This is a genomic window from Leptolyngbya subtilissima AS-A7, from assembly GCF_039962255.1.
Taxonomy (GTDB): domain Bacteria; phylum Cyanobacteriota; class Cyanobacteriia; order Phormidesmidales; family Phormidesmidaceae; genus Nodosilinea.
This window is the reverse complement of sequence record NZ_JAMPKY010000005.1, coordinates 1-57671: the sequence shown is the minus strand read 5'-3', so window position 1 is coordinate 57671 and position 57671 is coordinate 1. Positions and strand designations below refer to the sequence as shown.

The following is a 57671-nucleotide window of genomic DNA, read 5'->3' as shown; positions in this document are numbered from 1 at the left end:
AAGCTGCTGATTGACAACGAGCGCTCGGACCAAAAATCGGCTGAAATAGAATATGCTCAGCTACGGGTCAGGAATACGCTGAGTTTTCTGGAAAATTTGCTGGGTGACGGCTGCTATTTCGCGGGCGAGCAATTTACGCTGGCAGAAGTCGTTGCTGGAACTGTAGTTCACAGGGTACCGGATCTGGGAGTGGCGCTGGCCGATTATCCTCGATTGAGTCACTGGTCTAAACGGCTGCTCGCTCGACCAGCGTGGCAGCAGATTGCGCTGAGTGCGGAGGAGTGGAACACCTTCAAACGCCGTATGCGCGTCATTCCTAAAATTTGGCAGCGCCGTCGCCATCAGCGCATGACCGCACTATCGCAGCAAAGTCTAACGATGTAATCGCTCGTCTATGGGTACCGACCCCTACGTTTGGCTAGATAAATCTTTGGCAGCCCTGCACCGCGCCCACCGCTATCGAACCGTAGCGGCTGTCGATGGCATGACCGGGGCCGTGGTGCAGCGGCAGGGGCAAACTCTAATCAACTTTGCCAGCAACGACTATCTGGGACTAGCCAGCGATCCTCGGCTGGCGGAGGCGGCGATCGCCGCCATTCAGACCTACGGCACTGGCAGCACCGGCTCCCGATTGCTCAGCGGCCACCGGGAGTTGCATAGGGAGCTAGAGCAGGCGATCGCTGCTCTCAAGGGCACTGAAGATGCGATTGTCTTTAGCTCGGGCTATCTGGCCAACATGGGGGCGATCGCGGCCCTAGTCGGTAGCCCAGACCTGATCTTAGGCGACGAGTACAACCACTCCAGCCTCAAGTCAGGGGGCAAAGTTAGCGGTGCCACCGCCCTAGACTACCGCCATGGTGACGTTGCCCACCTGGAGGAATTGCTGAAGCTGTATCGCGATCGCCATCGCCGCTGTTTGATTACCACCGACAGTGTATTTAGTATGGATGGCGACCTGTGCCCGCTGGCGGCCATTCTTGACCTAGCGGAGAACTACCACGCGATGGTGCTGGTGGATGAGGCCCATGGCACAGGAGTTTTTGGCAAGTGCGGCTCGGGGGCCGTAGAGCACCTAGGATGTACCGGACGCCCCTTAGTCACAGTCGGTACTCTCAGTAAGGCTCTGGGCAGCCTAGGGGGCAATGTAGCCGGGTCTGCTGTACTCATTGACTTCCTCCGCAACCGCGCCCCCAGTTGGATTTACACTACGGGTCTATCGCCAGCGGATACAGCGGCGGCCCTAGCGGCAGTGAAAATTATTCAGCAAGAAACCTGGCGCCGCGAAATGCTCTGGCACCAGGTGAATCACTTGATTCAACAAATTGATCAAATCTTGACAGAGCCAGCAGCAGCTCCCTTTGGGCTGCGGCGATTGCCTTCGGCTTCGCCCATTATTTGCCTAGAGGGTGCGTCAGCAGAGGCAATTCTGACGGCTAACCAACACCTACAGTCAGCTGGGCTATGGGTGGCAGCAGTACGCCCGCCCACAGTGCCCACAAGCCGACTACGAATTACGGTTATGGCTACCCATAAGCCCTATCACCTGCATCAGCTGATCACTGGACTACAGACTCTGAATCAGGGTTGAGCGTTTAGCGCTTTGAACCCCAACGTCGCTGCTTCTGGCGAGCGATGGTCTTGCGCTTTTTCTTTTCAATCGGGGTTTCAAAGTGGCGATTTTTTCGCATATCCGAAAAAATGCCGGCCCGGGCAACCTTTCGCTTAAAGCGTCGTAGGGCCGATTCAATGTTTTCGTCTTCTCCCAATACAACCTGGGCCATTAGTTCTCCTAAAAATTTGCTAACGCGGGTAAAGCAGCGCTCTAGTAGCGTCAGCCTAAAACCACTGGATATCGCTGAGCGCGATACCTCACTTCGAAAGCCCGTAGGCTAAGGTATGGCCAAGAGCTTTGGCCATACCCAGTTATCTAGCGACCGCGGCTATTGTTCCAGCCACCGCCGCCACCGCCACCACCGCCGCCACGCGACTCTCTGGGGCGAGCTTTGTTGACCTTGAGGTCGCGGCCCATCCACTCAGCACCATCGAGGGCCTCGATGGCTTTGTCTTCGTCGGCTTCGCTTTCCATTTCGACGAAGGCAAAACCACGAGGACGACCGGTCTCACGATCGGTGGGCAGGCTAACCCGGCTAACAGCACCGTATTCAGCAAAGACCTCGGTGATCTGGTCTTGGGTGGCGCTGAAGGCCAAATTCCCTACATAAATCGACATGGATACATCTCCAAATAGAGAGAGAAAAAGTAGAAAGTTATCAAGGAGATGTACTCAACTAAGGACTAAGCCAAGCCGGTAATGCAACTAACAACTTGCTTGTCACACGATAGCACAGGGCTACCTTGTGACCAGTATGGGGCGATCGCAAACTAGCCTGTTAGAGTCGTCTAATCCTCCGGCATTACCCATTTAGGCGGCTGAGAGGCGCGCTCCATCATTCTGCGTCGCACGGCCTCATCGGCCATTTCAAGCATCTCATCAAGGGAGGTGTCAGAAATAAATTTTGTCGCTTCGGCAGTGTACTTCAGGTTGGGGCAGTCGTTCCCCAGCACACAGCCGTCTTTACAGTCTACTGCGCAATTAATCGCCATTATCTTGCTTGAGCCTCATAACGTCAGCGTTAGGGCAAAATTCATTTTCAAAAGCCCTTAAAAATTGTAACAACCTGCGCCCGCGCCGTTGTTGAGCCATTGTGTAGAGAACGTCCTTGGGGCTGCTCTAGACCAAGGTAGAGTTAGCAAAACGCGATATGAGGTTGTTATGGGCATGCCTCCCAACGCTCAGCTCCGCTGGCCCCTATGGCTTTTGGCAGCAACGCTACTCCTGCTCTTAGGGATTGCTTACCTGTATTGGAAAGATCCAGCCCTGCTCAGCCGGCTAGTTTTAGGAACAGGGCAGCCGATTTAGAGCCGAAGGCCAGAGACGGCAGGTTACCCAGAGAATCTTTACGTATGCGGGCGCGGCGCGGCAGCTTTGAGGGGTAGATGGGTAAGGGGTTCAATATTTCTCAAGTTCATCTACTTCCTACTCCCTTACGGCAGAGGCACGAAGTCGAAGCCGGTGCCCGAGCGGGTACCGGGTTTAACCTCGACTAGCAGGACGGTGGTGTTGCGATCGCCCGACGGCAAAAAGTTAATTGTTCCTGTTGATCCATTGGCAGAAAACCCTTGGGTGGCCAAAGCCTGACCGAGCGCAGCTCGCCCTGAGGTACCGCTGTCGGGAGCCACGTTTCCTACAGTGCGGGCTGAACTCAAGACCTGAAACGCGTCGTAGCTGAGGGCCGTGCGCCAGTTAACATCGCCGCCCCAGAGGCCAGAGGCGGTCTGGGCAAAAGGTGGGGCCGATTTGAGTGGATGCCAGGGGACGGTGACTACGGTGCCCGTCAGGCTAGCCCCGCCCTTTTCCAGGGCATCAATGCGGTAGAAAGCATCGCCAGCTAGCACCGGCAGCTGGCCATTGTTGAGCTGGGCGACGGCGATCGCCGCATCAAAGGTGGCCGAGTCGGGCAGCAGCACCACGGCATCGGCCCCACTGCCCTGCAGCTCCGTCGTTGGATTGCCCTGGGACAGATCAACCAGTTTGACCACCTGTCCCCCTTCTAGGCCTAGGGTGGTGGAGAACGCATCTTGCAGCGACTTGCTGTAGGAGCTTTGGGAGTTGTAGTAAACGATGGGTTTGCTCTTGCCCAGGGTGAGCATGTGGCGGGCCAGGGTGGTGCCCGTGAACTGATCACTGGGAATCACCCGAAACACAAAATTGCCGCCCTCTTTGGGCACTGTGGTCAGCTCTGTAGTGGTGCTGGTGGGAGAGATCATCGGCAGCTGCCCTTGTTGGTAAACGGGCGCGGCCGCCAAGGTGGTAGTGCTGGTGCCGTGGCCGATGACGCCGACAACATCGGGGTCTTGAACTAGAGCGTTGGCGATCGCGGCAGCCTGACCGGCATTGTTCTGGTCGTTAGCAATCAGCACCTTCACGGGGGTGCCGGCCTTGATCGCCTCATCTTGGGCTTGGGCTACCCCCCGCAGCAGCTCGCGGGCGGTGTTGGGGCTATCGCCAATGGGCACCACCGCAGCGATGCCCAAGGCAGGATTAGCCCCAATCCGAGCATTGTTGAGGTAGATCAATGCTTCGGGGTCGTTGCGAACAGCGTTGCGGGCCGCCTCGAAGCGTGCAGCGGCCGTGGCATAGTCACCCGAGGCGTAGGCAGCAGCCCCCGCCTGCATATCGGCATTAGAGGTATCGGTAAAGAGGATGCGATCGCCCCAGCTCAGCGCATTAGCCACATTAGCGGGCTGGCCTAGGGTGGTCGTCGGGGTAGCAGCAGTAGAGGTTGTGCCAGAGTCAGCGGCGGCGGGATCTGCGGGGGCTGCGGGGGTAGTCGGCACCGCAACCGGAGCCTGCGGCGCATCTTTGCGCACAAAGGCGTTGTATCCTGTGAAGCCCAGCGCTGCTAGAAAGATAACCGCCCCAACCCCGGCGATGAGGGGAGCAATAGACTTGCTCTTTTTCAAAGGTTGGCCGCAGATTTCGCACTTCTGGGCCGTGGTGGTGTTTTCTTCGTAGCCGCATTTGGGGCAGGTGACGTGGTTGAAGCTGTCGGTCATGGCGAATGGGTGGATGGGTTAGGGAGTGGATGGGTGGTAGGAGGAGTTCTGAATTTTAAGTTTTGAGTTGAAGTAGTCGGGTAGGTTGGGTGAAACGGCGTGGAACCCAATAATCCCTATAAGCGTTGTTACGCTGGCACTGCATCCAACCTAGGATTACAGCATGCCAAGAACTCAAAACTAAGCATTCAAAACTCAAAACTTTCTGCCTACGGTCTGTTCATTTCAGCGCGCACGTTGTCTTCGATGGTGGCAACCTGCTCGTTGGTGAGACCCAGTTCTTCTTGGAGGTCGAGCAGTTGGGCCTGCTCTTCTAGGTCAACTTCGCCGTCGTTGTCGAGGAAGGCGCGGAACATCAACCCGTATTCGGCTGCGGCTTGCTCGATGGTGTTTTGGGGCTGGTATTGGGCGGCGATCGCATTGGCATCGGCCACCGAGACCCTGTACTTTACCCGGAATTTTTCCAGCAGTTCTAGCTCCGTGGGCGAGGGATTGCCGCGCCGGTAGCAGGTCTCGACTAGCTTGGCGTATTTGACTAAGTTCTCGGAGTCAAGGGCGGGAGGCGGCGGCGCGGGAGACGGTGATGTAGTGACGGGTGATGGGGTAGTGGGTGAGGGGGTAGCGGGGGCATCCGAGGGGATGAAGAGGCGGTGGGTAGTGACGAAGTTGGAGATGGCGGCTTGGATGCGCTTGTAGTCGTCGCTGTCGGAGCCGCCCTGAATTGTTTGCTCCTGCTGTTGCAGGTAGGTCATCACCTGGGTGTAAAGGGCTTGTTTCTGGGGTTTAGTAGCGGCTTCTTCACCGATCGCTCGAATGGCATTGTCTAAGGTTTCGGCCAGGCGACGGTTTTGGTCGGTGAGCAAAAAGTCTTCCGCCTCTTCCCAGGTGGCGCCCATGACCTCAGTTTTGTCGAAGCCGGTGAGCTTGTCGCGATAGGTGAATTTGACCTCAGCAAAGCCGGTGACGCGATTGTCTTCGCGGCGCACCAGACCCAGGGCGTTGGCCAGCATCAGGTTGTAGCGGGCCTGGCGCTCGTTGCTGGTTTCGGGCATGACGTCGCCAAACTGGCGATAGTCTTGGTGAGTGTGCAGGGGGTTGTGGTCAGCTTGGCTGACGGCGCGGTAGAGCGATCGCATCCGCTCCATGCCCTCAATTAGCCGTAGGGGGAAGGCCCCGGTCTCCTGCACAAAGTAGATGTGGTAGGGGTCGTTGAGGGGGCGAATTTCTTTGTCGGTGACGGTGCTGGTTTTGCGAATCATCGGCAGCAGGGCCGAGACCGCCGGATCGGTGGGTTTGCTGCCGCCCTGGATGCCGACCAGTTTTTGGTACTTCTCTAGCTTGTCGTCCCAGCCCAGCTTCTTTTGCTCCTGGCTAAGGCGCAAAAAGGCTTCCGATTTCTCAAAGGTGGTTTTGATCTGGGCCTCCTGCATCTCGACGGTGGGGTACTGCTCCAGAAACTTGCGGGCGGTGGAAATGTCGAGCTGGCTGCGGCGGCGAAACACATCCATCGCTTGACCCAGCAGCCGCTCGTAGAGGTCTTTGGTCTTGAGGGCGTCGTAGGGGTAGAGGTCAAATAGGCGCACCCGCAGTTCTTCGAGCACCTGCTGGGAGAGGGTTTGGCAGAGGGTTTCTTCCTGGTCGGCGACGGTTTTGCGGTAGGCGGCGTCGATTTCCTTTTCGTCGTAGAGCAGAATGCCGTTGACCGTCAGGCCGCCGGTTTCGCGGGTATAGACGCGCTCCTTATCCTTCAGCTCGACCTGGACGTTGTTTAGCACCGTCTCAAAGGCAGTGAGGTCGACCAAGAGCTGGTCAATTTCTTCGCGCAGGCCGTCGAGCAGCATCACCCCCAGAGTGCGGGCTTTGACCTCGACTTTAGAAACGTAGATCTGCTCTAGGGCCTGCATAATGCCTTGAAAGTCGTCTTCGATGACTTTCTTGCGGTTGAGCATCATCATCTGCTTGGCGTGGTCGTCGATCTGCTTTAGCAGGGTTTGCAGGGCGTTTTGGGCCGATCGCTCGCGGGGTAGCCAGTATTTCTGTCGGTCTTGGTCGAACTTGCTGCGAAAGTCGGCAAACACCTCAATCAGCACTTCTAAGAATTGACGGGTGAACTTCGGCCCCCGGAAACGATCTTCCACCATCAGGTAGACCGCCGCCCGCAGCTCCTTGCGCTTTTCGGGGATCAGCCAGCTGAGGTTGTCCCACATTTTTTGAAAGTAGTCGCTCCAGCGCTTGGGATCGGTGCCGGTGTCGTTGAAGTGGGGAGAATATTTTTCCTGCTCGTTAGAGATAAACCGCTGCAGGTTTTCAAAGGGAATATTCAGGTCGTTGCGGCGCTTGCGCACCCCGGCTACCCAGTCGGCGACTTCCTTGGCGTAGGGCTTTTTGTTGTCGCCCATGCTGATGCTGTCGATCACCTGGTGGTCGTGCTCCGATTCGGCCAGAAATAGACCGGGGAGAATCTCGGTGCGAATCAGGTCGGACATCGCCGCTGGGGCAGGGGTAGGGTTGCTCCACCAGTCCACTAGCTTGGCGGCCAGGCGGGCCGAGCAGGCGTTTAGCACCCGCTCGACCGGAAACTGAATGCTGGAGAGGCCAAAGCTCATGAAGTTTTGCGGGTAGCCCAAGGCGTCAGGGCTGGCCCAGTGCTTGCGAACGTTGTCGCGCACCAGCTTTTTGTACTGACTGAAGCCGGAGCTAAAGTCGAGAAACACGTTCTGGGCCACCATTTCCAGCACATCGCCCAGGGTGGGGAAGGTGACTTTGTCGTTGCTGTTGCCCACCAGGTAGGTGAAGTTGAAGGGCACATCGAGGCCGCTCTGACTGGTGATGCGATCGCTCTGGCTGTCGCTGTACTGAGCGTCAAAGCGGGTGTCGCCGCGGCTGTAGTGGTTCAGCTCCATGAGGGCGGCGTAGGCGTTGGCGATGACGCGATCGCCCAATCCCGAAAAGGCCCCTGGCAGCACCAGGAATGCACTGGTCTGGGGTAATTCTGACACCGGCACCCAGTCGCGCAGGTTGTAGGCCAGATCCATCACCATGCCGGAGCCAGTGCCGCCGGAGAGCGAGCAGACCACAAAGATGTTGATGCCCTTGTCGAGCTGCACCTTCCAGCGATCGAGCATGAATTTCTCATGGCCGACGATGCGCCCCTTGGCCTTGGTGAAGTAGTCCTTGATCAGGGGGTAGTTGAGGCTAAAGGCAAACCGCCCCAGGGCGCGAATTTGCCCTGCTCCAGACAAAATTGAGTCGGTGCCTTTGAGCTCGCTGGGGAACCACTCGTCTAAATATTGGTAGGCCGACAGCTTGTTGAGAATGGCCTTGGCATCTTCGACCTTGGCCCACACCTGCTCGATGGGTCGCAGGGAAATATCTTGCTTCAAGACTGTTTGGGCTTCGGAAACTTTAGCGTTTTGCTCGGTGTCAATGTGCAAAAACGAGACGATTGGCAGGGCGTCGAGGGAGCCATACTGCTCCACGATCATGCGGCGAATTTTGATCAAAATCTCTTTGCCAGTGCCCCCCACGCCAATGATGACGGTAGGGGTCATGCCTGTGTATTCGCTCATAGATGGGGCACCGTGGGAGGGCTATTCCTATTAGGTTTCCCAGGTAACTTCCGTGAAATTACGGGCATTCCGCACGGGCTTATTAAAAGTTGACAATCAGCTGGGGAAACATTGTTGCGATCGCAGGTCAACCCAAGCATGGCAGTATCCGTCGGTAGGCGGGGTTGGTTAGCCAACGCAGAGGCCATCAACGCGATCGCCGTCCTAAAAAAAGGTTAAGCCTAGAGGAGTAGGCGACTTGTCTCAGCAGACAGATCGCTAGACTTTAGAAGCAACGGTGCTTCAGGCGCTATGTTTAGAGGTTTTGCCCGAATGCACTTCGCCCCTACCTGCCATACCTGTGACCTATTCCCCTGCTAAATCCTTCAAGGCCCGTCGACTGCTGCCCTGGCTAGTGGCAATCACTCTGCTGCTGGTCTTTTCGAGCAGCTTAGTGCATCTGCTCACCGAGTCATGGTGGTTTGAGTCGGTAGGTTACGCATCGGTGTTTTGGGTACGCATCAAGTGGCAGCTAGCCCTAGGAGTGGGGTCGTTTGTCGTTTACGGCGGAGTGCTGTGGGCCAACTACCAGATCGCGCGGCAGCTAACCCGCGATCGCGTCTACCGATTTTTGAGCCGCTACAGCAACCCAGTTCAGCGCCAGCAGATCGAACGCTTCACCCATTTGGGGGTGGTAGGGCTGGTTTTTTTGCTGTCGCTAGGGGTGGCGCTGCGGGCGGCTTCGGCTTGGCAGACCGTGCTGCAATTTCTTAACCCTACCGAGTTTGGCACCCCTGACCCCATCTTTCAGCGCGATATCAGCTTTTATATGTTTAAGCTGCCCCTGTGGCAGGGGCTGCAAGACAATCTGCTGGGCCTGCTGGTGTGGTCGCTGCTGCTGGCCAGCGCCGTGTATGCCCTCAAGGGTGAGGTGCGCCCCGAGCGCGGTTGGAAATACTTTCTCACGGGGGAAGCTAAAGCTCACCTGTGTCTGCTGCTAGCAGCGATCGCGGCCCTGCTGGCGGTGGGCTTTTGGCTCGACCGCTTCTCGCTGCTCTACTCTGACAGCGGCGTTATTTTCGGCGCGGGCTACACCGATGTCCATGCTCGGCTCCAGTCTTTTTGGCTGATGGGGTTTGTCACCCTGGCGGTGGCGGCGCTGTTTTTGATTGCTCTGGGGCGTAGCGGCTTTTCGCTGCCAATTTTTGGCATTGTGATCTACCTGGGCGTACTGGTGCTGGTTAACGGCATGTATCCCTGGTTTCAGCAAAACTTTGTGGTTGAGCCCAACGAGCTCACCATGGAGCGCCCCTACATCGAGCACAATATTGCCTTTACCCGCGCGGCCTACAACCTTACCAGCGTGGTGTCAGAGCCCTTCCCCGCCAACAACAGCCTCGATCGTGCGGTGCTCGACGCCAACGAGCCCACCATCGGCAACATCCGCCTGTGGGATTACGCTCCGCTGCTCAGCACCTACAAGCAGCTGCAAGAAATTCGCCTCTACTACAACTTTGAGGATGTGGATGTTGACCGCTACACCCTCAACGGCGACTACCGCCAGGTGACCATTTCGGCTCGCGAGCTGCCGGTCGAGCAATTACCCCCCGAGGCCCAAAACTGGATCAACCGCCAGCTCAAATTTACCCACGGCTTTGGGATTGTGATGAGCCCGGTCAACCAGGTGACCCCCAACGGGCTGCCTGATTTCTTTATTCGCAATGTGCCCCCCAGCAGCACCGTCGATTTGCCCCTCGACCAGCCCCGCCTTTACTACGGCGAAAGCACCCGCAATTACATCTTTACCGGGGCCAACACCGACGAGTTTGACTATCCCCAAGGCGACACCAACGCGTCTTACCGCTACACCGGGGCGGGCGGCGTGCCGCTCAATTCGTGGCTGCGGCGGCTGGCCTACGCCTTCGATCTGGGCAACGTGCGGGTGCTGATCTCCAACTATTTCAGCCCTGAAACTCGGATTCACTACCACCGGCTGATTACTGATCGGGTGCGCCACGTCGCCCCCTTTCTCACCTACGACAGCGATCCCTACCCGGCGGTGATCGACGGGCGGATCAAGTGGGTTTTGGATGGCTACACCAGCAGCGATCGCTACCCCTATTCCGAGCCCCTCAACCGCCGCACCGACATGGTCTCGCTGGTGGAGAACACCAATCCCCTGATGCGCAACGGCGTCAACTACATTCGCGATGCCGTCAAGGTCTTTATCGACGCCTACGACGGCAGCCTGGAGTTTTATGCGCGCGATCGCTACGACCCGCTGCTGGCTACCTACAGCCAGATCTTTCCCGACCTCTTCAAACCCATCGAAGAGCTGCCCGCCAACTATCGCGAGCACCTGCGCTACCCCCTGGACATTTTCACGGTGCAGGCCCAGATGTACCGGGCCTACCACATGGAAAACCCAGAGGTCTTCTACAACCGTGAAGACCTCTGGCGGTTTCCAGAACACGGGGAAGAGGACGCCGTGGAACCCATGGAGCCCTACTACGTGATTATGAAGCTGCCTCAGCTAGAGGGAGAGGAATTTATGCAAATTCTCCCCTTTACCCCGGCCAACCGCGACAACATGATCGCCTGGATGGCAGGCGGCTCCGACGGCGACAACTACGGTCGGCTGCTGCTCTACGAATTTCCGAAGCAGGAGCTAGTGTTTGGCCCCACCCAGGTTGAGGCCCGCATTAGCCAAACTCCAGAAATCTCTGAGCAGCTCACCCTCTGGAGCCAGCAGGGCTCGGGGGTAATTCGCGGCACCCTGCTGGTGATCCCCGTCGAGCAGTCGTTGCTCTACGTGCAGCCCATTTACCTACGGGCCGACCAGGGCGAACTGCCCGAGCTGCGCCGAGTGATTGTTGCCTACAACGATCGCGTGGTGATGCGAGAAACCCTCGACCAAAGCCTAGACGCCATCTTTGGCGATGCCGTTGCCCCACCGCCCGCTCCCGTCGATCCCGGCACCGAACCGGCACCACCTAGCACCGTGTCTGATCTGGTGCAGTCGGCGCTGGAATCGTACCAAAGCGGCCAGCAGGCTCTTCAGCAGGGCGATTGGCAGCGCTACGGCGAAGCCCAGCAGCAGTTAGAGCGCGCTTTACAGGAGCTAAATCAACAAAATCCGTAACATTTGGGACGACATTACCTCAGGTTTACGCCCTGTGAGCCAATGATTGTGTCAATATCAGCCACCGCGGGCATACTATAGGGAATTCTCCGGCCTGTGCGCTGAATTCATCGAATTCAATAGACCCCTATGTCTAATACGCCCCCCACTGTTCTGCAACTGGCCCGTCAGGGTGACCCAGAGGCGATCGCGGCTCTGATGAATCGCCACCTGGAGGCCCAAGGTATCACTGCCCACGTGGTGCAACACGACAGCACCCTCCAGGTGAACCTAGAGTCTGCCCAAATTCCCAACCAGGCTGATCTGGTCGCCTATGTCAAAAAGGGCATTACCGGGCTGGAGCTAGCCACCATTCAACAGCTGACCGTCAGCGGCAAACAACTAGGGGCTGACACCAGCGCCTGGAGCGAAAACCTGGTGCTGCAAGACGCTCCGGTTAGCGATCTGGACTTTGACCTAGGTCTAGCGCCCACTCCGACCAGTGATGACCTCGACCTCGGGTTCGACCTCGATAGCACCAATGGTGCCGACCTCGACCTCGATCAGCTAGGCGATTTTGACGCGTCCCTAGGCGATGACTTTGGCGGTGCCGACCTCGATTTAGGGTTTACCGATGGCTCTAGCGATCTCGATCTCGATGTCCCGGCCGACTTTGACCTGAGCTTTACCGACAATAGCGCCAGCGACTTTGGCCTCGATCTGACCGACACCAGCCTCTCCGAAGCCGGTGCCGATCTGGGGGCCACCGATGATTTTGGCCTAGAATTCACCGACACCTCTGCCGACGCAAGCGATTTCAATCTAGAGTTCACCGACACCTCTACCAATGCCAGCGATCTTGATTTCGATCTGGGTCTTGGTGAAGAGCCGAGCGATGCTGGAGCCACCGATCTAGATTTTGACCTAGAGTTCTCAGAGCCTGCCGCTGCCGAGTCTGCCACTGATTTTGATCTCGACCTGGCCTTGGCCGATGCCCCCGCCCCTGACCTGAGCTTTACCAAAGACTCAACGAGCACCGTACCCAACGACACTGAGCTGGACTTTGACCTAGGCCTTGAGGAGGCACCCGCCACCGCCCCAGATAACCTAGGCCTTGACCTAGACTTCATTGATGCTCCTAAGGGAGATGCTTCTGCAAGCGATTTTGACCTCGATTTAGGCATGGGCGACGAAGTCACTGGGGCGCCTGTCGATGAGTTGGACCTAGATCTAGGCCCAGACCCATCGCCCACCGTTGGGGCTGACACTGACCTGGATTTTGATCTAGACGGCGAAGACCCTATCACTGCTGATGCATTAGATCTGGATCTTGGCCTGAATGACGATGATTTGGACCTAGATCTAGGCTTAGACCCATCACCCGCTGCCGGGGCTAACACCGGTCTAGATTTTGATCTAGGTAGCGAAGAATCCGCTACTACTAATGCATTGGATTTGGATCTTGGCTTCAATGACGATGATTTAGACCTGGATCTAGGCCCAGACCAATCACCCACTGTCAAGGCTGACACTGACCTGGATTTTGATCTAGGCGGCGAAGAACCCATTACTGCTGATGCGTTAGATCTGGATCTTGGTCTTGATGATGCGCCCACTGGGGCGGGCAATGAGCTCGACTTTGACCCAAGCACCAGCACTAGCGACCTAGACCTAGATTTTGCCGCTGCCGATCAGGCCGCTTTAGATTTAGAAGCTCAGCAATGGGCCGCCGACAGTGGCACTGAGGAGATTGCAGACTTTGGTCTCGACTTTGAGAATGGCCCAGAACTGAGTGAGACGGTTGGGGATCAGGCTGAGGCTGCGATCGCAGCCGACGACTTCGACTTCGATCTCAACACCCCCGCGGCTCCCCCCACAGCCCCCGACGTCGATATTGATCTAGATGACCTTTGGAGCAGTAGCGACGCCAGCCCAGACACGGGCATCGCTCCCGCCGCAGGCCCAGTAGACAGTTCTGCCCCCCCTTGGGCCGATGACTTGTCTGGCATGGATGACCTAGTCGACTTTGACGAAGACCCGAGTAGCGACGCCGTCCTCTCCGACGATTTCACCAATTTAGAGGACAGCTCCAGCGACCTAGATTTTCTTGAGGCAGAACCAGATCCTCTAGCGGCCACTGAGTTCGACACCGGCTTGGATTTAGGACAGAACAGTCCCAACGATCTGGATTTTCCTGAATTAGATCCTTTAGCAGCTACCGAGTTCGACACCGGCTTGGACCTAGGGTTAGATGAAGGATTTGATTCAGAAACACCGATGGTTGAGGGCAGCACACTTGATGTCGATGCCTTTCCTGACCTCGATCTAGGCACCGACAGCACCACTTCAAACCTAGAAGCGGGTTTAGAGCCTCTACCCCCTGAACTGTTGACCCCAGAAGAGTTAGCGTTTGAGGATTTAGGCGCTGCTACCGATCTAGACCTCACAGAACCCGCTGCCTTCGCAGGCAGCGACTGGAGCGCAGACGAGCCTGATCTCACCCTCGACTCTGACACTGATCTGGGCGCCTACGACGATCTAGGTACTTACGACGATTTAGGGACCGCTGGCTTGATTGAGGGCGAACTGACCATTGACTCTGACACAGATCTAGGCACCTACGACGATCTAGGTACTTACGACGATCTCGGCACTACCGGCTTGGCCGAGGGCGAACTGCCCCTCGACTCTGATACCGATCTGGGCACTTACGACGATCTAGGCAGTTACGGCGATTTGGGCACCGCTGACTTTGCCGCCGTTGACCTTGACTTGTCAGAGGGCGAGCTGAGTGATCAAGCCATAGACACTCCTTTCTCAAGCGATTTTGATCTAGAAGCCGGTCCTAACGATCTGGTTCTAAAGCCCCTCGGCGTAGATGCCTTTGTACCCGAAGAGGGCGACTTGGGCTTCTCCGCAGCCGATGCTCCACCCTGGGCAGTAGAAGACGGCAGTTTCGACCCTAACCTTGTCCTAGATTCTCCCGCCGACTTTGGGGCTGAACCGGAGAGCGGCTTTGATCCTGGACTGACCTTCGATGCTCAAGCTGAGGATCCTCACATCACTTCAAATCCTTTTGCAGCTGAGCCCTACGAGGTGGGCTTTGAAGCCGACGCCGATATGCCCTTCTCGACCATGGAGTTGGACCAAACAGTCGAGGGCGACTTTATGCCTGACCTCGCTATGACCAACGAACTTGGCGACGTCGACGCTGCCTTTCTAGAACAGCCGGAGGATTATTCTGCTGGGGCTATACCGGCTGCTGGCCTGCTTAGCGATGATATCGCAGATGATCCAGCCTTTGAGCCCGTTGAGTTTGGCAACGACGAGTTTGAGGCACCCGGCTTCGAGTCCGCAGGGTTAAGCGATGAAGGCTTTGAGACCGATTTCGGCACCGAGGGCTTTGCCGATGAAGGCTTCGGGAACACAGGTTTTGATGATGAAGGTTTTGATGATGGAGCCTTCAGCGACAGTTCCCTAGATAGCAACGGCTTCATCCAAGACCGCAATGGGGTGGTCTTAACGAATGACGAACCCGACGCTACCGACGACTTCATTCAGGAGTTTGGTTCCGACCCCTCTACCCACGTAGCCCTCACCCCAGACCAGTTTAATGACGACGGCAGTGTCCGCCGGTCAGGCGGAAGGTCTGGCTTGCCCACGCGCCTGATTTTAGGATTGGTGGGGGCTTTAGCTCTAGGTGGCCTGCTGCTCTACGGAGTGCTCAGTCGCTTGCGGGAGCCTAGTCCAGGGGGAGCCCCCGCAATCACCGAGCCTGCTACACCTCCGGTTGACCCGGCTGCTGTGCCCGAAGATGAGCTGTTTAGGCAAGCGGTTAATGCAGCCCAAACCGCAGCCAACCAAGCCCAAACCGCCAGTACCCCAGCCCAGTGGCAAGCGGTAGCCGACGCTTGGGCCCAAGCCATTGCTCTCATGCAACGAGTTCCGGCCTCTGACCCCAACTACGCCACTGCCCAGCAGAAGGCGGTTGACTATCAGCCCAATCTTGACTACGCCCGGCAAAACGCTCAGTAGTCGCAGTAAACACCTCTGAAAAGCAAAGCTAGAGTGTTGCGGTCGCAACTCAGGGCAAATCCTGAAGTGCTGATCTAGTGCAGGTTCAAACGGTTGCAGTTGCAGCTGTTCAAATCGGCACAGCCACGGCGGTTAGACGGGCCTTTGCTGCACTCGCTTGGGCGGTGGTGAGTCAGTTAGCTAACTAGTGCTGAACTTTCAACCGACCTGATGCTGGGAAAGGTGCTAATCGGTGCCACCGGCGTGAAGTATAGTGCTTCAATTTTCCACAGCCTAGGGTCGCCGGGTAGAATGGGACGGTTGTATTCTGACCAAAGCCTTGATTGAACGCTACACCCTGCCCGAAATGGGCGATCTTTGGACCGACGACTATAAATTTAAGACCTGGCTGCGGGTCGAAATCGCGGTGTGCGAAGCCCAGGCCGAGCTGGGCTACATTCCTCGGGAAGCGGTCGAGGAAATCAAGGCTAAAGCCAAGTTTGACCCCAAGCGCATTCTTGAAATTGAGGCTGAGGTACGCCACGACGTGATCGCCTTTCTCACCAACGTCAACGAGTATGTGGGCGACGCCGGGCGCTACATTCACCTGGGCATGACCAGCTCCGATATGCTCGACACGGCCCTGTCGCTCCAGCTCGTAGACAGCCTTCAGGTGATCATGATTCATGTGGAGAGCCTGATTCAGGCGATTCGCTATCGGGCCCAAGAGCACCGCGACACGGTGATGATTGGTCGCTCCCACGGCATTCACGCTGAGCCAATTACCTTTGGTTTTAAGCTGGCTGGCTGGCTGGCCGAGATGCTGCGCCACCGGGAGCGGCTGACCCACCTACAGGATGCGATCGCCGTTGGCAAAATCTCTGGTGCAGTGGGCACCTACGCCAACATCGACCCCAAGATTGAGGCGCTGGCCTGCCAAAACCTGGGCCTGCGCCCCGACACGGCCTCCACCCAGGTCATCTCCCGCGATATCCACGCCGACTTTATGAACGCTCTGGCTCTGCTGGGAGCCTCCATCGAGCGGTTTGCAGTAGAAATTCGCAACCTGCAGCGCACCGACGTACTGGAAGTGGAGGAATTTTTCTCTAAGAAGCAGAAGGGCTCGTCGGCCATGCCCCACAAGCGCAACCCAATTCGCTCAGAACGTTTGACTGGTATGGCGCGGCTCTTGCGAGGCAATGCTATGGCGGCGTTAGAAAACGTAGCGCTGTGGCACGAGCGCGATATTTCCCACAGCTCTGTGGAGCGCGTGGCCTTTCCCGACAGCTGCATCCTGACTCACTTTATGCTGGTAGAAACCACCGAGCTGATCAAGAATCTGCTGGTCTACCCCGAGAATATGGCCCGCAACATGAATGTCTACGGCGGCGTAGTGTTTAGCCAGGGAGTGCTGCTGGCTTTAGTCGACAAGGGGCTGGTGCGGGAAGAGGCCTATGCGATCGTGCAGTCGTGCGCCCACCAGGCCTGGAACACCGACGACGGCAACTTTCGTGGGCTGATCGAGGCCGATGAGCGGGTGACGGCGCACCTATCGAAGGCAGAAATTGACCTCTGCTTTAGTCCTGAGCGTCACCTGCGCAACCTCGATCAGGTTTACCAGCGTTTGGGAATCTGAGCCGAATTGCTAGCCTATAGCTGATGGATCAGACAAACCAAGACTTTTTGGCGACAGTTATTGCGCCTCGCTCTGGCCTCTCCTAATCAGGTGAGGCCAGCCTGTTCTAGCAACCTTTTTCACCTTAGGAGAATCCGTAGCTGCATTGACAACCGGAGATAGCGCAGCAAGGTTTCTAAGCTTTTGGCCCGATAGCCCCATCGTGGCTCTTATGGCGCTGCTGGGGACATAATGTGACCGCCTGTTCTCTCGTGCTGTTTGGGTAGCCCTATACCAATCCCCAAAACAAAGCCCCTTGTATTCTGACAAGGGGCTTGAGGAAATCAACAAGACAGATTATGAAGCCGATTTGGTGCCAGACTTAACCTCATCCGACCGTCGAAAAACATCTTCTAAGGAGGCGCGCTTACCGTCGGTTTGGTTGGTGCGCAGCCTGTTGAACACATTAGCCAGCACCGCATCTAGGGAGAATCGACCACCACCATTGATTACAAAGAACAGAAAGGTGGCGGCGTAGAGGGCAGACAGCTCCAGGTAAGGAATACTGAAACCCGCTACCTTGACGTGGTGATACATCGCCACCAGCATAGTGAAAACAAGCCCCATGGCGGCAGGACGAGTAAACAGCCCCAGGGCTACCAAAGGCGCACCAATTAGCTCAGTGAAGGCCGCCATGTAGCTCAGAGTGATGGGGAAAGGCAGACCTAGATAAGCCACGTAGGCATTGGCAAAGCTCTCGATGTTGGCTAGTTTGTCAAGGCCGTTATGAACCATAACAATACCGGCAACCACTCTCAGAATTGTCCAAGAAATCTGAAAAGCGGTGTTGGTGGACTGATTGGGCTGAAGCGCAAGGCCGCCCAAGGCTAGAAGGCGTTGCTGGGCAATCATAGGAGTTTAGAAAACTTAATATCGTTGTTAATTATCCTAACGAAGTTTTAAGGGAAGTAAAGGGTCCGCTTACCTCAATTTGCTTTCTTCACTAAAAAATTCCCGTTCTAGCTCAGCGGCAGAAGTTAACCTAATAGCGTTGGCTAACCATTTCAAGGGCGATCGCACCAAAACTCAATCATTTAAGCCCCCAAACCCCTGTAGCTTGGTCAAGGGCGCTCCTTCAAACTTGGCAGTCCAACATATAACGGGGCATTGCAGCATCCGGTATTGCCAAACACCGCTGGTTAGGCGAAGCCAGCACCTGGAGCTTGAGGCTGTTTCCCTCCCGGCGCAAGTTATGGTCTTGTAACTTGTGTCGGTCTATCAGGCTGACACAGTCAAGATTTCTGCCATAACCTGAGGCAGGCCTAAAGGATCCCAAAGGCAGAGCTATATCTGTAGAGAATTCTGAGGCTAGTGTTAACTTTTTTATCTAGTTGTCGCTCCGCCTTGTGAGAGGGCGTAACGGAACTTGATAATTAATTTAGAAACGCAGATAAATCAAGGACATACCCATGGGTTTAATCAAGTCTATTTTTGGGGCGATCTTTGGGCTGCTTGGCGGCATCTTCAAAACCGTTGGCGGCCTGGTAGGTCTAGGCAAAAAGTCTGAGTTTTTCATGGAACTCGATGAATCTGAGAGCAGCGCCCAACCGGCGCCTGCTCTCACAGCCCCTGCTAAGGCTGAGTCTGTGGCCGCTCCAGCAAAGGCAGCGACTAATGCCCTAGCAAAGGTTTCAGAAAAGGCAACGACTAAAGCTCCAGCAAAGGCTTTAGCAAAAGCAGCGGCCAAAGCTCCAGCTAAAGCTGCCCCTGCTCCCGCCTTAGTAGCAATGGCACCTGCTGAGCCAGCTCCTACCGCCTTCGCCTCTACCTACCTCACCACCGTAGGTACGTCCCTACCCCGTCGTCGCCGTCCTGGTCCTAGCCTGTCTCCTTTTTTGAATATGGCTAAGCAGGTCAAGACCCGCTAAACCAACCACTCTACGCATACGTTAGGGATAATCCAGAAGTTCAGGGATGAGGGTTAAACAACTAGCCCTCATCCCTGAACTTTAATTTTTTGAGCCTTTAGCTTCTCTTTTCACCACAAACCGTAGACCGCTGTACAGGTGAAAAGCTGCATCCCAGGGCGAGGGCAGCGATCGCCCCATCTCCACTTGGTTCTCAAAAGACGGCAGCAGTTCGATCAAATCTAGGGCGCTTTCCCCAAAGCCGTTGAAATCGGTAAGCGGGGCTGAAGCGATCCGGGCTGCAAAGTAGCTTTTCATAGCTTTCCAGGCAGTAGCCGCAATCAAGGGTGACGGAAATGATTCCGCTGGGGGCAGGGGCATTGCCTCACGAAACTTGTAGGTGCGATCGCACAAGCGCAGCACGCAGCCGCGTCCGTGCAGGTGCCAGTCGATCACTTCACCATAGTCTTGGGTGGCATCTTTGCGCTTGAGCTTGCCGCGCATATCTAAATCCACTACTGATTCATAAATGGGCAGTTGCCCCACTACCCACTGAGTGATGTCGTTCCAGGTGAGCTGAATGGTGCCCTGCTGGCCTGCACTATTCAGGCAGATCACCATCAACTCTGGCTCCACTGCGCGAATCGCCTGCACTCGAAAGGTGTCCACCTCCTTGACCTGATCCACCGTAGCCCAACGGGCGGGAGTGCCCTCGGCCTGAAGCTGTTCGCAAAAATACTGAGTTTCTCCCGCTGAGCCGACCCGCAGCAGTCGCCAGTGCTTGCTGGGTAGCCGAGTTTTAGCAGTGTAAGCATCAATCTGCATAACTCGGGCTAGGCCCTGGGCTGCCGGTTCTCGGCGATCGCCCGTTACTGGCTCTAGCACTAGCATGGCCGTCGCCGCCGCTCCCGGCTGCTGCTTGGCAGCGCTCAGATCGTGCTCTCGACGCTTGGCCATCCGGTCTCGCACCCGTTGTACGCCTTCGCGCGCCTGGTTCAGCACTTTAGTGTTGGCGGTGCTTTGCAGCAGCTGGGTATAGGTAATCTGGGCCTTCTCCAACTCGGTCTTGGCTTCCCAATATTGCCCCATGGCCAGCTTAAGCCAAGGATCTTGGGGCGTTTTTTGCTGCCACTGCTTAATTAGCTGGGCTGCCTGAGTCAACTGCTGAGCCCCAAGGGCGGCAGAAACAAGGTCGTACATAATGGGCAATAGAGATTCTGCACGTGCTACGACTCTAGCATTTGCGCTCGGGCTAGACTCGGGTTTGCTGCTAGCTAAACGGCGTCCGCAGCTGCTGAGCTAGGCCATAGCAGCACCCTATCGGGCTCCAGCATGGGACAGATCAACGCTGCCGAAGTTAAGACTAAGGGCAATGTTGATATTTTCAAACATATTGATCAACCAGGCCACCGTTTCGCTGGAGGCAGTTTCGTAGTGGTTAAACAACAGCGAAAACCGTCGATCTAAGAAAGGTCTGACCTTCTGGCAAATCAGCAAAATTCTAAGCAGCAGTCCTGTGGTGTGCACTGGCCCCAGATTGTTGATTAAATCGAGGAATACGTAGTGTTGCCGACCAGCGCTGGGGTCAACCACCAAAAAGTTGAATAGGTTGCTACAAGTACGCACTTTGAGAAAGTCATCCATTGGATTGCTATCGCTGTCGGTAAAGGCAGACAGTAGGTGGTCTTGCAGCATGGCTTTGAACTGTCGCTGGCCATAGTCGGCATCGACATCGGCAATGATGTAGTCAAACAGGTCTTCTTTGAACTGCCGAAACGACATGCCATGATCGTGGTTAAGCAAAAAACGCTGAGCTCCGTCGCGATAGCTTTGACCGTGATCGCGGCGGCGGGCGAAGTGCTTGAGCGACGAGACCAGCTCTTTATCGTTTAATAACGTGGGATTGGGCACCATCCGCAACCGATCAGCAAAGTCTGTCTGCCCCTGGCGATGCAGTCGCCCCCGACGAACTCGGTAGGTGACATAGTGGCTGAGGTCAACCTCAAATTTATGCTGAGCCTCAACCTGCATGTGACGCACGTACTGCTGATGCTGAAGGTCGCTATCTTCAGTCACCAAACAGTGCTCGTAAAGATAGGGATAGCGGTTGATCAGCGAGCCCAGGGGCACGGCCTCGGCCTGCCGATTGCGGGGTAGGGCAGAGTGGCGAGCCTCAATGACACACGCCAGTCGCTTGAGGGCGAGATACTGCTCCGTGTCTCTAAAGTCTTGGGTAACCTGGCGCAGGCGGCGAATGGGCCGCGATCGCGACAGTTCTGACACCCGATCGGCAGGCACAGACTCTAGCAGCTTAATCAAGACAGGAATAGCCGGCTGCAGCTGAGGATTGGTTTGCCAGCGGTTGATGAGAATGTGGCAGCAACGGTTGAGAATGAACCGAAAATACTCTTCGATCTCTTGGCAGGCCAGCAGGCGATCGAGGGCAGCTACGACATCGCGATCGGGGTAGCCAAACCCGTCAAGAAAGAGCGCCTGAAACCGATCGAGCATGGCGTCAGGAGACTCAACGCTAACGCAGGTCAACAGGTGACTGTAGAGACACTGCTCATCAGCGGTAGTAATTCGATTGTTATAAGTCGCTTTTGTCTTCACGGCTTTACCGCCCTTGCCCCACCAACAGATGAGCTTAGTAAACTAAGCCCATACGGACTGCGATGAGAAGAATTTTGATGTTAAGCTCACTGGCTAAAGTACGAACTCTAAAGATGCACGGTTTTGATGGTAGCAACAGTCCTTAGGCTCATTAAAGACGATAGACAACCCTGTTCGCGTCAGTTTTTACACTAGGCTATCGTTTGCGTATCTCAAGATTACTGCGTGAATTTTCTAGTTTCCGCGATTATGTCGGGAGCGTTAACGAAGCTCTGGTAAAGTTCTTTACCTAACCATGAGGTAGTAGTAAACCCTGTTAGGGTTAGGATACCCATACCCCAAGGCTATTCACCGCAAAACATTAGCGCAAGCCTTGTCTGTAGACCAGCCCTGAACCGTGGGCAGCTTACTGAGCGACAGGTAAGGTCAGCTTTCTACTTCGGAAGAGGTGCCTAACAGCTAGGGTCCGAATTCCCTTACAATCAAAGCACTTTGCGACAAGATCGGGCCAAAACCTGACGTATCGCAGACATTGCTACAGATTAACCACCGTTGACTCTATGGGCTTTTCATCACTAGCTACTCTGGCTGCAGCTATACAGGCACCTCTAGATTATGTGCTGCCTGCTCACCGAGAAGATTGTGTAGCAAATATTACTACTGATAGCCGCGATATCCGGGAAAACGCTCTTTTCGTCGCTCTGACGGGCGATCGTTTTGATGGGCATAGCTTTGTTGAAGCGGCGATCGCTCAGGGTGCCATAGCTGCGGTGGTCGAGCAAGATAAGCTCATACCCCATCTGCCTTGCCTGCCGGTGGCCGATACCCTGGTGGCATACCAGGCCCTAGGGCACTGGTGGCGTACCCAACAGCAAGCCAGCATCGTAGCGATTACTGGGTCGGTGGGCAAAACCACCACCAAGGAACTGCTGGCGGCGGCCTTAGGCACCCAAGGAGCGGTGCACAAAACCCAGGCTAACTACAACAACGACATTGGGGTTCCCAAAACGCTGCTTCAACTTCGACCCGACCATGCCTTTGGGGTGATCGAAATGGGCATGCGGGGGCCGGGGGAGATTGCCCGGTTAGCCCGCATCGCTGTACCCGATGTGGCGGTCATTACCAACGTGGGTACGGCCCACATTGGCCGTCTGGGGTCGGAGCAGGCCATTGCTGACGCCAAGTGCGAGCTGCTAGCCGAGTCGCCCCAGAGCATTGCCGTGCTCAACCATGACAACGCTAGGCTCCTAACCACTGCCCGCACCGTATGGGCAGGGCGCACCATCACCTTTGGCCTGGAGGGCGGCGACGTTCAGGGTCAGCTGGTTGATCCTGGAACCCTAGAGGTACAAGGTGTACATTTACCGCTGCCGCTGCCAGGTCGCCACAATGCCCTAAACCTGTTGGCGGCGATCGCCGTTATGCAGGCTCTCAACCTCGACTGGCGGGTGCTCAGCCAAGGCATTTCAGTAGACTTGCCCAGCGGTCGGGCGCGACAAATTCTGTTGCCGGACGACATTGTGCTGCTCGATGAAACCTACAACGCGGGGGTAGAGTCAATGACGGCGGCCCTTCATTTGCTAGCCGAGACCCCTGGCCAACGCCGGATTGCCGTGCTGGGCACGATGAAAGAGCTAGGAGAGCGATCGGTCGATTTGCACCGCCAAGTTGGGCAGGTCGTGGACAATTTGGGACTGGATGCCCTGCTCACTCTGGCTGACCCTGACGAATCCTTGGCTTTGGCGGAGGGGGCAGCGAGCGTTAAGACCGTGAGCTTCGCCGATCACCAATCTCTAGCCCAGCATCTGGAAGGGATGCTGCAACCGGGCGATCGCGTCTTGCTCAAAGCCTCGCGATCGGTGGCCCTCGATCGGGTAGTTGAAACCTTGGCAAAGGTCTTTAGCGACTGACAATAGAATCTCTGAGCCTGGAACAGTCAACACCTGCGCTCTGTACTTCTCCAACGAGAGGAGAGCTGCTAGTAGTCGTACTCAGCTACTGGATTCATGGGGTCGGGAGCAAAGGCTAGCCATAGCGGAAATTGCAGCAGCGCCAAACTAATCACTGACTCAGCTTCGTCTACCACAATAAAGGGTAGACCGTTGTCAGCGGAGATGCGATCGGCTCGCTGAGCTAGAGGCTCTGGTGCATCAAACAGCATGACCCCCTGGCCAGTACCAAAATCCGCACGGGAAATGCCCAAACAGTCTTGCAGCCCCCGCCGCCATTCTCCCAAACGCTCGGGGCTATTAGAGAGCACTAGGGTGCGTAGGCGATTGCCGTAAAGAGCATGCAAAATCGACAGCGCCGACGAAGCCACCAGCACGTTTTGCAGACGGCTGCCCATGCTCTTAACCGCTCCCCGTCCGCCTTGGGCAAAGAACCAGTTAGAAACCCGCTCGGCGTGGATGGGTTCAAAGGTGCGGCGCAGCTGCCAAAGGGGGCCGTAGTAATCGGGACGCATGCGGTACTGGTCAAGCAGGCTGCGAATACGCTCCGTTTGGTCTTGAAAAGCATTCGAGGCAAAGGCTGGCTGAGCCGACGACTCGGCAGCAGCTCGGCGGGGAGACGGGCGAGGGGCGGAGCGTTCGGCACCAGACTCGAAACGAGCATCCGCTGCAGAGCCATCCCTAGCGTCTATCCTCGACGCCGGGGTAGAGCGAGCTGCTGGAGTGATATCGAGCTGGTCTGCCGCCACTGCCAAATCTTGCAGGCTACCTACCAAATAGTCTTTAAAGCCCTGCACCCGTACCGCTAAATCTTGGGATGCACCGGCAAAGGTAGTGCGCATCTCGGCCTGAATGCGCTCCTGACGACGCTCTAGCGTTTCAATTTCTTTTTGCAGATTGCGCTTGCGCTGCTCTAAGTCTGCTGTGCCCTGCTGCACCATCCGGCCAATGTCAGCCTGAATTTTTTGAAACTGGTCTTGAGTCAAGCGGTTGTAGGTTGCTTGCAGGTCAGCAATGCTGCGCTTGAGGTCAGTCTCCTGCTGGCGTAGAGCGTCAAGGCGATTGCTCCAGTCTGATTTGAGACCCGTTGAATCCGAACCCAAAGCAGAGCTAGCCTCGGGGCTCCCATAGCTACTGGTACCATCCGGTCCCAGATTCGATTGTGATAGCTCCTCTGCGGTCATAACGGTTCCCATAGACCCTGTTGTCAGCCTATCAGATGAGGGCTTGGTTCGCCCCTGGATGCCTGTTACTCTTCTTTGGCAGCCGCGCAGTGGGTTTCGAGGCAGGTACGCAATTCGCTGGGGCTAAATATGATCGGTAAAAAGTGGATGCTGTTGATCTCACGAAAGTAGAACAGCACGGGCACTGGTCCCCAAAAGATTTCCCAGTGCTGCCACTCCGCATAGGGAAAGTGACGAATCAGCGTATCGCGTCGGTAAATATCTAGCGCACTATCAGTAAACCGTAGCGTAAGCGTCACGGCCTGCACTAGCAAAAACACGCCGAAGATACCTACCAATGCTCCTAACCAGATTTTCCCAAACGCCAGCAATATTCCGAGGCTGATTACGGTCAGGGGGATGCGGTAGCTGGGAGGTAGGTTGGTATGGGTTGCTGTAGGGGTAGAGGTCACAGTTTACAAAGGTTGGGGCTATCTGAAGTATAGGAGAATCTACCTTCTAGTGCTGAAGAGGCGATCGCTGAATCAGCTGCCATTAAAAGTTATTCATCACAGCGCTGCCGGTGCCTTGGAACATGAGCCACGAGAGGAAAAAGTTGCTGATGAAAATAGCTAGCAGTGCCGTTACTACTGCAGTGGTGGTAGATTGCCCAACGCCTTTGGCACCACCAGTAGTGGTTAGGCCCCAACTAGTACCAATGATGGCAATTAGAATGCCAAAGAAAAACGCCTTGATTAGCGAGCTTACCAAATCCCAAATCGACAGAAAGTTTTGGGCTGAATCTAAAAAGACTGAAGAGGGGATGCCGTACTGACTAGTGGCAATCAACAGCCCGCCGGTCATGCCGGTGATGAATGACAGCACGTTCAGCAGAGGCAGCATCAGGGCGCAGGCAATGACCCGAGGAATCACTAGGTAGTCGATGGGGTCAGTTTTGAGAATTTGCAGGGCGTCGATTTGCTCAGTAACGCGCATGGTGCCAATTTCGGCCGCAAAAGCTGACCCCACCCGCCCAGCAATAATCACTGCTGTCAGCACCGGGCCAAGCTCTCGGGCTAGGGTGAGGGCCAGCACGCCACCCACCGCCGCTCCAGCCCCAAAGTTTAAAAATTCTCGCGTCACCTGAATGGTAAACACCATGCCTACGAAGGCTGCTGTGATGAGAGCAATCAGCAGTGACGCAGGCCCTACCGCAGCCATTTGATCTAGAGTATTGCGCCGATGTACCGGACGAGAAATCAAGTGAATGACAACCTGACCTGCTAAAAAGGTCGCGGCTAGAGCTCGTTGGGTCCATAGCTTCAGGTTTGTGCTATCTGCCACCTGTGTCAAGGCCTGACCCCCTTTTTGGAACGTAAGTAATCGGAAAGTCGAGTTTGCCGGGAGCTTAGGATTAGCCTGCTCCTAAGGAGTCCTGTATCGCTTGCGCCCGTTGCAGAGCAAGTCGATTTAGAACTAATCCTAGAGGGGTTTAAGGCCCACTCGACCATGGGTCTATGGGAACTTTACTGAGGATTTGAGGCTTTGACAACTGCCCCAGGATCGAGCAGGAGGAACCCTAGCCACAAAGTGCGGAGTGTGGCCATTGTCTGTGAGACTCCACTATCCTGAAGGTCGGAGTCTAATCCATCCCGTTTGAGTGCTGCTTATGAATGGAACACCGCCAACCGCCCCAGGATTTTGGGCAAGGTCAAGACACCGGCTACGCCCAATGTTAGTGGGTTTAGTAGCGCTAGTTGGCCTTTGGCTGTGGTGGCCCATTGCTCCAGCGGCGGCGCGGGCACCCGTGCAGACGGCCCAGGCCATTCAACCCTACCTGGATCGGGTAGCGGATGCCGTTACCGAGTTTACGCTCGAGAACGGGATGAAATTCATCGTGCTAGAGCGGCACCAGGCTCCGGTGGTGTCATTTATGATTCACGCCAACGTAGGCGCGGTGGATGAAACCGACGGCAAAACCGGTGTGGCCCACTATTTAGAGCACCTGGCATTTAAGGGTACTAGCCGCATTGGCACCAAAGACTTTGCCGCTGAGCAGCAGTTAATGACCCAGCTCGATGCAGTATTTAACGATCTGCTGGCAGCCCAAACAGCCGGTGATACGGCCAAAGCTGCTGAGCTACAGGAGGAGTTGGCGGCATTGCAGAAGCAGGCGGCCAGCTTTGTGGAGCAAAATCAGTACGGCCAGATCATTCAGCAGGCGGGAGGGGTCGGCCTCAACGCTACTACGTCTGCCGATGAGACACGTTATTTCTACAGCTTACCTGCCAACAAGCTGGAGCTGTGGATGTCGCTGGAGTCGGAGCGGTTTCTTGACCCGGTGTTTCGCGAGTTTTACGAAGAGAAGGATGTCATTCTTGAAGAGCGCCGCATGCGGGTAGATAACTCCCCGATTGGCACAATGATCGAGCGGTTTCTCGAGGAGGCGTTTGTCAGCCACCCCTACCGTCGCCCCGTGATTGGCTACCAGGATGACCTCTTTGTGGCCACCCGTGAGGATGTGCAAACCTTTTATGACACCTACTATGGTCCTGCCAACCTGACCGCTGCGGTAGTAGGCGATGTTGACCCCGCTGAGGTGAAGCGCCTAGCTGAGGTTTACTTTAGTCGCTATACTCCTCGGGCGGTACCTCCCGAGCCTGCTATTGATGAACCACCTCAGACTGAGCCCAAGGAATTTTCGCTGGCACTGCCCTCGGAGCCCTGGTATCTAGAGGGGTATCATCGGCCTAGCCTGCGCCACCCTGACCATGTGATTTACGGCATGATCGAGAGTCTGTTGATGGGCGGGCGGACGTCTAGAATCTACAAAACTGTGGTAGACGAGGCTCGTATTGCCTTGGATATTGGCAGTTTGAATGGCTTTCCGGGCGATCGCTACGACAATATCTTTTTGATCTATGGCCTTACGGCCCCCGGCCACACCCCCGAGGAGATTGGCACCCTGTTTGCCCAGGAGATTGATCGGATTAAGCAGGAGCCCGTTAGCCCTGAAGAGCTAGATCGAGTAAAAACCCAGGCTCGGGCGGGTCTGCTGCAAAGTTTGGCTTCTAATGGCGGTATGGCTTCGCTGTTAGCTGAGTACCAGGCTAAAACCGGCGATTGGCGCAATATCTTTAACAACCTCAAAGCCATTGAGGCGGTGTCAGTGGCCGATATTCAGCGGGTCGCGCAGACTCTATTTCGGCCCGAAAGCCGCACCGTAGGCAAGCTAGTGCAGGCTCCGTCTGCCGAGTAGTTTAGGAGCCGATCAATTTGAGTCAGCCACCAAAACGCATGAGTGGCCCTAGGCCGCCTTCAAGACATTCATATTTAAGACCTACGGTATTGGGACGCACAGTGATGAACGCGAACAGCTGGTTTATGGGTACCCGTCGCATCTTACGGCGGAGCATGATACCGCTGCTGGCCCTGGCTGGGCTGTTGGGGGTGCTGCTGCTGACCTGGCAGCCCTCGGCTATTGCCCAAACCCCTCGCTACTATGACGAGCTAGAGTTTCCGGCCCTGCGAGATATTGAGATTCCGGCCTATGAGCGCTATGAGTTGCCCAATGGCTTGGTGGTGTACCTGCTTGAAGACCATGAGTTGCCGCTGGTGAGCGGCAGTGCTACCTTTCGTACCGGAGCGCGGTTTGAGCCTGCGGACAAAGTCGGGCTGGCCAATCTAACCGGCGAAGCCATGCGACTGGGGGGCACTACCCGCCTAGATGCTGACGCTCTCAACCAGCAGTTGGAGCAGCGGGCCGCGTCGATCGAAACCGGCATTGACATAAGTGAAGGCAGCGCCAGCTTTAGTGCCCTCAGTGAAGACACCGCAGCGGTATTTGAACTGTTTGCCGATGTTGTGCAGCGGCCCGCCTTTGCCGACGACAAGATCGATTTGCTCAAGCGCCAGTATGGTGGCGGCATTGCTCGTCGCAACGATGACCCAGACGGTATTACTAGCCGCGAGTTTCGCAAGCTGGTGTACGGGGCCGATAGCCCCTACGCTCGCACCATTGAGTACGCAACGCTGGCAGCGATTGGCCAGGAGGATATTGAGCAGTTTTATCAGGCTTCTATTCGCCCCGAGCACACCATTTTGGGCGTTGTGGGTGACTTTGACAGCGCCCAGATGAAGCAGTGGATTGCTGATTATTTTGGCGAGTGGCAGGGTGTTGGAGAGGCGTTAGAGGATACGTTGCCGTCGGTGGAGCAGGCGAAGGCTGGCGTGTTTGTGGTGTCCCAACCCCAGCTGACTCAGAGCTATGTTGAGCTGGGTCACCTGGGTGGGCAGCTTAACTACCCCGACCATGCCGCTCTAGCGGTGATGAACGAGGTACTGAACGGCTTTAGCGGCAGGTTGTTTAACGAGGTGCGATCGCGCCAAGGCCTGGCCTACTCGGTCTACGCCTACTGGGCGCCTCGCTATGACCACCCCGGACTCTTTATTGGCGGGGGGCAAACCCGCTCTGAGGCCACAGTGCCTTTTATTCAGTCGACGCTGGCTGAGATCAACCGCATCCGCACGACGACTATTACCGATGTAGAGCTAGCGCAAGCAAAAGATGCCGTGCTCAACAGCTTTGTGTTTAACTTCCAAAGCCCTGGCCAAACCCTAGCTCGGCTGATTCGCTACGAGTACTACGGCTACCCCCAAGACTTTGTGTTTCAGTTTCAAGACCAGGTGCGCGAAGCAACGGCCGCCCAGGTACAGGCGGCTGCCCAGGCTAGGCTCAACCCAGACCAGCTGGTGATTCTAGTGGTTGGCAATCCGGCAGAAATTCAGCCGGGTCTCGACGCCTTGGCCCCAAATATTACGGTCACTCCGATCGATATCACTATTCCCCAGCCCCAGGCTTAGGGACACCAGCTCAGGAGTTATCTTCGGTACTGCCGGTGTCAGTATCGCTGGAGGACGCTTCTTCAGCGGTGGCAAACCAATCGCCGGGCAGCATGCGGGTGTCGTCCTCAGCGGCCTCGGGGTCATCCATGTTGTCGGTGGCTACGCTCTCGATACGCACGCCGTAGGGGGGCAGACCGACAACAGTGTCTCCTCCTGAGGCAGGCAAGCCCTCAGGCTGGGGCTGCGATCGCACGACTACTTCAACACTGCTGAGGTCAGCCAGCACTTCCTCGGCCCGCTGGTAGCGATCGGTAAAGTCATAGAGCACCAGCCGAGTGACGATGTCGCCAAATCTAGGATCGAGGTTAGGAGCCTCGTGCCGCCAGAGCAGTTCCCCGTTCACGTCGCGGCGCAGGGCGTAGGCTGGGATACCAGTCAGGGCTTCAATGGCAGTGATGCCCAGGGCGTAGAGGTCGCTGCCAAATTTGGGCAACCCCGCCGACTGTTCGCTGGGCATGTAGCCCTGGGTGCCCACTCCAATAGTGGAGGTAGAGGTGAGATTCACCCCCGTATCCGCTAGCTTGTTAGAAATTAGCTTGACAGCGCCAAAATCGATCAGCACCAGCTGCCCATCCGCCTCGCGACGAATGATGTTAGACGGCTTGATGTCGCGGTGAATCACCCCCTGGTCATGCACAAAGGCCACCACCGGCAGCAGCCCTAGCAGCAAGTCCAGCACATAGGCCTGAGGCATCGGCCGGCGGGAGGCTAGCTCATCCTTGAGCAGGCAACCCTCAATCATTTCTTCAACCAAGTAGAAAGAATTTTGTGCCTCAAAATAGGCTAAAAGCCGCGGAATTTGCGGATGGTGACCCAGTTTTTCGAGAGTTTCGGCTTCGCCCTGGAAAAAGCGCCTGCCCAAGCGGTGCGCCCTCGGATCATCGCTAATAATCCGCAGCTGCTTCACCACGCAAATGGGCGAACCAGGGCGCTGGGTGTCTTCGGCCACGTAGGTTTCGCCAAAGCCCCCTGACCCCAGCAGCCGCACAATGCGGTAGCGGTTGGCCAGCAGCAGGCCGATCACCTCCGCCTCCCGCAGCTTGAGCAGGTCTTGCAGGTCGTCTTGCTGACTGATGATTTCCTGCACAATTGGGGAAGTAACGTACTGCTCTAGAGTTTGACGCAGGCGCTGTTTGCGCAGCTGCTCGGTCACAATATCGGCCACGATGTAGGTGCTGCCCAGCACCATCAATCCCACGATAGGAGCGCCTGTAGGCAGCAACAAACCTGCCCCCACAAAGGCCCCGTAGCTCACCCAAAACCAGCCGCCTAGGCTGGCCGCCGTCCAGCCTAGGCGGGCAATGGGGCGATTAAACCGCCGCAGCAGCAGCACAAACCCGGCCCCGCTACCCAACACCAGCAGCCCCCGCAGCCAAGGGTTAGGAATTCCTATGCGCAGGGCTTGGCCATCGCGCAGGTTAGCAATATCGGTGGCCAAAATTTCGACCCCGGCCATGGTCTCGGGGTGCAGCAAGGTTTCTGAAAAAGGGGCTTGGTGAAAGTCTTGGAGGAACTTAGCAGTGCCGCCAATCAGCACGATCTTGTCTTCAAAATAGCGCCCGTTATCGAGGTAATTGGCCCAAGGGTCAGGGTCAAGGACATGCCAAAAGGGGATGTGGGTAAAACTGCGAGTAGGCCCATAAAAGTCCATAAAGTCGCCCTTATAGAGGGGATGACTAACCCCAGCAGCATCGAGGGTGGCCTCAGCAAATGACTGGGTGTTCTCGACCTCACTTTCGATCGTGTCACGGTCGAGATCAGCCTCTCTCGCGATCAGGTCATTTAAGTAGGCGCGCCCATGGCGGTGAATACGGCCATCGAGCTCGGTGGGGAAGTTGACGTTACCGATATAAACGGGGGTATTGAGCAGTTTAGTGAGGGGCCGAGTCGGATTGACATACTCGCCCTCGCTCATGTTGGCATCATCCACGGTAGTAGCCAGTACCACGCGATCGCCATAGCGAGCCAGCACATCAGCCAGGGCCTGGTCATCGGCGGGGCCGTAGCTGCTGTCAGAGAACATCAAAATATCCAACGCTACCGCCTTGGCTCCCGCCTCCAGCAAACGTTCGATCACGATCGCATGGGCCGTGCGCTGCCATGGACTGCCCGAAATCGGAGCGAGATAGCTGTACCGCTCAGGGTCGGCGCGGTAGTATTCGGCTTGCCCAAAGGATTCATCATCCATCGCCAAAATGACAATGTCATCGGGGGGCGCTAGGGGGCCACGAATGTCAAAAAAGACCGTTTGCAGCCGTCGTTCGAGCAGCTGCACCGGCACCGAGTCGGTAGCCACGTGGGCCGCTACAAAACTCAGCCACAACCCGGCCAGCGAAATTTTTACCCAATCTCGCTTGATCTGTCGCTGCACCCAGCCCGTAACCCGAGAGGTGGCAAGGGCAGCAGTCTTAGTTTTGGAAGACGAGGTCATGGGCGATCGCAGCGGGGGCAACCCCTAGCTTAGTCACCCAGTTGCCCCTTCGGGGGACGAGTTTATGGAATCTTAGCTACATCCCAACCGGCTATTGCTCATTTTGTAGAGAAGACTGCACTTGCACTACGAAGGTTTGCAGCAGCCCTGGTGACAGCTGTGGATGGGGGGCGGTGTCGGCAAGAATCAATGTTGCCAGCAGAGCAAACGCTATACGGTTCCACTTAAAATCGCGATAGATGGAAGTTTGCACAGGTCATACCTAGGTATAAGGCCAAAAAAAGGCCCAGAGAAAAGCTCGATTAGTCACAGGTTCACTCAGTCGAGATCCTGACCCGATGGCGATAGTTCTCAGACTTAGTTAAGAGCTGGCGCACCGACTAAAACCATCGAGTCACAGCACTGCGTAGCAGATGGGGAAGCAGCTTAGGCCCGGGTAGAAAGACAACGCCAAGCTGCTGCATCAGCCCCAGGGCATCGCCATGGCCCCAGTGTTCAACAATCTTGCCGTTCTCCACTCGGTCAATGTGCATAACCGCTAGGCTGATTTGCTTACCGGTGGGTGGTAAACCTTGAAAGGAGCCAAGATGGGTAGCTGTAAACGTGCCGCAGGTGACGACGCGATCGCCCGCCGCAACAATTTCATCAAACCTGTGGTGACCCTGGCTAAAGGCCGTATAAAACGACAGACCAAACTGGTTAAAGCCTTCTTTGTTTAGGGGCTCAGGCATTCCTGCTTGGTGAGCGACAAAGTTAGGCGCGAGCAAATCTAGGGCACGATCGATGGTGCGATCGTCGAAGGCTTTGTAGAAACGAAGCACCAAGTCCTGATTAGGCTCTGTCGCCTGCATAGATTGATTCGCCAAAGTTATTAGAGGCAACAAAACTAAACTAAACGGTTTGGTAAAATTAGTCAATGCCTCGTTAGAATGAGTGTATAGAGCGATACTCTGTTGCTTTGGTTCCTAGGGGATGCTCTGGGGTGAGCAGCGACTTGGCTCAATGCGATCGCAGGGGCCGAGTTGCTATGTCTCCCGGCGATCGGGTGCTATACATGAATCAATTGGGTTAGAGAGGTGGCAACGCGTGGTTCAAAGTCCGGCAGTGCTAAATGACAAAGCCGTGCAAATTTTGCAGGGAGCAATGCAAGAGTTTCTGCAAAATGGCTACGCTGGCACCAGCATGGACAAAGTAGCCGCCACCGCCGGAGTCTCTAAACCAACGGTCTACAACTATTTCAAAGACAAAGAGGGACTGTTTCGAGCGCTGATTCAGTATGTGGCCCAGGCCCGGTGTGAGCAGGTGATGGGCGACGGCAACCTAGAGGGCCGTCCTGAAGTGGTGATTCGGCGCTTAATTACCAACGCCATTGAGAGCGAGCTCCACGACCTCGACTATCAAAATTTTGTGCGTCTAGTGGCGGGTGAGTCGGGCCGTTTTCCACAGCTAGCCCAGGCTTTTGTGGAATATCTCACCAAACCTGCCGCCGACCAGCTCACCGACTATCTCAAGGGCTGCCCAGAACTAAATTTGCCCGACCCAGAGGCGACAGCGCGAGTGGTGCTGGGCGCGACGGTGTTTTTTATCATGACCCAGAGTGTGATGCACGGGGAGCACATTATGCCCATGGAGCCCAAGCGCTTGGTGGATAGTTTGGTAAACCTGGTGACGCGATCGCAGGCTGCCTAAGGTTTTTCAAACTATCCACCCACCGAAGCCATCGGTTGGGTGCCGCGCTATCTACTCACTCTCAGCAGGCACGGTTGTTTCCTTGTTGAAAAGGAGTATTGCCTGTATGAGCTTTGGCCCCCAGCCCCCAGTCTGTGCTCGGTTGAGTAGAATTTCATCGGTCCACGTCAGGATGGTGAGCAGTGCCCACCCTACGGGACTGCGAAGACTGCTTCTGGCAGCTCCATGGCCTCGCCGTCAGGGCCTTCGAGCACAAACCCAGCATCGCGAATCATGGCGTAGTCAGCCTGAGCGGCTTGCCCAGGTGTCGTTAAGTAATCGCCCACAAAAATTGAGTTGGCGGCATAGAGGCCTAGGGGCTGAAGCTGCCGCAGCTGCACTTCTCTGCCACCGGCAATGCGAATTTCTTGGGAGGGCAGCAGCAGTCGGTAGAGACACAAAATCCGCAGACACTGACGCGGGTTTAGCTCATGGCGACCCTCGAAAGGTGTGCCCTCAATGGGAATCAGAAAATTCAGCGGCACGCTGGTCACCTCCAACCGCCGTAGTGCCAGGGCCATGTCGATAATGTCGTCATTCGACTCGCCCAGGCCAAAGATGCCCCCAGAGCAGGTGGTCATGCCCGCCGACTGCACCGCCTGAATAGTATTCACCCGGTCATCAAAGGTGTGGGTGGTGCAGATCTCGCCGTAGTTAGCTTCGCTAGTGTTGAGATTGTGGTTCACTCGATCAACTCCCGCCGCCGCCAACTGCTGGGTTTGGGTTTCATCGAGCAGGCCGAGGCAGGCACAGATTTTCATGGGGTAGCGTTCTTTGACCTGACGCACCGCGTCGAGCACTTCACCAAAGACGCGATCGGAAGGCGATCGCCCCGAAATCACCATGCAAAACGTACCGGCCTTTAGCGTATTGGCCCGCTCAGCCGCCGCCAGGATTTTCTCCTGGGCCATAAAGGGATATTTTTCGATTTCGGCAGCAGAGATTTTCGACTGCGAGCAGTAGTGACAGTCTTCGGGGCACAAGCCGCTTTGGGCATTGAGCAAAAAGTGCAGCCTTACCCGGTTGCCCCAGTAATGTCGCCGCACTCGGTAGGCTGCCGCCAGTTGATCGAGCAGCTCTGTGTCAGGGGCGGTGAGGACGGCGTCAGCCTGCTCTCGACTCAGCACCTCACCAGCTAAAGCCTGGTCTGCCAGAGTTTGCCAATTGACACGGGAAGTCACAGTAGAAGTGGCAGTCATAGCGGTGAGGTAAGTGGTTGGGGAGAATTAAGGTTTCTATTGTCTCAGATTAGATCCCCATAGCTTTCCGGGTATGAGGGCGACCATTTCTCCCCAAACTCAGGAGGCGCAGAATCTCAGTAAGACCTGGGCAGAGATGCATCTCCGCTTGGCCCCTCGACTGGTCTTGTTTAAGCAACTGAGGGGAAATCAAGAACGTAAGACAGCGGCTAGCCTAGCTGTTTTCTAAAACCCGGACATCCACGGTGCTGGCGTTGAAATTGTAGAGATCGCCATCCAGCTCAATCGGAGTACCTACTTTGACCTTGCTGTTGCCAAACACTGGCCCGGTATCGGTAATTTGGGCATCGTCTTCGAGGGTGATGAGCATGTCCAGTGTGTAGTTCAACTCAGGGCGAGGGTCGGGCAGGGCTTTGACCGTGCCATCGGGCTGGGGCACAGTAGTACTGCGAGGCAGCAGCACCGCGTTTTTAATCTTGACCTGGCCATAGGGCTGGTTGCGAATGATGATGTTCGTAGTTTCAGAATTCTTAATGGCTGCAAATAGCCGTTTGGGGTCAGAGGAGGAGAGACCACGCACCATGACGTCTACTTCCACTGGCTTGGTGGTTGCACCGACCTGCGCCACTGACCCTGAGGTGCCCGGATATAGAAAAATACCAAACAGGACCATCAATATAATAAGCGCCGCCGCAACATCTAAAATGCTGACTTTGCCGAACAGGCGGCCTTTAGCGTCGAGTAGGGTCATGGCTAGGGTGCCCTCGCAGAGGGAAAAGGTGAGTGGTTTTAATAAAGGAGAATGTCGATCCCATTGAACCACAGGGTGGCTCGTTTGAGGCGTGAGCTTGCCCTTGCGCGATCGCACCTGTACCTAGTGCCCATAGGATAGCGAAGCCAAATTTATTACTGACCACTAGCTGTGGTCGCCAGACGCGTAGCGGGGCAAGATGGATATAGTTCTGTACCTCAGCGGTACTTGGGGCACTCCTATGCTTACTCCTCTCACGCAACTGACAAAAAATTCTTTTTTGCGCCGCGGGCTGTATGGCTTACTGGCCGCCGTCATGGCGATCACCATTGGCCTATCGACTCCCACTGCGTCCCAGGCCGGCATTTTTGACCTGATTTTTCAGGGCATTCGCTATGTGCAGCTGGGCAACCTGTCTGACCAGGATGAAGTCAACCTAGGCGGCCAAATTGACCGCCAACTCAAGGCCCAGGCGGGGGTACGGGTTTACAACCGCAACTCGGGCGTTAATGCTTATATAAATGAAATTGGTCAGCGCCTGGCGACAAATAGCGATCGCCCCAACATACCCTACACGTTTCAGGTGGTAGATGACGACGGCGTCAACGCCTTCGCCACTGCTGGCGGCTTTGTCTACATTCAAACCGGACTAATTAAGGCGGCAGCTAATGAAGCTGAGCTAGCTGGTGTAATGGCCCACGAAATTGGCCACATCACTGGACGCCACGCCATTGGCCAGATGCGACAGCAGGCGCTAGCCAGTGGTGTGGCCGGTGCCCTAGAAGTGCGTCAAGATGCCCTGGTGAACATTGGGGTACAGCTTGCCCTACAGCTACCTAATAGCCGCGAGGCTGAGTATGACGCCGATCGCCGTGGATTTAACAACCTGGGCCGGGCGGGCTATGACACTAGGGGTTTTATCACCTTTATGCAAAAGCTAGAGGGTGGGTCTTCGGCTGAGTTTTTGAGTTCCCACCCCAACCCCGGCAACCGGGTAAGCAACCTGCAAAGTATGAACAGCAGTGGCACCTATCCCAACAATGGGGTGGGCACCGATGCCAACGCCTACCGCAATCGCATTCGCGGTCTATAGCGTCTCCAATTGCTTGAGCTGCTGACGGCAGACCCTCAATCCCCAAAATCCCAGGTCTGGGTCTACCCTGACTTGCTGGGTCAGGGGCGGGGTCTGCTTTTTCATGGCGTGATAGACAGCCGCGCTATCTCCCCCCGTTAGCACGACCGCGCCCTGGGGCCAGTCAGTCTGCCAAGCTTGAATGAAATCGCGAATTCCCGCTAGCTGGGTGTGCAAAATGCCGCTAGCGATCGCCTCAGCCGTGTTGGTTGCCCAACGCTGGGGCCAAATCTCAGGATTAAACTCTAGTGCTGGCAGCCGATCGGTATGAGTATGGAGGGCTCGAAATTGCGATCGCAACCCCGGCAAGATTGCGCCCCCGATCAGACGTTGCTCGACTCCAGCGGTAAAGGTTAGAGCCGTACCGCAGTCAACTACCAGCGCCGGCCAGCCCCAGACATCCCCTGCACCCACCAGCGCTAGAGCGCGATCTACCCCAAAGGTGGCGTAGGTGTTTTGCAGCGGCACCTGTTCAGTTTTGATCGGGTAAATGTTGGGATAGTCCAACAGCCAAGTTAGGGGCGCATCGACGACGGAAGCCAGCCAAATTTCGGGATGCTCCCCCAGCCCTTGGTTCCCGTTGTCTGCGTTAGAGGGAAGAGCGGTCTCAATCCCCAACTGCTGCCAAGCCGAGAGCGCAAAATGGCCTTGATAGAGCGTATTCACCTGGGATTCTGATAGGTGAGCGGTGTGCCACGACCCTAGCCAGCGATCGCCTACCCCCGAATCGTGACCATCATCTGCAAAGGCAGCCCAATGCCAGCGGCTGTTGCCAATGATCAAAGCTAGCCAAAAAGATTGACGACCTGTACCCATAAACGCATCGATAACGGCGAGACGGGAAAATTTTAGGGAAAGAACTGCACTTTTTAGTTCTTTTGAATGCGTCAGGATTTTAGAGGGAAAGCAATCGCAGCAATACCCTTTAAAAAACTGAAGAGTGACCATCTTGGCCACTCTCCGTTAAGTCTTTTTCATGGGGTTGGCCAGACAAGCTTAAGGGCTGCCGTGGCTGAAACAAGCTGCTTAACTGAGTTAAACACCTCAAGAATGGACAAAAAATCAACAGAATGGGCAATCTCGCTAAACTACAGTTGCTTTTCACAATCCGTTGCCTGACCGGCAGTTAGGGTAGGTTAAGGTCAAGAATGACCACCTCTAGAAGGATTGTTTTGAAGCGAATTTGAGTTTGTTACTAACTAAAGCACCAGCTCGTAAAGGCTGTTAACCGAGTTAGGCTTGCGGGGTATTCAGTTGTTTTCGATATATCTAAACTATCACAGCCAAAGGGGCCTGCAAAGGCGTTTGACGTATCGTTACCCGTCGTTACAGGGGTTAGCAATGGTAACAAAGTTCTCAGCAGAAAATATCTTTTGGGATCCTTGAAAGACTAAATTTAAGCCAAATTTAGCGGATCGACATCAATAGTGAGACTCACTTGGCTGGGGCAATGGCGTTTCAGGTCTTGTAGGTTAGGTAAAGGCTCATGCAGGGGGCCTTTGACGACTAGATGCCAGCGGTAGCGACGGGCAACTCGCGGAATTGGTGCTGGGGCTGGTCCCAGCAGTTGATAAGACGACCCGGCCAGCATCTGAGTCACATGCTGAGCGAGGATTTCAGCCGTTTGTTGCACTGCGTCAGGATCGGTACTGCTGAGCCGCAGTAGCACCATCTGCCCGGCAGGCGGGTACTGCAATAACTGTCGCTGCGTCCACTCAGCGGCGATAAAGCCCTCATAAGCATGGCGGGTAACCGCTTCTACCACCGGATGGTCGGGGGTATAGGTCTGTAAAAAGACCTGCCCTGGCTGGGTGCCGCGCCCCGCCCGCCCCGCCACCTGAATTAGCATTTGCAGCGCTCGCTCGCTGGCCCAATAATCATTCATATATAGGAGTCCGTCGGCGGCAATGATGCCCACCAGGGTAACCTGGGGCAGATCGATGCCCTTAGTCAGCATTTGGGTACCCACCAGCAGATCGGCTCCACCCTCGGCAAAGCGAGTCAGCAGCGCGCGGTGAGCCCCTTTGGTACGGGTAGTGTCGCTGTCGAAGCGAATGCAGCTGAGCTCTGGAAAGGTTTCAGCCAGAGCATTAACTACCCGCTGGGTGCCGCTGCCAAAGTGTTTGAGGTAGGGTGAGCTACAGGCCGGGCAGTGTTTGGGATGGTTCTGGCTATAGTTGCAGTAGTGGCAGCGCAGAGTCATGGCGCTGTTTGCCCCTGGCTGGTGGTACGACAGCGACACATCGCAGTGGGGGCACATCATCACATAGCCACAGCTGCGGCACGACACAAAACTGCTGTGCCCCCGCCGATGAATGAACAACAATCCCTGGTTGCCCTCGGCTTTCATGGTGGCCAAAGCGGTTTGTAGCGATCGGCTGAGAATGCTGCGGTTGCCGTCTTGTAGCTCGTCGCGCATATCCACAACGTTTACAGTGGGCAGCGGCTGGGCCTGCACCCGCTCCGGCAGCGAAAGATATGTCCAGGGCAGGGATTCTTTTCGTTGAGAGTTGGCGGCGCGCATAGTCTGACTGGATGCTAAGGCAGAGCGCTCTCCAAGCCCGCCAAAGTTGGAGGCAATCGAAGTTTCAACACCTGCCAAGGTTGAAATTTGGCGGTCATCTAGCGTCTTCGTTCGGGATACGGCCATTTCCCGATCTATTGGCATCGCTGCGTCTAACATCTCCTCGCCCAACCCCTGACACTGCACCCAGGTATCGAGGGAGGGCGTAGCGGAACCGAGCACCAGGGGGCAGTTTTCCAACTCAGCTCGCCAACGGGCGACGGTGCGAGCGTGGTAGCAGGGGGGCACGTCTTGCTTGTAGCTGCTGTCGTGTTCTTCGTCGAGAATGATCAGGCCCAGGTTGGGCAGGGGCATAAAGATGGCAGAACGGGTGCCTACAATCACTAGTGGTTTAGACGGCCTGAGGCTCTGCCGCCAGGTGTCGTAGCGTTCGCCATCGGCTAGATTGCTGTGGTAGACCCACACCTGAGCGCCAAAGCGACGGCGAAAGCGATCGGTGAGCTGGGGAGTGAGGCCAATCTCGGGCACCAGCACCAGGGCCGACTGCCCAGCGGCAAGGCGAGGGGCGATCGCCTGCAAATACACCTCGGTCTTCCCCGACCCCGTTACCCCATGCAGTAAAAACTGACTCCCTTGCTGACTCTTATTAATAGGAGCGAGCACCTGAGCCTGATAGTGGGTAAGGGGCTTGGGCTGATCGGGCAGCAGCGCTGGCCCAGTTTCAGTCCGCAGCTGCTCGCGCGGCTCGATCACCAAGCAGCCCATCTGGGCCAATCGCCTCAGAGTAGGACTGGTGGTTTGGCACAGTTGCAAAGCATCGCTCAGCCACAGATCGCTACCCTGACGGCGCAGTGTAGCAATGATGTCTTGCTGACGGGCCGTCAAAGCGGAGGGTAGGGTGTCGCCGCAGACCAGGGTAACTGCCTGGCGGCGCTTGGCTTGGGGCGGCTGGGGTGGTGCCAAGTAAGACTCGGCCCAACCCAACTGGATAAGCTGTTGCAGGGTTCGATAGCTGTGGCCGCGTTTTTGTAGATAGGGCCAGGTGTAGTCTCCCGTGGGCGATCGCTGGAGATCCTCCACTAGCTCCTTCAGCCCTGGCGCTAAGGGGATCTGGGGCAGGCGATCGCGCCGCAGCCGCAGCCGTCGCTGGGATTTGGCTAGCAGCCCTGGCGGCAGCGCTGTCTTGAGCACCTGCATCAGCGGCACTTGGTAGTAGTGAGCCACCCGCTGCAACAACACCCAGTAGGGCGGGGCGAAAAACCGCTGTTCAACCACGCCCTCTACAGATCTAATCTGGTGGGCCACCAAGTTGGCTGGAGGAGTTAGGGAAAGGGAAAGGGCGATCGCGCCAATGCTTTGATGACGAAAGGGCACCGTTAATATGTCACCCACCTGTACCTCTAGCGAAGCAGGCACTACATAGGTATATTCTGCGGGCTGGCCGCCATAGTCCACCAAAACGTTGACCCACTGAGGCTGGGGTCCACTCTCACCAAGGCCCACGTGTTTTACACCACCTACGTTACCTCTGCCAGTGTAAGAGGTTGTTTGACCAGCTGACTGAAGACTGATTAACAACCTTTCCCCCAATCAACGACATCTCATTTTGGGGTGTGACCGCGCCGCTTGAGGCAACAGTACTGGCAGACGCAATCCACCATTCAAGATTGGCGATAGCGTGAATAGCCTCAGCACTCAGCGCTGTCTATCCCCAATTCAGGTTGGTATCGATTAGCCTCCCTACAGATCACAATCCTCAGCCAGACTCGAATCGGGTTTAAACACTCAAGCCCGTTAGTTTTTAACAGAATGCAATCTGTGGAAAGTTTTCAACAGATTGTGGAAAGTTTTCCACAATCTGTTGAAAACGGAGCCAAACCATATAGAAGAAAAAATATAGATCTCTAAACCCAGATCAACAGCAATCTGCCCCAACCCTGGATACCTATCTCTATCCCTAGATGGCAATCAATAACAAGGCAAAGTGTCCGAGGATAGCAAAAAATCCTGGAGGTTACCCTTAAATTTTCGGTCCATTTTTTGGATTGGCTGTTACACTACGCAAGTTGCCAAAGAAATGTTACATTGCCTGGGAATTCACAAAATAATCCGTATTGTGGACTCACAAAATAAGTCTAAAGATCCAGTTCCGGGATCAAGCGTTTTGTCAGGGGTTGCCATTGGCAAGGCAACCCGAATATACATGCCTTCAATCTGCATGCTTCGACCCGTAGGTATACAGTTTTATTTACCCCATGGCCACTACATATAACTCCGACAGAGACAGTTCTATTGCTTGGGCCGATGAATCCATGGATGGGTTCGACACCGACTTAAATCGAGTGGCAGAAAAGGTGTCTGCCGCTGATAGCCAAATCACCCCAGACCTTACGGCCTGGGACGAAGATCGGGAGGTTCTGGCAAAGTTTTCTCAGTCAGAGGCCATGTCAGAGATGGGGCTGTCGGGCTATAGCAAAACCATTACCGACGATGCCGTTGGGGCTTTCTTTAAGGAAATGGCGCGCTACCCGCTGCTAAAGCCGAGTGAAGAAATTGAGCTTGCCCGGCAGGTACGCTTCTTATCTAAGGTCGAAGCCGCCAGTGAAAAATTGCAAAAAGAGTTGGGTCGTAAACCCAACCGACAAGAACTAGTTGAGAAACTAAAGATCAGCGAAGCGGAGTTCACCCAAAAGCTCCACGAAGGTAGAACTGCCAAGCGAAGAATGATTCGCTCTAACCTGCGGTTGGTGGTGTCGATCGCCAAGCGCTATTTAAACCGAGGAGTGCCTTTTCTCGATTTAATTCAAGAAGGAGCGCTGGGATTAAACCGAGCCACCGAAAAATTTGATCCCGACAAGGGCTACAAATTTTCGACCTACGCCTACTGGTGGATTCGCCAGGGCATTACTCGCACCATCGCCAACGATGCCCGCACGATTCGCCTGCCGATCCACATTGTGGAAAAGTTGAACAAGCTGAAGAAAGCTCACCGCGATCTGCGGCGCGATTTGCAGCGCAACCCCAGCGAGCAAGAACTGGCTGATGCCCTCGATGTGACGGTTGATCAATTGAGAAGTTTGCAGCAGGTGCGGCGGCGATCGCTCTCCTTAAACCACCGCGTTGGTAAAGGCGAAGACACCGAATTGATGGAGCTGCTCGAAGACAGCAGCACCCAGACACCGGAGTCTAAAATTAGCGAAAACATGATGCGCCAAGAAATTACCAGCGTGCTGGGCGAGGTGCTGACCGAACGCGAAAAAGATATCATTACGCTGCGCTATGGGCTGGCGACTGGCGAGACTCACACGCTAGAAGAGGTGGGCGGCATCTTCAACCTCTCCCGAGAGCGGGTGCGCCAGATTCAAACCAAAGCTATGCGCAAGCTGCGGCGGCCCCAGGTGGCTGCCCGCCTCAAAGGTTGGCTCAAGTAGCTCAACGCCGTTCGGTAAGACACATCTCCAAATCTCCCGCCCCCCGAGTTTGGGAGGGCAGTGGTCAACGGTCTCTTTAGAGATCTCCTCTGCCCTTCCTAAATAAGGGGGGTTTTAGTTGGCGTGTTGCACCAAATATCTGAGGAGCGGAGCGAAGATAATATTCATCTCTCAATCAAAAATCTCGTACTTTATGGATGCCATTCACTTAAGCAATATTCGCGCCTACGGCTACACGGGGGCGCTGCCCGAAGAAAACGTGCTGGGCCAGTGGTTTCAGGCCGACCTCATACTGTATTTGGATTTGGCTGAGGCTACCCAGAGCGATCGCCTCGCCGACACCCACGACTATCGCACCGTGATCAACGGCACCCAGCAGATTATTCGCGAAGCCAAGTTTGCGCTAATTGAGCGGCTGGCGGGGGCGATCGCTACCCTAGCGCTCGACTCTGATGCGCGTCTGCAACGGGTCACGGTCAAAGTTACCAAGCTCAATCCACCTATCCCCGACTACACGGGTCAGGTGGCGGTAGAAATCACCCGCGATAGAATCCAGTAAGCGGTAATTCCTAACGTAAACCTGGTGGGCAGTGCCTACCCCACGGTGGCTCATGACTTCTACAACCAATTCACGGCAGCAGCTCAGGGCTGAGCTAGAGCGCATGCCCGACTGGCTGCGTCGCCCTATCGGCAACGCCAGCGAGATTTCGGCAGTGCAGCGCATTGTCAAAGAGCGGCAAATTCACACCATTTGCGAAGAGGGCCGCTGCCCCAACCGAGGCGAGTGCTACGCCAACCGCACCGCCACCTTTTTGCTGATGGGGTCGGTGTGCACCCGCGCCTGCTCATTTTGTCAGGTGGAAAAGGGCCACGCGCCCATGACCCTCGACCCCTACGAACCCGAAAAGGTTGCGGAATCGGTACGGCTGCTGGGCTTGCGCTACGTGGTGCTGACTTCGGTAGCGCGGGATGATTTACCCGACCACGGGGCCAGCTGGTTCGCCACCGTGATGCACACCATTCGTCAGGAGAATCCGGGGATTGAAATCGAAGTGTTGACTCCAGACTTTTGGGGTGGGCCAACCCGTGCAGTCGGGCAGGCCGATCGCGTTCAGACCGTAGTGGCTGCCAAGCCCGCCTGCTACAACCACAACCTCGAAACTGTGCGGCGACTGCAAGATCCAGTGCGGCGCGGGGCTAAGTACGATCGCTCCCTCCGTGTCCTATCGCTGGTGAAGGAATTTGACCACACCATGCCGACAAAATCGGGACTGATGGTGGGCCACGGCGAAACCGAGGCAGAACTGATTGAGGCGATGCAAGATTTGCGGCAGGTGGGGTGCGATCGCATCACCATCGGCCAATACATGCGCCCCTCTCTCGATCACCGTCCAGTCGATCGCTACTGGACTCCTGAAGAGTTCACCCGGTTAGGAAAAATTGCCCAAGGACTCGGATTCGAGCATGTGCGCTCTGGGCCGTTGGTGCGCAGCTCTTACCACGCTGGGGAAGCGCCTTGAGTCAGGTGACCTGGCGGCTGATTCCATTGCTGGATGCCTCCGGCGCGGTGCAGATGGCGATCGATGCCTGGCTGCTCGATCAGCATCAGCACCAGGGGCATCCGCCCACCCTGCGGTTCTACACCTGGAATCCGGCAGCGATTTCCCTAGGGGCAAGCCAGCGGCGGCAGATGCCTGACCATTGGCAAAGTCTTGTCTGGCAGGGACAGCCGGTGGAGCTGGTGCAGCGACCGACCGGCGGGCGTGGAGTACTACACCAAGGCGATTTGACCTATGCCCTAGTGACTTCTCACATTGCTGGAAGCCGCGACCAAGCCTACAGATTTCTCTGCCAGTTCTTAATTGCGGGCTGGGCAAAGTTGGGTGTATCCCTCACGTTTGGGCAGCCCGGTCGAGACTATGGACGTTCGCACAACTGCTTTGCCCTGGCCACCAGTGCCGATTTGGTCGATGCTCAAGGCATCAAGGTGATCGGCAGTGCCCAGCTGCGGCGCGGTTCCTGCCTACTTCAGCATGGCTCGATGGGATTGATGACCGATGCCGAGCTGTGGCAGCAGGTGTTTCAAACGCCAGCACGGCCAGCGAGTCAGGCCCAGCTGGCTGTGCGACAGGGGTTGACCGTCTCCAAAATCATTGAATCGCTCACTCAGGCGGCCGAGGATTGCTTTAATTGCCAGCTCATTGCCCAACCTCTAACCCAACAAGAGTGGGTAGAGGTCTACGCCCTGGCACAAAAAAATGGCCCGGAGTGCCAGAGCACCGAGCCATCTGCCGTATCGGTTCGAAGCTAGCTCATGGCGGCTGAGCCGCGATCGTAGCCGGAGAAATCATGGGGCATTTTGCCTTGAATGTGGCTTTCGTAGTGAGCCGCGTCTTCTACAGAGATGCCGACCTCAGCGGCTAGGCGCACCATCATGCCCTGCTCGCGGCGACGGCTGCGCTGGTGACGGCGAATAAACAGGTTGCGGGCTAGGTCAGAGATGTTAACAGGCGTGGCTTCAGATTCCACCGCAGGGGCAACGAGGCTAGCGGCAACCGCCGGCAGCTCTGCGGCTATGACCACCGGGGCGATTCGCGGAGCGATCCGTTCCGGAATCGCTGCCACCGGAGCAGCAATACCCGTGCGATGGGACACACCACGCCAGGTCAAATCGGCAGCGGGCTGAGCAGGCAGTTCGGCCAAAGCCTCAAATGCCACTGGAGCACCTCGATAGTTGCCGGTGTCGATGGTTTCGCCCACTTTGGGCGCGGGCTGAGATGGAGCGTCGTAGCTGTGACCGCGATAGGTGAGTTTCATAATGCCGCCTCCTAGAAGCGATGCGTAGTGAGGCGCGTTCCTTCGGGAGTGTCCCTACTTCCGTCTCCCATCTGGGGTGCCTGAGGGGGAATGCACCCAGTAAACGTCAGGGGGAGATGAACGATTATCTTGATATTTGTATAATACGCTACTGTTTTTTGAAAATATCAGCTTTTGACAATTCTACATGGAGAGCATATGCATCGCTTTAGCAAGCGATTCCGGAACAGATACTCGTTCCGAGTCGGTTCCCGTTTCTTGATGCCATAGGCTTTACGCTCCGCAAATCGCCCATGAAAGTTATTCATATCTACCATGACAGAAAGTTTTTGTAATTTTAGATACAGAAATCTATTCTCAGGTTGTGGGTGAAAAACCCTCGACGCAACACTAAAGGAGATCTACTTATGAATAGCAGCTATTGGCCGATTCACAATGGCAGCACCACTGGCCTGGTTGCCCAACTCGGCACCCTCTGGCAAAACCTGTTGGCTCACCTCGAAGCCACCACTGAACCCCGCGTGTGGAAAGCCAGCGATACCTCTGATCAAACTCTGTGGAATGCCTACGACCCCATTACCCAGATGGCGATCGACCACGCTTCTGCCGACGAGCTCCGCACCTGGCTCGAAGAGTTGCACTATCGCAACTAGGGATCTGGGGTTTATGGTGCAAGGTGCAAGATATAAGGTTCACGGTGGCTCGTCATACCTAAACCCTAAACCTGGAACCTTCCTCCCCCTACAACTGCACATTTATTTAATGGGCAAACATTAGGTCACTCACTATAGTCATAGCAACATTGCGCTTCCCCTGAGGGAATGGGCAATTGGGCCACTTGGCCAGCCGTTTCGCTGCAAAGGCTTGCTATGACATCGGTATTGATTCAGGGTGGTCGCATTGTCACAGCGGTAGACGACTACCAGGGTGACATCCTCATTCAAGATGGCCGCATTGAGGCCATTGGCCGCCAGCTCTCGGTAGAGAATGCTGAATGTCACAATGCCGCCGGTTTGCTAGTCCTACCCGGCGGCATTGACGCCCATGTGCACATGGAAACCCCCATGGGCAACGATGTCTACACCTGCGACACATTTGAAACGGGTACTCGCTCAGCAGCCTTTGGCGGCACCACCACCATCATTGACTTTGCTCAGCAGTTCCACAACGACAGCCCCAAGGCAGCCTTAGATAGACGTCTGGCGGCGGCTGAACCCCAGTGCTGCGTTGACTACGCCTTTCACGTTATTCTCACCGACATTAACCCCGGCTCTTTAGCCGAGCTACCCGATCTGATCAACCAGGATGGGGTGTCTAGCTTCAAGCTCTACATGGCCTACCCCAGCGTGCTGATGGTTGACGACGCCGATATCTTTAGAACCATGCGCCGCACGGGCGATCACGGCGGCATGGTCAACCTCCACGCTGAGAATGGCGTGGTCATTCAAGCGCTGATTGAAGAGGCGCTAGAGCAGGGCAACACTTCGCCTAAATACCATCAGCTCACCCGCCCCAGCCTAATGGAAGGGGAAGCCGCCCACCGGGTGATTCGCATTGCGGAGCTGGCGGAGGTGCCGGTATACATTGTGCACCTATCGGCAAAGGAAGCCTTGGAGGCAGTAGTGGAGGCGCGCGATCGCGGCATTCATGCCTTTGCCGAAACCTGCCCTCACTACCTCTTTCTCGATGAGTCGGAGTACGACGCTCCCGGCTTTGAGGCGGCAAAATACGTGATGACTCCACCCTTAAGGAATCACGACTGCCAACATGCCCTGTGGCGGGGGCTCCAATTCGATGACCTTCAGCTGGTGGCCACCGACCACTGCCCTTTCTGCATGAACGAGAACCCCCTCGGGATTCTCAAGTCAAAGCAGGTCGGTCGGGATAATTTCAACCGCATCCCCAACGGTGCCCCTGGGGTAGAACTGCGCCTGACACTACTCTACGACGGTGGAGTCAGAGCCGGACGCATCAACCTCAACCGCTTTGTGCAGCTCACCGCTACCGCCCCGGCCAAAATGTTTGGCCTATTTCCCCAGAAGGGCACGATCGCTGTCGGTAGCGATGCCGACCTGGTGCTGTTTGACCCCAACGAAACTCACACCCTCAGCGCCAGCACTCATCATTCCCTGGTGGATTATTCGCTGTTTGAGGGGCGAGAAGTCACGGGCAAGGTCAAAAAAGTCTTTCTGCGGGGCCAGTGCATTGTCGATGGCGACGAATGGCTGGGGCGATCGGGCATGGGCCAATATCTTCCCCGCAGCGCCTCAGGAAGAGTGCTTTAAGGGGTGCAAGGTCCAGGGTATAAGGTCGTAGGGGCAGCCCTAGACCCTAAACCTTATACCCCTCCCCACAAGTCAGCCCTCTATTCACCCCAAAACTATAAATTCGGCCACTCTTCCTGGGCTTCGTCTTTGGTGTTGGTGCGTCGCTCAGGGGTCTGGCGCTCAAAGGTCATGTGAATGTTGCGGCTCTGCTCGCCATCGGCCGCCACCGCCATAATCGGGTAGTCAACAGTGCCGTCCTGGAAGGAGATCTGGAAGCGGAAGGTGCCATCTTCGTTGAGCTGAATGGGGTTGCCCGCCACGGTTACGGTAGCATCGGGTTCTGTCGCACCGTAAACAATCAACTCGGCATCGGCCACCAGCCAAAACTCGCGGGGCCGAATGGGTGGCGCCGAGGCCGAAAAGCCTGCTCCAGACATGGTCAGACCAGCAACCCCTGACATGGTGAGACTGCCAATGCCCGACATTGTCAGGCCAGGAAATTCAGCCATTGCCCCAGGGAAACCCGAGAGGGTAAAGCCCGATACCCCGGACATGGTCGGACCAGGCCCAATTGCCGCCGCGCCTAGACCCGCCCCGGACGGAAAGATGAAAGAGCTAATGGAGGGTGCCATAGACCCAGCCACGTGCTGCATCGAGCCAAACAAAGAGCCATCCACGCGCAGAGCTTCACCGCCCTGGGCCAAGGAATAGAGCTGGGCATGCAGCGCACCGGCATCGGCCCTCTCAACGCGAGGATCAACCAGCGTCATGATGGTCTTGCCGCGCAGATTTTCGTCCCAGATAACGGTGAGGAAATGTTCTTCTGTCCAGTCGGAGGGGTAAACGGGCGGTACGCGAATGGTGTTAGAGCGAGCCAGCACCAGCCAGCGGCCATCGCCCGTCAGGTAGCCAATCTCGACTTGGTAGTCGCGATCGCTCACCGGAATCTGCATGTACCACTCGCGGGCCAGTTCGTCGCAGCCCACCTGTTGCAGACTGTGGGGAGCCTGGCTATCTAAATTGATGCCGGTGACGTCGTACAACCGCAGGGCCAGATGTTCGCCCCCCTGACGGCGCAGCTCTTCTTTGCGAGAACTGGGTGTATCCCAGTAGGCGTAGGCCCATTGCGGATCACGGGGCATTAGCACAATGCGGCTTTCGCCATAGCCGTCGGGCAAGGGCGGCAGACCGTCATCAATAGTAGACAGATCTATATCGCCTTCAGCCGGTCGACCGATCACATTATATTTGCTGGCCTCAACGGCAGACTGATCTTCAGTGCTGGCCAAAGATGCTGCGGCCCCAGCAGCCAAGCCTGCGAGCCCCAGCGTCACAGGGACAGCAGCAGGCACGGCCGGTTCAGGCTCTGTGGGGGTTACTGCCGGTTCGGGGGCAGCGGGCACTTCATCCATAGCGACAATTTCAGGTTCAGGTACGGGTGGCTCGACCGGAGCAGGTTCGGGAAGATCGACAACCGGCGCGGGTGCTTCTGACGCAGCGGCCCCAGCAGCCAAACCTGCAAGCCCCAGCGTCACGGGGATAGCAGCGGGCATAGCCGGTTCAGGCTCTGGGGGGGCTACTACCGGTTCGGGGGCAGCGGGCACTTCATCTACAGCGACAATTTCAGGTTCAGGTACGGGTGGCTCGACCGGAGCGGAGTCGGGAAGATCGACAACCGGCACGGGCTCTTCTGGCACAGCAGCGGCTATGGGCTCATCTATTACGACAGGCGGCACTACAACCGGCTCAACCGGGGGAGCAGCAACGGCAGGATCGATTGGGGTGGGCAGGGGATGTTCGGCAGTAGGAGGAGCATCCGCAGGGGTGCCAGGGCCTGGTGTTAACCCGCGTCTGCTGCGACCGATCGCCCAGGCTAACCCACCCAAAGCTGCTAAAGGCAGCAGCAGCCACCACCAGGGAAATCCAGCGTTATTGTCGGCTACCGGGGCCGGATCGGCCGGAGCCTCGGTAGCAGCGGGGTCTGTCTCACCAGGGGCAGGAGCCGCCGCTGGGGTTTCTTCGGCAGCGGGGGAGCCTGGGGCGGTTACCCCTGCCGCTACCTCTCCCACCTCAGCAACCTGAGCCGCAGCTAGGGCCGATTGCCCGGTGGAGGAGGTGGCGTAGCCCAAAAAGGCGGCTACTGCGGGGCTAGGTTCACCTTTATAGACAAAGTAGCGGGGTTGCGAATAGGGATAGCGGGGGTCATCGGGCAGGGTCTGGTGCATGGGCACGATTTTGACCGCCGGCTGATCGGTGACATGGGGGGCGATCGCATAGCTAATGCCGTCATCGTTCAACGCCTGAATCACCGCTGCCGTGTCATCTTCAGCCACAGTGTCGGTAGTAGGGCCAGCCTCAAACGAAGCGCCACCAAAGACGTCGTACTGGCTGAGCGAACGTCGCGTATCGCTGTCTTCGGGGCGATCGACAAAGCGAATTGGACCAGGCTCTCCACCGACTTCAGCCCAGTCGGTAATGTCGCCGCGAAACATGCCGGCAAACTGCTCAAAGGTTAGGTTGCCGTTGAAGGGGTTGTCGGCACCAATAATAATGGCAATTTTGGCTCGATCTAGAGCGACCGTATTTAGGTCTTGCGCCTGCTCTTCCTCCGTCAGGGGACGCCCGATCGCTGCTAGGTCAGTGTCGCCATCGATTAGCGCCGCGATCGCCCCATCGCTGTTGGTCACCTCCACGCCCACTTCACTACCGTCGTAGGCCGCTTCAAACTCCTTCTTGAGGGCATCGGCAGCAAAGCCCAAATTAGGGGAACTCTGAATCGAGAGGGTAGTGCCTGAGGGCACAGTTTCAGGCAGCGAAAAGGCCGGGCTCTGAGCTACCTGGGCCAGGGCAAAATTCCTCAGCTCTGGGTGAGCGGCTGGGCTCAGGGCAAACAGTGCGGCAACGAGAAGCTTGACTGAATACTGCATCGTTTGACGGGGGAGGCAAAGAACGGGAGGCTAGGCAAATATACCAAGTCCATAGGTACAACGGACGTATGCTATCTCGCAAAACCCGTTGACTACCCCAGATTTGGTGCGTACCCGAGAATTACGCTCAACTATTGCAGCATTCGCTAGGGGAGTCAATGGTCAAAGGCTAGGGGCAGTTGAAGGCAAATATCGGCTCTAAATCCCTGAATATTGAGAAAAATGCGCCATCTCATCAGACTGAAAATGGGGACGAAGCAGCAACGTCACACTCTCCCCGATAGCGGGGGCAGGTCAAGCCTCACTCACGACCTCATCTCTAGCGATCGCCCCCAAACCAACCCTACGAAATTTTTTCTACAGCCTCGCCCGTGCCATCTACATCTTCCAATAAAGAAGTTCATGGCGAACGCTGAGTCAGGCAAGTCGGCCTCTGCACAGGCCTCTACATCGAACTTCTGACCCCAGCACCAGAGTGCTCTGGCACGGTCACCGACCTAACCCACTCTCAGCCAGCGGGTTATCATGGGAAAACCATTGACATTTCTTAACAAATTTCAGCACGATTATTTAGCAAGACTGATTTATTCATGACGGCTTCTTCCCCCACTTCTAGCGGCATCAAAGGTTTTGTGGAGCAGCGCCTTCTGCTTGGCCAGCCCCTAACCTCAGAACTGGCCGCCATTTTGCTGGTGTACTTCGTACAGGGCATCTTGGGCCTAGCGCGGCTAGCGGTGAGCTTTTTTCTCAAAGATGACCTGGGCCTCACCCCTGCCGAGGTAGCTGCCCTCAGCGGTATCGCCACCCTGCCTTGGACGATCAAGCCCGTGTTTGGCCTGCTGTCGGATGGACTGCCGATTTTTGGCTATCGACGGCGGCCCTACCTCATCCTTTCTGGGCTGTTGGGTGCGGGAGCGTGGCTAGCGTTAGCCACGGTGGTGCAGACGGGATGGGCTGCGATCGCAGCCATCACCCTCAGCTCCCTCTCCGTTGCCGTCAGCGACGTAATCGTCGATTCTCTCGTAGTAGAGCGGGCCCGAGGCGAATCCCTCGGCAACGCCGGCACGCTGCAATCCCTTGCCTGGGGCACCTCGGCGGTAGGGGGGGTTCTCACCGCTTACCTGGGCGGCGCGCTGCTTCAGCACATCAGCACCCGTGCCGTCTTTGGCATTACCGCCACCTTTCCGCTGATCGTGTCCCTGGTGGCGGTGCTCATCATTGAGGATCCGGTAGATTCTCCCAGCTGGGCGGTGGTGGGCAACCAGGTCAAACAGCTCTGGCAGGCCGTTCGCCAGCGGGCGATCTGGATGCCCGCACTCTTCTTATTTCTGTGGCAGGCCACCCCCACCGCTGATGCCGCCTTCTTTTTCTTCACAACTAACGATTTAGGCTTTCAGCCCGAGTTTTTGGGCCGGGTGCGGTTGGTTACTAGTTTGGCTGCCCTCCTCGGCATCTGGGTTTTTCAGCGGTTTCTACGCACAGTGCCCTTTCGCACCATTTTTGCCTGGTCTACGGTGCTCTCTAGCCTGCTCGGCATGAGCATGCTGCTGCTGGTCACCCACGCCAATCGCAACCTGGGCATTGGCGATGAGTGGTTTAGCCTCGGCGACAGCCTGGTGCTCACCGTCATGGGCGAAATTGCCTTCATGCCGGTGTTAGTGCTTTCGGCGCGGCTCTGCCCCCCCGGCGTAGAGGCCACTCTGTTTGCGCTACTGATGTCGGTGGTCAATCTAGCCGGGCTGCTTTCCCACGAGCTAGGAGCGGTGCTGACCCACTGGCTTAGCGTCACCGAGACCAACTTCGACAACCTGTGGGAACTGGTGCTGATCACCAATCTCACCACGCTGCTGCCCCTGCCCCTGCTGTTTTTGCTGCCCAACACCTCTTCTCAGGGAGTGAGCGATCGCAGCGAAGAACATGCCGAAAGTCTCCCCCCGGCAGATACGCCCATGGGTTCAACAGGTTTATTCTCAACCCATGTAACTGAGCACCCAGTCACCGTGGGCGATTCCGGGCCGGAACGCTTCGCGAAGCGAGAGTGACCGATCGAGGTTTCGCATCGCTTCGCGGATGCACCCCACGGTTTTCGCTCTATCTCCCTTACCTCCTTATCTTCCCCATCTCCCTTACTCCTCAACTACCCCACTATGACTGCGACCCAACCCCGTCCCACCGCCGCCACCTTCTCCCTCGCAGACTGGGGCGGTGGCTACCGCTCCCAACCCCATGAATACAGCTACTGGATTGACGATATTGAGGGCACCATCCCTGCCGATCTAGAGGGCACTCTGTTTCGCAACGGCCCTGGCCTGCTCGAGGTCAACGGCCACCGCGTCAAGCACCCCTTCGATGGCGACGGCATGATCAGCAGCATTGCCATGCAGAATGGACGGGCCTACTTTCGCAACCGCTTTGTACGTACAGAAGGCTACGTAGCCGAGCAGCAGGCCCAGAAACCGCTTTACAGAGGCGTCTTTGGCACCCAAAAGCCCGGCGGCCCCTTGGCCAACGCCTTTGACCTGAAGCTCAAAAACATCGCCAACACCAACATTGTCTACTGGGCCGGCAAGCTGCTGGCCCTATGGGAAGCCGCCGAACCCCATCGGTTAGATCCCTCCACCCTCGACACCCTAGGGTTGGACTACCTAAACGGCCTGATTGCCCCCGGTGGTTCCTTCACGGCCCATCCTAAGGTTGACCCTGGCCACCACGGCGACCAGCGGCTGGTAGGCTTCTCGGTTAAAACTGGCCTCTCCAGCACCATCACCCTCTACGAACTCGACGCCCAGGGCAATGCCCTCAGCCAGCACAGCCACAGCATTCCTGGCTTCGCTTTCATCCACGATTTTGCCATCACCCCCAACTACGCCATCTTCTTCCAAAACCCTGTGAGCTTTGGGCCAGTGCCCTTCTTGCTGGGGTTCAAAGGGGCGGCAGAGTGCATTAGCTTCAACCCCAAGCAGCCCACCAAAATTCTGCTAGTGCCGCGCAATGGCGACCCCATGCAGGTGATTGAGACTGACCCCTGCTTTGTGTTTCACCATGCCAATGCCTTTGAACAAGACGGCCAGGTGATTATCGACTCCGTTTGCTACGAAAATTTCCCGTCCCTAGACGGCAGCGACTACCTTGAGGTTGACTTTGACCATGTTCCGGCAGGGCAGCTCTGGCGCTTTACGGTGGATGTAGCGGCAGGTACCACCCAGGTCGATACGCTGGTTTCTCGCTGTGTGGAATTTCCCACCCTGCACCCCGACGTTCTTGGTCGACCCTACCAACATCTATTTATAGGGACAGCTCATGGGTCTGAGGGCAACGCACCGCTGCAAGCCCTGCTCAAGCTCGACACCCACACGGGTGAAACTCAGCTGTGGAGCGCTGCCCCACGCGGGTTTATGGGTGAGCCGCTGTTTGTGCCCCGTCCGCAGGGCCAAGGGGATGACGACGGCTGGGTGCTGGTGCTGATGTATAACGCCGATCGCGGCTGCTCTGACTTGGTGATTTTGGATGGGCGCGACATTACCGCTGACCCTGTGGCCCGGCTCAAGCTACCCCACCATGTGCCCTACGGCCTGCACGGCAACTTTGTGCCTCAATACTTTGGCCCAGACCACAGCTTAGAGGAAGCTCAAGGTTAGAATTAATCTAACTAGAACTGTACGAGTTGCTGCCGATGGCCTCTGCTTCACCTGCTAAAGCCGCACAAGAGCCATTTATTGCGGTGATACGGGAGCTGGCACGGGCCTACCAGGCGTTTTCGGCCTACTCTGACGCCCATGTGCGGCAGTTTGATCTGACCCCTGCCCAGTTTGATGTCATTGCCACTCTGGGTAATACCCAGGGCATGACCATGGGCGACATTGGCGAAAAAACGCTGATTACTAAGGGCACTCTGACCGGGGTAGTCGCTCGCCTAGTGCAGAAGCAGCTAGTGCAGCGATCGACTCCCGCCGATAACCGTCGCAGCGTCATTGTGCAGCTGACGCCTGAGGGAAATCAGGTCTTTGAGGACGTGTTTCCAGCCCATATTGCTCACCTTAAAGAGCGCTTTGACCATCTAGATGCGGCCAATCTAGAGCAGTTGCGGGTGCTACTAGGGCAACTGCGGCAGGCGTTTTAGCGGTGGGAACCGTCATGCGCTCTTGACTACCTTGGCCAAAGAAGAGAACCGTCTATTGAAAGGCGCAGTCCGATCCTTGCCTTAGGAGTGAGGGGGGCAACAGCGAAGTTTAGGAAGATTAGTGATCTCCCCAATCCTGGTTTTCTGCCATGACTCGCCCCGGAAGGCATATTTCTTACTGGATTGATTCGACATTGCCTTCTACCTACCCGGCTCTGAGTCAGGATGTGACGGTAGATGTGGCTATAGTGGGTGCTGGGCTAGCGGGGGTGATGACCGCTAAGCTGCTCAAGCAAGCCGGAAAGACCGTGGCATTGATTGAGGCCGATCGCATCGGGCAAGGCACCTCCGGCCACACCACCGCCAAAGTATCTGCCCTGCAACAGCTGATCTATGCAGATCTAATCGACCAGCACGGCATCGAGAAAGCACGGCTCTACGCAGAGTCGAACCAGGCCGCGATCGCCCGCCTAGCCGAGTTAATCGCCGCCGAAAACATTGACTGCGACTTTGAACGCAAAGCCAACTACACCTTCGCCACCGATCAGGCTGGGCTCGAACAAATCAAAGATGAATTAGAAGCGGCCCAGAGCGTGGGTCTCCCCGCTACCTTTGTCGAGAGCGTAGACCTGCCACTGTCGGTCACCGGAGCGATCATGCTGCCCGATCAGGCGCAGTTTCACCCACGCAAGTTTATGCTGGCGATCGCAGCCACTCTGCCCGGCAACGGCAGCCACGTCTTTGAGCAAACCCGAGTAGACACCGTTAAAGATGACGGCCCAGGCCGCGTAATCACCCAAAATGGGCCGACGGTCATCGCTCAAGACGTGGTAATTGCCACCAACCTGTCCATTCTGGATGTTGGGCTTTTCTTTGCCAAGAGCTATCCCCAACGGTCCTATCTAGTTGGGGGGCACATCGACGCCAACCGTGCTCCCCAGGGCATGTACATTGGTGTCGGCGAAGGCTATCGCTCCATTCGCACTACCCCTACCGACGACGGTGGGCTGCTGCTGCTTGTCGGCGGTGAGGGCAACAAAGTTGGTCAAGACGACGCCACCGACGAACGCTATCAGCGTTTAGAAGCCTATCTGCACAACCACTTTGGGGTCGAACCCGCCTACCGCTGGTCGAGCCAAGACTATAAATCCTTCGACAAGCTGCCCTACATCGGCAAGCTCACCTTGGCCCACCAGCATACCTACGTCGCCACCGGATTCAGCCTCTGGGGCATGACCAAGTCAGTGATCGCAGGCATGGTGCTAGCGGACAACATTTTGGGCCATAGACACCCCTGGGCCGATCTCTACGACGCCACCCGCCCAACGCCCTTGGTCACCAAGACCTCAGTTCAGCAAAATTTGGATGTCGGGTCGCACTGGATGGGCGATCGCTTCAAAGGCCTGTTTGATTCCACCGATAGCGTCAACCCTGGAGAAGGCAAACTGGTCACCCACAAAGGGGCCAAAGTCGCCGCCTACCGCGACGACAACGGTCAGCTGCACACCGTTTCTGCTGTCTGCCCCCACCTGGGCTGCATTGTCGCTTGGAACCAGGCCGAGAAAAGCTGGGATTGCCCCTGCCACGGCTCTCGCTTTAACTACGACGGCAAGATTCTCCATAGTCCCACCGTCAAACCGCTAGCGCAGAAAGTTTGTAACTAATCGGCGCGTTGCCCCTGCATCCCTGCTGCGACGACACCCCACCACTCCCAGGCCCATGCGACAATAGCGGCGTCTTTTAGCCCAACTTTTCCCATGAGTGGCGACACTATCTTTGGCAAAATCATCCGCAAAGAGATTCCGGCCAATATTGTCTATGAGGATGATCTCTGCCTAGCCTTTACTGACATCACGCCCCAAGCTCCTACCCACATTTTAGTCATCCCCAAAAAGCCCATCCCCAAGTTGTCGGATGCAACCTCTGAGGATAAAGAACTGTTGGGACATTTATTGCTAACCATTAAGCAGGTGGCCGACCAAGCAGGTTTGACTGAGAACGGCTATCGGGTGGTGATCAACACCGGCGACGACGGCGGACAAACTGTTTTCCATTTGCACTTGCACCTGCTTGGCGGACGTAGCTTAGATTGGCCACCGGGCTAGGCCATTTACTTTTGTGCAACGAAATAAACTTTCTTTTCTCAGCGTTTTCTGTAGAAAAGAGAAACTTTACACTGCATAGAAGTGAGTCACTATGCCAGGTCTAGTGTGGGGCTTTAGCTTCCCACAGATATTTTTTACTTCTGGGCTTGAATCTCTAGTGGCGCATTTATCATCCATTTTTCGTTGTTATTCACTGGACTCTTACTATGACTACTTCTCTTCGCGCCCGCGATAATGCGGGAGCTTGGGAGCAGTTTTGCCAGTGGATTACCAGCACCGAGAATCGCCTGTATGTGGGCTGGTTCGGCGTGTTGATGATCCCTACACTGCTCACCGCCACCATCTGCTTTGTGATCGCCTTTATCGCCGCTCCTGCGGTCGATATTGACGGCATCCGTGAGCCCGTTGCAGGTTCTCTGATGTACGGCAACAACATCATCTCTGGTGCCGTTGTGCCCTCGTCAAACGCTATCGGCCTGCACTTCTACCCCATCTGGGAAGCCGCTTCCCTCGATGAGTGGCTGTACAACGGTGGCCCTTACCAGTTGGTAATTTTCCACTTCCTAATCGGCATTTTTGCCTACATGGGTCGCCAGTGGGAACTGAGCTACCGCTTGGGCATGCGCCCATGGATCTGCGTCGCTTACTCTGCCCCGCTGTCCGCCGCTGTGGCTGTGTTCTTGATCTACCCCTTGGGTCAAGGCTCCTTCTCCGACGGCATGCCTCTGGGTATCTCTGGTACCTTCAACTTCATGCTGGTGTTCCAGGCTGAGCACAACATCCTGAT

Annotated in this window: 43 protein-coding genes and 1 riboswitch (1 of these 44 running past the window's edge); of the genes, 23 read left to right on the top strand and 20 right to left on the bottom strand. The window is 56.2% G+C overall.

Going from position 1 to position 57671, the window contains the following annotated elements:
* Positions 1-384: the 3' portion of a glutathione S-transferase family protein gene (locus tag NC979_RS12030; RefSeq protein ID WP_190521614.1), read on the top strand. The gene continues 324 nt to the left of window position 1, outside the view; 384 of the gene's 708 nt are visible here — the last part of the coding sequence; its start codon lies off the left edge, out of view; the stop codon is at positions 382-384.
* Between the two features lie 10 nt (positions 385-394).
* On the top strand, positions 395-1588 hold the full coding sequence (bioF, locus tag NC979_RS12025; RefSeq protein ID WP_190521612.1) for an 8-amino-7-oxononanoate synthase: 1194 nt from the start codon (positions 395-397) through the stop codon (positions 1586-1588).
* Between the two features lie 4 nt (positions 1589-1592).
* On the opposite strand, the gene rpsU is transcribed toward bioF, so the two are convergent.
* The 5 genes from rpsU to NC979_RS12000 form a co-directional block, all read right to left on the bottom strand.
* Entirely contained in the window at positions 1593-1781 is a 189-nt protein-coding gene (gene rpsU, locus NC979_RS12020; protein WP_073608157.1) for a 30S ribosomal protein S21, read from the bottom strand.
* A 146-nt stretch (positions 1782-1927) separates the two neighbouring features.
* A complete protein-coding gene (rbp, locus tag NC979_RS12015) occupies positions 1928-2230 on the bottom strand; it encodes an RNA-binding regulator (RefSeq protein WP_190521610.1) in 303 nt (100 codons plus the stop codon).
* A 170-nt stretch (positions 2231-2400) separates the two neighbouring features.
* The gene (locus NC979_RS12010) at positions 2401-2604 is read right to left on the bottom strand and encodes a hypothetical protein (RefSeq protein WP_190521608.1); all 204 of its coding nucleotides are present in this window, start codon (positions 2602-2604) and stop codon (positions 2401-2403) included.
* Between the two features lie 441 nt (positions 2605-3045).
* A complete protein-coding gene (locus NC979_RS12005) occupies positions 3046-4617 on the bottom strand; it encodes an ABC transporter substrate-binding protein (RefSeq protein WP_190521606.1) in 1572 nt (523 codons plus the stop codon).
* A gap of 209 nt (positions 4618-4826) precedes the next feature.
* A complete protein-coding gene (locus NC979_RS12000; RefSeq protein ID WP_242024121.1) occupies positions 4827-8186 on the bottom strand; it encodes a tubulin-like doman-containing protein in 3360 nt (1119 codons plus the stop codon).
* Between the two features lie 340 nt (positions 8187-8526).
* On the opposite strand from NC979_RS12000, the gene NC979_RS11995 reads away from it, so the two are divergent.
* The 3 genes from NC979_RS11995 (at position 8527) to purB (ending at position 16936) form a co-directional block, all read left to right on the top strand.
* Positions 8527-11307: a UPF0182 family protein gene (locus tag NC979_RS11995; RefSeq protein ID WP_190521604.1), complete on the top strand. Its 2781-nt coding sequence runs from the start codon at positions 8527-8529 to the stop codon at positions 11305-11307.
* Between the two features lie 129 nt (positions 11308-11436).
* On the top strand, positions 11437-15321 hold the full coding sequence (locus NC979_RS11990) for a hypothetical protein (protein ID WP_190521602.1): 3885 nt from the start codon (positions 11437-11439) through the stop codon (positions 15319-15321).
* A 319-nt stretch (positions 15322-15640) separates the two neighbouring features.
* Complete coding sequence (gene purB / locus NC979_RS11985; RefSeq protein WP_190521600.1) at positions 15641-16936, top strand: adenylosuccinate lyase; 1296 nt, start codon at positions 15641-15643, stop codon at positions 16934-16936.
* Between the two features lie 336 nt (positions 16937-17272).
* On the opposite strand, the gene NC979_RS11980 is transcribed toward purB, so the two are convergent.
* Positions 17273-17827, bottom strand: a complete 555-nt coding sequence (locus tag NC979_RS11980; protein ID WP_190521598.1) for a DoxX family protein — start codon at positions 17825-17827, stop codon at positions 17273-17275.
* Positions 17828-18384: 557 nt separating this feature from the next.
* Between NC979_RS11980 and NC979_RS11975 the strand changes: the two genes are divergently transcribed.
* A complete protein-coding gene (locus NC979_RS11975) occupies positions 18385-18843 on the top strand; it encodes a hypothetical protein (RefSeq protein WP_190521596.1) in 459 nt (152 codons plus the stop codon).
* Positions 18844-18924: 81 nt separating this feature from the next.
* Here NC979_RS11975 and NC979_RS11970 read toward each other — a convergent pair whose 3' ends face one another.
* On the bottom strand, positions 18925-20022 hold the full coding sequence (locus NC979_RS11970) for a hypothetical protein (RefSeq protein WP_190521593.1): 1098 nt from the start codon (positions 20020-20022) through the stop codon (positions 18925-18927).
* 117 nt (positions 20023-20139) lie between these two features.
* Complete coding sequence (locus NC979_RS11965; RefSeq protein ID WP_190521591.1) at positions 20140-21435, bottom strand: hypothetical protein; 1296 nt, start codon at positions 21433-21435, stop codon at positions 20140-20142.
* 560 nt (positions 21436-21995) lie between these two features.
* Here NC979_RS11965 and NC979_RS11960 point away from each other — a divergent pair.
* On the top strand, positions 21996-23345 hold the full coding sequence (locus NC979_RS11960; protein WP_190521589.1) for a UDP-N-acetylmuramoyl-tripeptide--D-alanyl-D-alanine ligase: 1350 nt from the start codon (positions 21996-21998) through the stop codon (positions 23343-23345).
* 68 nt (positions 23346-23413) lie between these two features.
* Here the strand turns inward: NC979_RS11960 and NC979_RS11955 are convergent, their stop codons facing one another.
* From NC979_RS11955 to NC979_RS11945, 3 genes are all read right to left on the bottom strand, one after another.
* Entirely contained in the window at positions 23414-24487 is a 1074-nt protein-coding gene (locus NC979_RS11955) for a DUF3086 domain-containing protein (protein ID WP_242024120.1), read from the bottom strand.
* Between the two features lie 146 nt (positions 24488-24633).
* A complete protein-coding gene (locus tag NC979_RS11950; protein WP_190521587.1) occupies positions 24634-25020 on the bottom strand; it encodes a DUF3119 family protein in 387 nt (128 codons plus the stop codon).
* 82 nt (positions 25021-25102) lie between these two features.
* A complete protein-coding gene (locus NC979_RS11945) occupies positions 25103-25891 on the bottom strand; it encodes an MlaE family lipid ABC transporter permease subunit (RefSeq protein ID WP_313887147.1) in 789 nt (262 codons plus the stop codon).
* A gap of 388 nt (positions 25892-26279) precedes the next feature.
* On the opposite strand from NC979_RS11945, the gene NC979_RS11940 reads away from it, so the two are divergent.
* The gene (locus NC979_RS11940) at positions 26280-27806 is read left to right on the top strand and encodes a M16 family metallopeptidase (RefSeq protein ID WP_199308951.1); all 1527 of its coding nucleotides are present in this window, start codon (positions 26280-26282) and stop codon (positions 27804-27806) included.
* A gap of 104 nt (positions 27807-27910) precedes the next feature.
* The gene (locus NC979_RS11935; protein ID WP_242024119.1) at positions 27911-29410 is read left to right on the top strand and encodes a M16 family metallopeptidase; all 1500 of its coding nucleotides are present in this window, start codon (positions 27911-27913) and stop codon (positions 29408-29410) included.
* Between the two features lie 10 nt (positions 29411-29420).
* Here NC979_RS11935 and NC979_RS11930 read toward each other — a convergent pair whose 3' ends face one another.
* From NC979_RS11930 to NC979_RS11920, 3 genes are all read right to left on the bottom strand, one after another.
* A complete protein-coding gene (locus tag NC979_RS11930; RefSeq protein WP_190521581.1) occupies positions 29421-31883 on the bottom strand; it encodes a serine/threonine-protein kinase in 2463 nt (820 codons plus the stop codon).
* Positions 31884-31974: 91 nt separating this feature from the next.
* Entirely contained in the window at positions 31975-32136 is a 162-nt protein-coding gene (locus tag NC979_RS11925) for a hypothetical protein (protein ID WP_190521579.1), read from the bottom strand.
* Between the two features lie 127 nt (positions 32137-32263).
* Positions 32264-32749 (bottom strand): ester cyclase, encoded by a 486-nt coding sequence (locus NC979_RS11920; protein ID WP_242024118.1) that lies wholly within the window; start codon positions 32747-32749, stop codon positions 32264-32266.
* 220 nt (positions 32750-32969) lie between these two features.
* Between NC979_RS11920 and NC979_RS11915 the strand changes: the two genes are divergently transcribed.
* Positions 32970-33572: a TetR/AcrR family transcriptional regulator gene (locus NC979_RS11915; RefSeq protein ID WP_347403959.1), complete on the top strand. Its 603-nt coding sequence runs from the start codon at positions 32970-32972 to the stop codon at positions 33570-33572.
* Between the two features lie 191 nt (positions 33573-33763).
* Here the strand turns inward: NC979_RS11915 and bioB are convergent, their stop codons facing one another.
* Both bioB and NC979_RS11905 read right to left on the bottom strand, forming a co-directional pair.
* The gene (gene bioB, locus NC979_RS11910) at positions 33764-34810 is read right to left on the bottom strand and encodes a biotin synthase BioB (RefSeq protein WP_190521577.1); all 1047 of its coding nucleotides are present in this window, start codon (positions 34808-34810) and stop codon (positions 33764-33766) included.
* Between the two features lie 214 nt (positions 34811-35024).
* On the bottom strand, positions 35025-35561 hold the full coding sequence (locus NC979_RS11905) for a DUF4330 domain-containing protein (protein WP_190521575.1): 537 nt from the start codon (positions 35559-35561) through the stop codon (positions 35025-35027).
* A gap of 241 nt (positions 35562-35802) precedes the next feature.
* Between NC979_RS11905 and NC979_RS11900 the strand changes: the two genes are divergently transcribed.
* Complete coding sequence (locus NC979_RS11900; RefSeq protein ID WP_242024117.1) at positions 35803-36654, top strand: M48 family metallopeptidase; 852 nt, start codon at positions 35803-35805, stop codon at positions 36652-36654.
* Here NC979_RS11900 and NC979_RS11895 read toward each other — a convergent pair.
* Both NC979_RS11895 and priA read right to left on the bottom strand, forming a co-directional pair.
* Positions 36649-37509: a pantothenate kinase gene (locus tag NC979_RS11895; protein WP_190521571.1), complete on the bottom strand. Its 861-nt coding sequence runs from the start codon at positions 37507-37509 to the stop codon at positions 36649-36651. The two genes, NC979_RS11900 and NC979_RS11895, sit on opposite strands and share 6 nt — an antisense overlap.
* Positions 37510-38089: 580 nt before the next feature.
* Positions 38090-40720 (bottom strand): primosomal protein N', encoded by a 2631-nt coding sequence (priA, locus tag NC979_RS11890; RefSeq protein ID WP_190521569.1) that lies wholly within the window; start codon positions 40718-40720, stop codon positions 38090-38092.
* 752 nt (positions 40721-41472) lie between these two features.
* Here priA and NC979_RS11885 point away from each other — a divergent pair.
* From NC979_RS11885 to NC979_RS11870, 4 genes are all read left to right on the top strand, one after another.
* The gene (locus NC979_RS11885; protein WP_190521568.1) at positions 41473-42648 is read left to right on the top strand and encodes an RNA polymerase sigma factor, RpoD/SigA family; all 1176 of its coding nucleotides are present in this window, start codon (positions 41473-41475) and stop codon (positions 42646-42648) included.
* A 193-nt stretch (positions 42649-42841) separates the two neighbouring features.
* On the top strand, positions 42842-43207 hold the full coding sequence (gene folB / locus NC979_RS11880) for a dihydroneopterin aldolase (protein WP_190521565.1): 366 nt from the start codon (positions 42842-42844) through the stop codon (positions 43205-43207).
* A 52-nt stretch (positions 43208-43259) separates the two neighbouring features.
* Positions 43260-44168: a lipoyl synthase gene (lipA, locus tag NC979_RS11875; RefSeq protein ID WP_190521563.1), complete on the top strand. Its 909-nt coding sequence runs from the start codon at positions 43260-43262 to the stop codon at positions 44166-44168.
* Positions 44169-44173: 5 nt separating this feature from the next.
* Entirely contained in the window at positions 44174-44959 is a 786-nt protein-coding gene (locus tag NC979_RS11870; RefSeq protein ID WP_431191065.1) for a lipoate--protein ligase family protein, read from the top strand.
* On the opposite strand, the gene NC979_RS11865 is transcribed toward NC979_RS11870, so the two are convergent.
* Entirely contained in the window at positions 44956-45465 is a 510-nt protein-coding gene (locus tag NC979_RS11865; protein WP_190521561.1) for a DUF4278 domain-containing protein, read from the bottom strand. The two genes, NC979_RS11870 and NC979_RS11865, sit on opposite strands and share 4 nt — an antisense overlap.
* Before the next feature lie 31 nt (positions 45466-45496).
* Positions 45497-45590, bottom strand: a riboswitch (Glutamine riboswitch).
* A 282-nt stretch (positions 45591-45872) separates the two neighbouring features.
* Here NC979_RS11865 and NC979_RS11860 point away from each other — a divergent pair.
* Together NC979_RS11860 and hydA are read left to right on the top strand one after the other, a co-directional pair.
* A complete protein-coding gene (locus NC979_RS11860) occupies positions 45873-46118 on the top strand; it encodes a hypothetical protein (RefSeq protein ID WP_190521559.1) in 246 nt (81 codons plus the stop codon).
* A gap of 216 nt (positions 46119-46334) precedes the next feature.
* Positions 46335-47750, top strand: a complete 1416-nt coding sequence (gene hydA, locus NC979_RS11855) for a dihydropyrimidinase (protein ID WP_190521557.1) — start codon at positions 46335-46337, stop codon at positions 47748-47750.
* A gap of 95 nt (positions 47751-47845) precedes the next feature.
* Here the strand turns inward: hydA and NC979_RS25365 are convergent, their stop codons facing one another.
* Entirely contained in the window at positions 47846-50659 is a 2814-nt protein-coding gene (locus NC979_RS25365; RefSeq protein WP_190521555.1) for a DUF4912 domain-containing protein, read from the bottom strand.
* A 590-nt stretch (positions 50660-51249) separates the two neighbouring features.
* Here NC979_RS25365 and NC979_RS11840 point away from each other — a divergent pair.
* The 6 genes from NC979_RS11840 to NC979_RS11815 form a co-directional block, all read left to right on the top strand.
* A complete protein-coding gene (locus tag NC979_RS11840) occupies positions 51250-52701 on the top strand; it encodes a folate/biopterin family MFS transporter (protein WP_190521553.1) in 1452 nt (483 codons plus the stop codon).
* A 105-nt stretch (positions 52702-52806) separates the two neighbouring features.
* Positions 52807-54297: a carotenoid oxygenase family protein gene (locus tag NC979_RS11835; RefSeq protein WP_190521551.1), complete on the top strand. Its 1491-nt coding sequence runs from the start codon at positions 52807-52809 to the stop codon at positions 54295-54297.
* A 35-nt stretch (positions 54298-54332) separates the two neighbouring features.
* Positions 54333-54779: a MarR family winged helix-turn-helix transcriptional regulator gene (locus tag NC979_RS11830; RefSeq protein ID WP_190521549.1), complete on the top strand. Its 447-nt coding sequence runs from the start codon at positions 54333-54335 to the stop codon at positions 54777-54779.
* A 194-nt stretch (positions 54780-54973) separates the two neighbouring features.
* Positions 54974-56443, top strand: a complete 1470-nt coding sequence (locus NC979_RS11825) for an FAD-dependent oxidoreductase (protein WP_242024115.1) — start codon at positions 54974-54976, stop codon at positions 56441-56443.
* Positions 56444-56536: 93 nt separating this feature from the next.
* Entirely contained in the window at positions 56537-56884 is a 348-nt protein-coding gene (locus tag NC979_RS11820) for a histidine triad nucleotide-binding protein (RefSeq protein ID WP_190521546.1), read from the top strand.
* A gap of 206 nt (positions 56885-57090) precedes the next feature.
* Positions 57091-57671 (top strand): photosynthetic reaction center family protein (locus tag NC979_RS11815; protein ID WP_488656487.1); only part of this gene is annotated, 581 nt, incomplete at its 3' end.

Excerpts from the sequence above, each read along its gene's own strand:
- bioF (WP_190521612.1), top strand. The coding sequence starts at position 395 with ATGGGTACCGACCCCTACGTTTGGCTAGATAAATCTTTGGCAGCCCTG.
- rpsU (WP_073608157.1), bottom strand. The coding sequence starts at position 1,781 with ATGGCCCAGGTTGTATTGGGAGAAGACGAAAACATTGAATCGGCCCTA.
- rbp (WP_190521610.1), bottom strand. The coding sequence starts at position 2,230 with ATGTCGATTTATGTAGGGAATTTGGCCTTCAGCGCCACCCAAGACCAG.
- NC979_RS12010 (WP_190521608.1), bottom strand. The coding sequence starts at position 2,604 with ATGGCGATTAATTGCGCAGTAGACTGTAAAGACGGCTGTGTGCTGGGG.
- NC979_RS12005 (WP_190521606.1), bottom strand. The coding sequence starts at position 4,617 with ATGACCGACAGCTTCAACCACGTCACCTGCCCCAAATGCGGCTACGAA.
- NC979_RS12000 (WP_242024121.1), bottom strand. The coding sequence starts at position 8,186 with ATGAGCGAATACACAGGCATGACCCCTACCGTCATCATTGGCGTGGGG.
- NC979_RS11990 (WP_190521602.1), top strand. The coding sequence starts at position 11,437 with ATGTCTAATACGCCCCCCACTGTTCTGCAACTGGCCCGTCAGGGTGAC.
- NC979_RS11980 (WP_190521598.1), bottom strand. The coding sequence starts at position 17,827 with ATGATTGCCCAGCAACGCCTTCTAGCCTTGGGCGGCCTTGCGCTTCAG.
- NC979_RS11975 (WP_190521596.1), top strand. The coding sequence starts at position 18,385 with ATGGGTTTAATCAAGTCTATTTTTGGGGCGATCTTTGGGCTGCTTGGC.
- NC979_RS11970 (WP_190521593.1), bottom strand. The coding sequence starts at position 20,022 with ATGTACGACCTTGTTTCTGCCGCCCTTGGGGCTCAGCAGTTGACTCAG.
- NC979_RS11960 (WP_190521589.1), top strand. The coding sequence starts at position 21,996 with ATGGGCTTTTCATCACTAGCTACTCTGGCTGCAGCTATACAGGCACCT.
- NC979_RS11940 (WP_199308951.1), top strand. The coding sequence starts at position 26,280 with ATGTTAGTGGGTTTAGTAGCGCTAGTTGGCCTTTGGCTGTGGTGGCCC.
- NC979_RS11935 (WP_242024119.1), top strand. The coding sequence starts at position 27,911 with ATGAACGCGAACAGCTGGTTTATGGGTACCCGTCGCATCTTACGGCGG.
- NC979_RS11930 (WP_190521581.1), bottom strand. The coding sequence starts at position 31,883 with ATGACCTCGTCTTCCAAAACTAAGACTGCTGCCCTTGCCACCTCTCGG.
- bioB (WP_190521577.1), bottom strand. The coding sequence starts at position 34,810 with ATGACTGCCACTTCTACTGTGACTTCCCGTGTCAATTGGCAAACTCTG.
- NC979_RS11905 (WP_190521575.1), bottom strand. The coding sequence starts at position 35,561 with ATGACCCTACTCGACGCTAAAGGCCGCCTGTTCGGCAAAGTCAGCATT.
- NC979_RS11900 (WP_242024117.1), top strand. The coding sequence starts at position 35,803 with ATGCTTACTCCTCTCACGCAACTGACAAAAAATTCTTTTTTGCGCCGC.
- NC979_RS11895 (WP_190521571.1), bottom strand. The coding sequence starts at position 37,509 with ATGGGTACAGGTCGTCAATCTTTTTGGCTAGCTTTGATCATTGGCAAC.
- NC979_RS11885 (WP_190521568.1), top strand. The coding sequence starts at position 41,473 with ATGGCCACTACATATAACTCCGACAGAGACAGTTCTATTGCTTGGGCC.
- folB (WP_190521565.1), top strand. The coding sequence starts at position 42,842 with ATGGATGCCATTCACTTAAGCAATATTCGCGCCTACGGCTACACGGGG.
- lipA (WP_190521563.1), top strand. The coding sequence starts at position 43,260 with ATGACTTCTACAACCAATTCACGGCAGCAGCTCAGGGCTGAGCTAGAG.
- NC979_RS11865 (WP_190521561.1), bottom strand. The coding sequence starts at position 45,465 with ATGAAACTCACCTATCGCGGTCACAGCTACGACGCTCCATCTCAGCCC.
- NC979_RS11860 (WP_190521559.1), top strand. The coding sequence starts at position 45,873 with ATGAATAGCAGCTATTGGCCGATTCACAATGGCAGCACCACTGGCCTG.
- hydA (WP_190521557.1), top strand. The coding sequence starts at position 46,335 with ATGACATCGGTATTGATTCAGGGTGGTCGCATTGTCACAGCGGTAGAC.
- NC979_RS25365 (WP_190521555.1), bottom strand. The coding sequence starts at position 50,659 with ATGCAGTATTCAGTCAAGCTTCTCGTTGCCGCACTGTTTGCCCTGAGC.
- NC979_RS11840 (WP_190521553.1), top strand. The coding sequence starts at position 51,250 with ATGACGGCTTCTTCCCCCACTTCTAGCGGCATCAAAGGTTTTGTGGAG.
- NC979_RS11835 (WP_190521551.1), top strand. The coding sequence starts at position 52,807 with ATGACTGCGACCCAACCCCGTCCCACCGCCGCCACCTTCTCCCTCGCA.
- NC979_RS11830 (WP_190521549.1), top strand. The coding sequence starts at position 54,333 with ATGGCCTCTGCTTCACCTGCTAAAGCCGCACAAGAGCCATTTATTGCG.
- NC979_RS11820 (WP_190521546.1), top strand. The coding sequence starts at position 56,537 with ATGAGTGGCGACACTATCTTTGGCAAAATCATCCGCAAAGAGATTCCG.